Here is a 57,671-nt window from a genome sequence, read left to right as displayed (position 1 = left end):
AAAATATGCTCCTGTCAGCGCTACTTTTACAGCAACAACAGATACTGTAATGGCTTCCTATGATGAGTATGAAGGAAAACTGGTTGCTGCGGCAGATATTACCGCTGAGCAGTTTGTTGCATTTACCAAAACAGTTTCAAAAGTAAAAATTGGTGACCAAGAGTATGCTGCAAGCGGAAAAGGTGCTGTGAAGATTGTTCAGGAGGATGGAACTCTTGATTATTCTAAAACAGCTGTAAACGATGGAGATACAGTAGTTGTAAGTGCTGCCGGATACCCAGATGTAACATTTGTTTACAACGAAAACGTATATGTATACGCAGGTCTTACATGGGCTGAGTACTGGGCTTCCGAGGATGTATACAATGCAGACTCCACAGCTTCTTCTGAAGAAAAAGACAGAAGAGGTGAGTCAGACCTTGGAGCATTTGATGCTGTAACAAGAGCAACTGCAAACCATGGCCTTCACAGAGGAAGCTTCCAGGCAACCGCGGTTCTTAATGGGAAAACAGTTTCTCACTGGAGCGCAGACGGAAAAACAGTTTATTATGCCGATGGAACATCAGAAGTATTTAACCGGAACAATGTAACCGGATATACCGTAACTGGCCTGAAATATGTACCGGTTGAGATTAAGAGAGCTGACCTTGCTGCTTTTGCAGAAAGTCATGCAATTGTAAAAAATGGCGGACAGCTGATTGGCGGTTATGGCGAGAAAGAACTGAAATCCTATGAAGCCGTTGCAAATGTAACTGCAAATACAAATGGTTTGAAAAAAGTTACAAAAGCTGAAGCTGGTAGCTTTGTAATCGGAGCAAGACAGAACGGAACTGAGTCTGGTATCAAAGATGCAGAGCTGAAAGTGGCAGACGGAATTACAGCAACTGTAAAACCTGGAAATGGTTCTTATGGTGAGTTCCTGAGAGTTGACCTGACTGGAAACTATGGCGATCTTGGTGCACATATGCAGTCTGTTGAGTGGGCATATTATGGAAATGATTCCACTTATACAAACAGACTTGCAAACTATGGAACAAAATTTGCAGCTGATAACTGGATGCATAAAATGATGGGTATCCAGCTTGGCCTTACAGAATCAGGAAGATGCAAGCTTCCGGAAGGAACTGACGGAACTGGTTACTGGATCCTTACTGTTCATGCCCTTGGATACCAGGATTACGTTGTAAAATTCCAGGCAAAAGCTGAGAATATTGCAAAACCTGCAGGTGATGCAGATTCCACACCACTGGAAAACATTATCGCAGAAGCAAAAGCCCTGAATGAGGCTGATTATACTCCGGAGAGCTGGGCTGCTGCAAAAGACAGCATTGCAAATGAGCTTGAAGAGTGTGAGGAAATGCTTGCAAATATTAAGAATCAGACAACGTATGGCGTAGAAGAGCAGATCGGACATTTAAGAGAAGCTCTTAATATGCTTGTAAAAGCTCCGGCTCCAACTGCAACGCCGGCACAGCCAACTGCAACACCAGCCCCGGCACAGCCAACCGCAACACCGACCCCTGCACAGCCAACTGCAACACCGACCCCTACGCAGCCAACTGCAACTCCTTCACCGACTGCAGCACCGGCCAAAGGAATTACAGCAACTGCAAAAGCTTCCACAATTTATACCAAAGGAAAAACCTCTACAACCATTACGGTTGTAAAAAATGATGTAACTGGAAAAGTTAAATTTAAATCCAGCAACAAGAAAGTAGCTACTGTTTCTTCCAAAGGTGTTGTAAAAGCGAAAAAAGCGGGAAAGACAACCATTACTATAAAGGTTGGAAATTACACTAAGAAAGTAGTAATCCAGGTTAAGAACCCTTCTCTGAAGCTTGCAAAATCTTCTGCAACAATCAAGAAAGGCAAAACAGTAAAAATCAAAGCAATCGCAACACCATCCGGAAAAGTAACATATAAGTCCAGCAACAAGAAAGTAGCGACTGTTACTGCAAAAGGTGTTGTAAAAGGTAAGAAGAAAGGTACTGCAACCATCACTGTTACAAGTAATGGGGTATCTAAGAAATTCAAAGTAAAAGTAAAATAATTGGTAACCATTCAGAAGGTACTGAACAGTTACAATAATTGTTACAAAGTTTTTACTGGTAACAAATAAGACTTGTGTGAAACAAGGCAAAGGAACGGGGGCCGTTTTTAACAGCCCCTGCTTTTGCTTGTAAAGAGAAATTTAATTTGCTACATATTTTAACAGGAGACAGCATGAAAAAACGAGACAGTGATAAGAATCCTTTTGAAAAAAAGAATCTGGTGAAACTTGCTCCAGCAGCAGTGGTTATTGCGGCTGTGGCTGCAGCAGGTGCTCAGGCTGGCAGCAGTGGAAAAGAAGTGACTGCTGAAACCAGAGAGGTTGTAAAATCCCAGGATCTGGAATCGCTTCTGAAAACAGCCTATTCCTATGAGGCAGCAGATGACGAGGCAGAAGAGGAGAGTCTGCTGAAAGCAGGCAAGAACACATCATCAGCTTCTTCAAAGAAAAAAACCTCCAAAATTTCAAAGAAAAAAAGTGGTATAAAAAAAGGAAGCTCAAAGACCCTTCCAGTAAAAACGGCTGCATCTTCAGGGGTAGGTCAGGGCTCCACCACTACACCAACTACAGAAGTTCCGGAAGGCGGCTATAAAGATGGAACTTACCAGGGAAGCGGAACTGGCTTTGGAGGAACGATTACCGTACAGGTAACTGTATCAGGTGGGAAAATCACAGCTGTTGATATATTAAGTGCCTCTGGAGAAACAGGCTCTTATTTTGCCTCTGCACAGGGCGTTGTAAGTAAGGTTTTATCAAGCCAGTCCCCGAATGTGGATGCAGTCAGCGGTGCAACTTATTCCTCAAACGGGATTATCCAGGCAGTACAGAATGCCCTTTCACAGGCAGGAAACAGTGATTCTGCCACACCGGCTGCCACACCAACTCCAACGCCAAAACCTGCAAAGAAACCGAAGAAAGATACTTCTGTCAGCTATAAAGATGGCGTATATGAGGGACAGGCAGAAGGCTTTGATGGAATCGTAACGGTAAAGGTTACAATAAAAAATGGAAAAATCAAAAAAATAAGCAACACAAATACAGACACACCTGAATTTTTTAATAAAGCATGGAAAACAATCAAGTCCAATGTGATTTCCAGACAGAGTACTTCTGAAATTGATACTGTAAGTGGTGCAACATTTTCTTCCAATGGAATTCTCGGAGCTTTATCCCAGGCTCTTTCAAAGGCTGATCAATCAGGAACTACAGACTCAAAGGAAGAAGATATAACTCCAACTCCGACTACTGTACCTGATGAAACTGTAACACCAATTCCAACGGAGATTCCACATCCTACCAAGACTCCGGATAATCCGTCAGATGAACAGCCGGTTGTAAAGCTTTTGAAAGATGGTACCTATACAGGGTCTGCAATGGGATATTCTGGAAAGGTCAACATAACACTGACAATTAAAGACGGAAAAATTACGGAAGTAACCAATACAAACTCAGATACCAGAAGCTTTTTCAATAAGGCATGGAGATCCATACAGCCTAAAATACTGGAAAAGCAGAGTACAGAAGGAATTGACACTGTAAGTGGTGCAACATTTTCTTCTATGGGAATTCTGGATGCGTCCAAAATAGCATTGGAGCAGGCAAAAAATACAGAGGTACAGCCTTCAGTAACGCCAGAGCCCACTGAGGCGCCGGATTCCACCGAGAAGCCAGAACCCACAAATACGCCAAAGCCGACTTCTGTTCCGGAACCAACGACTGCACCGGAGCCTACAGCTGTACCAGAGCCTACTGAAACGCCAGCGCCAACTTCTGCACCGGAACCGACGGATACACCGGAGAATTCTGTGACGCCGGAACCGACAGCTACGCCAGAACCCACGCCTGTGCCTGCTGGTGCATATACAGATGGAACCTACACTGGCATTGGAGAAGGCAATGACGGACCAGACAGTGTACAGGTTACCGTAACAATATCCGGAGGACAGATTGTGGGAGCAACTTATTTTTCCTATGATGATGAAGAATATGCAGATACAGCCTGGGAGGGAATTCTTGGACAGGTTATGGGAAAGCAGTCCGCAGACAGTGTAGATACAGTATCTGGATGCACATATTCCTCCCAGGGATTTATTCAGGCATTTAGAAATGCATTAAATCAGGCAAAAGGAGCATAACCCATGAAATACCAGAGTTTTATTATGAGAGTTTTATGTCTGCTTCTGATCGTTGGTGTCGTTCTTTGCTACAACTCCATGCAGAAAAAAGACAGTGATACCGAAAAAGACCAGCAGATCGCCAGTCTGACAACCAGAGTGGAGGCCTTGGAAAAACAGCAGGATGAGATATTAAGTGCCCTTGAAGAGGCTGCAAAAGCGCAGGAAGAGGCGAAGAAAAAGGCAGAAGAGGAAGCGAAGAATCAGAAAGCCCAGACGGAAGAAGCGGCTTCCGGGGATGCTTCCGAGGACGCGAAAAAAGATGACAAGAATACAGATGAGACAGAGGCTGAGGACGCTTCTTCTGAGGAAGAAAGTGAAGATCTTGTCTACAAAAACGGAACCTACACAGGAGACGGCCAGGGCTTTGGCGGCAATATCCAGGTTCAGGTTACACTTGAAAATGACACGATTACAGACATTCAGGTGGTAAGTGCACCAGGCGAAGACTCTGCATACCTTTCCCAGGGACAAGGCGTGATCAGCACCATTCTGGCTTCCCAGAGTACAGACGTTGACACCATTTCCGGCGCAACCTTCAGTTCCACTGGAATTATCAACGCTGTAAATGATGCACTTGGAAAGGCGGAAAATCAATGAAAAAGAGACAGAGAAAAATCCGGCTGATCCGCGCCGGCATCCAGCTTCTGTTTTTCATTTTTGCTCCGGCACTTTTTTCCACGGCATTCGCAGGCGTGAAGTCCATTTTTCAGGCAATCGCAGCACATCAGACAATCAGCTGGAATTCCTTTTTGGATGTGACTGCCGTGCTGCTGGTGGTAACCTGCCTGTTCGGACGGCATTTCTGCGGATATGCCTGCGCATTTGGTTCCCTTGGGGATGCATTGTATGAGCTGACTGTGTTTATCCGCCAGAAGGTTTTTCATAAAAAAGGCCGTCACGGATATTCAGAAAAAGCCATCCGCATTTTGCAGAAGGTGAAATATATCTGGCTTCTGGTGCTTCTTGTATCTATCCTTACCGGCTGGTACAGCAAGCTTCAGGGCATGAGTCCCTGGGATGTGTTTTCCATGCTCACCGCGGGCAGACTTCCCGGTGCTGCCTACAAGGTGGGGATTGTGCTGCTGATTCTGCTCATGATCGGAATGTGCACTCAGGAAAGATTTTTCTGCCAGTTCCTCTGCCCAATGGGCGCAATTTTTGCTATAATGCCTATAGCGCCCTCTGCGCTGTTCAACCGTGACAAAGGCACCTGTCCGGCGAAATGCGGAGCCTGCAAAAAGCGCTGTCCTGCTCATCTGGACATTGACGGTGATACCCCTCTCTCAGGAGAATGTATCTGCTGCCACGCCTGCCAGGGAATCTGCCCGAAGAGGAACATCCGGATCGGGATTCCGAAGGCGAAAGATGAGAGCCTTTTTTAAACACGAGCTGGGAAAAGATGGGCGAACGCTATTGGAAAATAAGAGAAAATAAAATCAGAAAGAACAGGATATGAGTAAAAAAAGAAGTAAAGTAAGATTTCAGAATGAAGTCGATTTAATTAAGGTACATGATAAAAAGCAGTCCAGAGGTCAATCACTTACCTGCTTGGATATGTTTAATGGGAGAAGGAATTTGAGAAAGAGAAGTGCGGCAGGAATTCTCTGCAGCAGCCTGTTTCTCACTGTCATTTCTGCAACAGTACTGGGAAAAACCACTACAGTTGTTTATGCTGCTGACGTAGAAAAATACACCAACGCAGATTTCGCAATGGACACGGTAGTTTCCGAAACCCTTTACACCTCAGGCGCGGACATCAATACCCAGATTGGTGAAAAGCTCCGCGAAATGGAAACCACCCTCCTTTCCTGGACAGAGGAAAACTCCCAGATTTCCCAGCTGAACAATGCTGATGGCAAGACCATGGAAGTTTCTGATGATCTTGCCGCCGACCTTGAGAAAATCCGCCAGCTTTCCCAGGATTCCAACGGTGCTTTTGACCCCACCCTTGGAAAAATTATCCGCCTGTGGGACATTGCCGGCGAGAACCCTCATGTCCCAGATCAGTCCGAAATCGACACCCTTCTTCCCGAAGTGGGCTACGAGAAAATTCAGGTGGACGGAAACAATGTAACCCTTCTTGATGGCTGTACCCTGGATCTTGGTGCCGTTGGAAAAGGCATGGGCTGTGATTTGATCATGGATTACCTGCAAACCCAGCCAGATGTCTTCGGTATGATCCTGAACCTTGGCGGCAGCAGTGTCATGACCTACGGCGAAAAGCCCGACGGCTCCTCCTGGAAAGTAGCCCTCACCGATCCCCGTGACACGGAAGGCGGCTATCTTGGAGCCATCACCCTGGACGCCAACCAGTTCCTTTCCACCTCCGGCGACTACGAAAAATACTTCATAGAAGATGGAATCCGCTACCACCACATTCTGGATCCAAAGACCGGTTACCCTGTCTGGAATGGTCTCACCTCTGTTACCATCGTCTGCGATCAGGGTTATCTGGCCGACGGCCTTTCCACCGCCTGCTTCGTCCTGGGTATGGACGCGGCCAAACCTCTTTTAGAGAAATATGATGCAGAAGCCGTATTCGTAGATGAAGACAAAAATGTGTATGTGACAAGTGGATTGATGGATAAATTCGAATTAATGAAAGACGGATACACAGTAAACGAAGCGTAAGTTGTCCATGATAGATTCATAGAAAATGATAGCTTACGGAATAACGAAAAGAGCTCCAGAGGATAGTCAAAAACTATCGCCTGGAGCTCTTTTTCAATCAACAGCATTTGGGCTGGATATATTCCTAAGCGGGGCATTCAAGGCGCGCCCTTAATGGAGCGGAGATCCACTGCTTACGAAGACTTAACATCGAAGGCTCTCCTGAGATGTTTAGTCGCAGTTAGCAGTTAGCTCCGCGGAATGTTGTGCCTCCCCGCGTGGAATATATCCAGCCCAGATGCGTACGGTGGTAACATATTACGGAATCCTCTTAAGCACTTCCTTCGTCAGCACTCCAATCAGCAGTCCTGTAATCACTCCCGACACCATCAGCGCCGGAGCATAATAATACAACAGTCCCACCGTATGCGTTGCCGGAATCGCCACCAGCAGCTGACCGATGTTATGGGAAACGCCACCAGCCACACTTACACCCAGCTGCCCGAATCCAATCTTATTTTTCACAAAAACCATCACAATCAAACTAAGGGTCGCCCCCGCCAGACTATACATAATACTGGAGCCGCTTCCAAACATAAAACCGATAATAAAAATTCTCACAATGGAAACTAGCGCCGCTTCTTTCCACGTATACCTCTCCAGCACAAAAAGCACCGCCAGATTTGCAAGCCCTAGTTTCATTCCCGGAATTCCCGCAAAAAACGGAATCAACGATTCCACATACCCGAAAATAATGGCAATGGCTGCAAACAGCCCAAGATACGCTGTCTTTTTCTGATCCATCACTTACACCACTGCGTCAAATCCACTTTCGGAATCCTGTGAATCTGAATCGCCCTCTCCCTGAATGACTACTCTGTTTGGCAGGCACACAATATATCCGCCTGCACTGCCCACTGCCGGCTGCTTCATGCAAAGATGATCCGGGCAGTCCGCCTCTGTCATCTTTACCTCGCCGTCCTTAATTTCACACACATTGGTATCCCCAATCTGGATCACCTGATCCTCCGCCAGTGAATAAGTCCCATAAAGCTTCCCGTCCACCGTAATCTGGATCGACCCATGAGTTCCATGTGGAACCGCATAAACAAAAATACAAAGTGCCACTGAAATAACCAATAGTGCACCAATAAATACCGCTTCTTTTTTCTTCAAAAATGATACCTCTTCATTAATAGTTTTAACAAAAATCATTATATCATAGAAACATGTCCCACAAACGGATTATTAGTTTATGATATAAGAAATATAGAGATTTTTCAACCTATTCTAAAATCCATTTTTGAGAAAAAATCGCAACAGAGAGAATGCCTGTTATTCACAAAGAAAACGGTAACGGGTAGCTATTCCTTTCCACACCGCTTTTTATTGTAATTTCCCACGGAATATGCTATTGTATAGTTTGAAAGTCTGTGTGCCGTGCGGATCGCGGGAATGATTTTTCAAACACGTTCCAGGCCGGCGGCATTGTTGAAGAAATGTAACGATTCAGAAAACACTGGACAGTTACACAGAAATATTAGAAAGAAGGTGAAGCTATGGTTGAATTAGACCAGTTCAAGAGCATTCTTGCAACATACACAGAACCATTAGTGGAAGTGAGGGATTCACTTTGACCTGGCTAACAAAGAAAAGCGGGTTGAAGAATTAGAGCGCGAAATGGAAGCGCCTGATTTCTGGGACAATGCAGAAATATCCCAGAAGAAAATGAAAGAATTAAAGGGTATGAAGGACGACATGGAAACCTATCAGAATCTGGTAACCCAGAAAGAAGATATGGAGACCCTGATCGAGATGAGCTATGAGGAAAATGATCCGTCCATGATCGAAGAAATCCAGGAAATGCTGGATGAGTTCCAGGCACAGTTTGACAGTATCCGTGTGAAGACACTTCTTTCAGGAGAGTATGACGGCGAGAATGCCATTATAAAACTGAATGCAGGAGCTGGTGGAACAGAAGCCTGCGACTGGTGCAGTATGCTGTATCGTATGTATACACGCTGGGCTGAGCGCAAGGGCTTTTCAATTGAAGTTCTGGACTATCTGGACGGCGATGAAGCTGGTATCAAATCTGTTACCTTCCAGGTAAACGGAGAGAACGCATACGGACTTCTGAAGTCTGAGAAAGGTGTTCACCGTCTGGTACGTATTTCCCCGTTCAATGCGGCTGGAAAGCGCCAGACCTCTTTCGTATCCTGCGATGTAATGCCGGATATTGAGAAGGATCTGGACGTAGAAGTCAATGATGAGGACATCCGTATTGATACCTACCGAAGCAGTGGTGCCGGCGGACAGCATATCAACAAGACCTCATCCGCTATCCGTATCACTCATTTTCCAACAGGAATCGTGGTACAGTGTCAGAATGAGCGTTCCCAGCATATGAATAAAGATAAGGCTATGCAGATGCTGAAGGCGAAGTTATATCTTCTGAAACAGCAGGAGGCAGAAGCCAAGCTTTCCGGAATCCGAGGTGAAGTAACGGATATCGGCTGGGGCAACCAGATCCGTTCCTACGTTATGCAGCCATATACCATGGTCAAAGATCACCGTACCAATGAAGAAACCGGAAATGTAGATGCAGTTATGGATGGTGCCATTGATATCTTTATTAATGCATATTTGAAATGGATCGCACTTGCGAAGAGACCTGCAGAACAGCAATAAAAGCATGCTGCTGTTCACGAAGGGAACGGTACCAGCTTCCGGATTATGTCTGGATACAGCGGCTGTAATGGCAGAGATTTGCAGGGCGCAGTGAAAGTGGAAGGAAATGCAGGATGCCAAAGACAACAGATAAGAATAAATATTTTGTAGTAAAAGAGCGGGCTGTGCCAGAGGTGCTTCTGAATGTAGTTGCAGCGAAGAAGCTTCTGGAATCAAAGCGGGCAGCTACAGTGCAGGAAGCTGCAGACGCTGTGGGAATCAGCCGAAGCTCTTTCTATAAATATAAAGATGATATTTTTCCCTTCCACGAGGAAGCCAAGGGAAAGACCATCACATTTATTATACAGATGGATGATGAGCCGGGAATTTTATCCAATGTTCTTCGGGCTATTGCAGAAAACCATGGCAATATTCTGACCATACATCAGAGTATTCCCATCAGTGGTATTGCCACTCTTACCTTAAGTGTGCAGATCCTTCAGGGAGAAGGGGATGCTGAGGCAATGGTGGATGACATTGAACAGATGGAAGGAATCCATTATTTAAAAATTTTAGGCAGGGAGTAACGGACAGATGATAAATATTGCAGTGTTAGGATATGGCACAGTTGGAAGCGGTGTAGTAGAAGTCATCCGCACCAATCATGAATTGATTAACAAAAGAGCCGGGGAAGAGATTAAGATCAAATATGTACTGGATCTTCGTGAGTTCCCTGGAGATCCGGTAGAAGAGATTCTTGTTCATGACTTTGAGCAGATCGTAAACGATCCGGAAGTTAAAATTGTAGTAGAAGTAATGGGAGGAACCGGTGCTGCCTATACTTTTACAAAAAGAGCACTTGAAGCCGGCAAGAGTGTGTGTACCTCAAATAAAGCTCTGGTTGCCCAATACGGTCCTGAGCTTATGGAAATTGCAAAAGAGAAAAAGATCAACTTCCTTTTCGAGGCAAGCTGTGGCGGTGGAATCCCGATCATTCGTGCCATCAACGGTTCTCTTACCGCAGATGAGATCGATGAGGTCAGCGGAATTCTGAACGGAACTACTAACTATATGCTGGATAAGATGATCACAGAAGGCGCTGATTTCAATACTGTTCTGAAAGAGGCTCAGGAAAAAGGCTACGCAGAGGCTGATCCTACCGCTGACGTGGAAGGACAGGACGCATGCCGTAAGATTGCCATTCTTTCCTCTCTGGCATATGGAAAATTCCTGAATTTTGAAAATGTTTATACAGAAGGAATTACAAAGATCACACCAGAGGATATGGAATACGCAAGAGAAATGGGCAGAAGTATCAAGCTTCTTGGCACAAGCAAGAAATTGGGAGACGATTCCTTCTACGCACTTGTAGCACCTTTCCTTGTAGGACAGGAGAATCCTCTTTATGGCGTAAAGGGAGTGTTCAACAGTATTTTTGTACATGGAAACATGCTTGGCGATGCCATGTTCTATGGAAGCGGAGCCGGCAAGCTTCCTACTGCAAGTGCAGTTGTAGCAGACGTTGTGGAGGCTGCAAAGCATCTTCATGATACCATTCCAAATAACTGGAGCAATGAAGAGATGACCCTGATGGAGCCGGATTCTGTAGAAGGCCGTTTCTTTGTCCGTGTGAAGGATACTTCCCTGGATGAAGTGGATAAGGCTTTTGGTAAGGTTGAGGCTGTGATCGAGCCGGATTCCCTTCCGGAAGAATTTGGTTTTATTACCAGACTTATGACACAGGGCGAGTACAAAGAGCGTGTGAAAGCGCTTGGAGAGAATGTTCTGGGCATGATCCGCGTGAAAGACTGATAACATGAATCCGCAGTTATTCAGGTAATGGGCAGCTGCGCGAAACTGTCTGTATGCGCAGATAAAAATAAAACTGACAGCGTGAAAGGAAAAACTATGCTGATAGTTAAGAAATTCGGCGGTACTTCCGTTGGGGACAAACAGAGAATGTATAATGTTGCCAACCGTTGTATCGAAGAATATAAAAAAGGAAATGACGTGGTGGTGGTTTTGTCCGCCATGGGAAAATATACAGATGAGCTGATCCGTATGGCTCATGATATGGACGACAAGCCTCCGAAGCGTGAGATGGATATGCTCCTTACCATCGGTGAGCAGATGTCCGTATCCCTGATGGCAATGGTAATGCATAAGCTGGGCGTTCCGGCAATTTCTCTGAATGCTTTTCAGGTGACCATGCATACCACAAGCAGCCATCAGAATGCAAGATTAAAAAGAATTGACACAGAGCGTATCCGCCGTGAGCTGGATGCCCGCAGGATTGTGATCGTTACCGGATTCCAGGGAGTAGATAAGTATGATGACTACACCACCCTGGGACGAGGCGGTTCTGATACCACTGCCGTGGCACTGGCAGCAGCGCTTCATGCAGATGCCTGCGAGATTTATACAGATGTGGACGGCGTTTACACAGCCGATCCACGTAAGGTTCCAAATGCAAGAAAGCTGAAAGAAATCACATACGATGAGATGCTGGATCTGGCAACATCAGGAGCAGGTGTACTTCACAACCGTTCTGTGGAAATGGCGAAGAAATACGGAGTGCCCCTTGTGGTCCGCTCCAGCCTGAATAACAGTGAAGGAACGGTAGTTAAGGAGGTAGTTAGCGTGGAAAGAATGCTGATCAGCGGTGTTGCGCTGGATACAGACGCTGTGAGAATCGCAGTACTGGGGCTTCGCGATGTGCCTGGTGTTGCATTTAAGGTATTTGATACCCTTGCAAAGAAAAATATTAACGTAGATGTTATCCTGCAGTCTATCGGACGTGCAGGAACAAAGGACATTTCTTTTACAGTAAATAAGGATGATCTGGATGATGCAGTTGCCACTCTGGAGGAGAGCCAGGAGCGCCTTGGCTTCAAGGAGCTTCACTCTGAGCGCAATATCGCCAAGCTTTCCATTGTTGGCTCCGGTATGCTCAGCAATCCTGGCGTGGCTGCCAAGATGTTTGAGAGCCTTTACAATGAAGGGGTAAACATTAATATGATCTCCACATCTGAAATCCGTATTACCGTCCTCATCAATGAAAAAGACGGAATCCGGGCTATGAATGCAGTACACGATGCTTTCGGCCTTGCCGACTGATCGAATATACATTTTAAGGAGGAATTTCTGTATGAAAAGAAAAGTATTGGGAGTGCTTTTTACAGCAATGTGCCTGTGTGCGGTTCCGTCCGCGGCTTATGCAGAGGCACAGGAAGCCGAAACTACAGAGGCAGCAGGAGAGGCTGCTGATGAGCCTGAGGCTGGTGCAGAAACGGTTACAGAGCTGTCCGACAGCCTGTACGATTTTCAGGTGAAGATCGGGGATAAGGTTTACCAGTTCCCTATGTATTACCAGGATTTTGCAGCAGACTGGACACTTGGCAAGAACGAGGACCCGGAGATGGGCGTTGGAACCAATTCCTATGGTTCCATCAGTTTTTACAAAGGGGACGACCGCGTTTCCGTAGATGTGATCAATCTTGGAATCAACCAGTTGCCATTAAACCAGTGTCTGGTGGCGGGAATTGATATTGATGCAAGCTATGATTTTGATGTGGCGGCTACTCCTGTAGAACTGCCTGGCGGAATCGTAATGGGAAAATCCAATTTTGATGATATCAAAGCTGCTTATGGTGATCCAAGCGATACTTACGAGGGAGACCTGTATACCAAGTATTCCTACTCGAAAGATTATTACGAGGAAGTTCATTTCTATGTATATAAGGATGACAATACTCTGAAGCAGGTAGATATGCGTAACTTCGTAGAGCCAGAAGGATATGACAAGGGAAGTGTAAGCGAGGAAGTTCCGGAAATCGTATCTTCCTATACCGCTCCTACTGAGCTGGGAGATGATCTGCTGGCTCCACAGTTGGAATTCTGCGGAGATCTTTATTCCCTTCCGGCTCCGGTGTCTGCATTCCTTGAGAATGGCTGGGAGCTTCAGAATGTGGAAGATGGCGCTTATGTGGCTGGCCGGGATCTGGAATTTGTAGACATGATGAAGAATAACCAGAGTGTGCATTTCAGTGTTTACAATTTTACCCAGGATGCAACTGCCATCGAGAACTGTTTTGTACGGGAGCTTGAGGTAGGCAATTACGACAGTGATGCTCTTACCCTTACTCTTTCCGGTGGATTTACCCTGGGTGCGAAGAAGGCGGACCTGATCGCAGCTGCAGAGGAAAAAGGCTATTCGTGTGATGAGGACGGAGATTACCTGAATATTTATAAGACTGCAGATACCAAGATTGACAACCGGGCACAGTTCTGGTTTAACAAGGATGAGGATCCGGATACAGTGGCAAGTGTTGCGTACAGAAATGAAATTCTTCCAGAATAAGGGAGAACCCGATCTGGAGGTTTTACAAAATTAGTAACAGGAGGGAAATATGAGCAACTATGTGATCAGCTGTTGTTCCACAGCGGACCTTACGAAAGAACATTTTGAGAAAAGAAATATTTCCTATATCTGCTTTCATTATGAATTAAATGGAAAAGAATATGCAGATGATCTGGGACAGTCCATGCCTTTTGATGTGTTTTATAAAGCCATGCAGGATGGGGCATCTACCAAGACTTCCCAGGTAAACGCAGATGAGTTTGAAGAGTATTTTGAAGGATTTTTGAAACAGGGCAAGGATGTGCTTCACGTCTGCCTTTCTTCCGGGATTTCCGGTGTTATAAATTCAGCCAACGTTGCAAAAGCGGAGCTGGAGGAAAAATACCCGGATCGTAAGATTCTGGTTGTGGATTCTCTGGGCGCGTCTTCAGGATATGGTCTTTTTATGGATAAACTTGCTGACCTCCGGGATGAGGGTAAATCCATCGGGGAAGTTCATGCCTGGGCAGAAGAACACAAGCTGAACCTGCATCACTGGTTCTTTTCCACAGACCTTACGTTCTATATCAGAGGAGGCCGTATTTCCAAGGCCAGCGGCTTTTTCGGCACTATGCTGAATATTTGTCCGCTTCTGAATATGGATGATCAGGGAAAACTGATCCCAAGATTTAAGATCCGTACCAAGAAAAAGGTGATCCGGGCTATTGTAGACAAAATGGAAGAGTACGCCGAGGGCGGACTTGACTATAGTGGGAAATGTTATATTTCCCAGTCCGCATGTATAGAGGATGCCAGGGAAGTGGCAAGGCTGGTGGAAGAGCGTTTCCCGAAATTAAATGGGAAGGTTGAGATCAACAACATCGGAACCACCATCGGGAGTCATACAGGTCCTGGTACGGTAGCGGTGTTTTTCTGGGGAAGTAAGAGGACGGCGTAGTTATAAAAAAATTACAGATGTCAGATGGGAAAATGCTATATTAGGAACAGCTGGCATGGTTTAATGGAGCAAAAGTGAAAACAGCGAAATGGTGCTGCAATATATCTGGCCGGGATGTATCAGAATCCCGGCCTGCTGTTTCACTGCAAAGGAGAATGATGATTATGAAAAAAAGAAGTACGAAGGAAATCAAACTGCAGGCCAAAAAGTCATTGCAGGGACATGTTGGAACTGTGATCCTTGGGCTTCTGGCAGTGTATGGTCTGAATACCTTAGGAACAATCCTTTCTACCAATTTGTTTTCTGGCACATCCGCGCTGGATCTGGTTCTCAGCGAAATATTTATGCTGGTGGTGTCACTGATCGTGGGAATCATTTCTGCTGGTCTGGGGTATATGCTTTTGAATATTTCCCGGGGAAAGGAGTTTTCTCTGGGAGATCTTGGCTACTTTTTCAAAAACCAGCCAGACAGGGTGATCGTTGCAGGCTTTGTGCTGGCGATGATCCAGCTGATCACAGCGATCCCTTACTATTATGTGAGCTTTACCACAGATCCGGGACTGACTGTGGATTCCCAGATCCAGTGGCTTTCCATGACTCTGGGACTGCTGGCTGTAAGTACGCTTTTGAATTTTCTTATTTCCCTTCCATTTGCCATGACCTATTTTCTTATGGCGGATGACACAGAGCTTGGAGGAATCCAGGCACTGAAAGAGAGCGCAAGGCTGATGAAGGGAAATATCTGGAGATATGTGAAGCTGAATCTTAGCTTTATCCCGCTTTTGTTATTATCTGTGTTTACGTTCTATATTGCACTTTTCTGGATCATGCCTTATATGGAAATGTCCATGGTGGCATTTTACCGGGATCTGGATGGAGAACTGGACTACAGACTGCCGGAAGATAGGACTATTTAGAAATACAAGCAACAAGAGGAGATTGAAAAAATGGATATTTTACAGGCAATCACCCAGGAACTGGGGGTGCAGAAATGGCAGGTAGAAGCTGCTGTTAAATTGATTGACGAGGGAAACACTATCCCTTTTATTTCACGATATAGAAAAGAAGCTACCGGAACCTTAAATGACGAGCAGCTTCGTAACCTGAACGAGAGACTGACTTATCTCCGAAATCTGGAAGACAAGAAGAATCAGGTCCTTTCCAGCATTGAGGATCAGGGCAAGCTGACAGAAGAACTGAAGGCACAGATCCTGGCAGCACAGACGCTGGTAGTCGTAGAGGACCTTTACCGCCCGTACCGTCCGAAGAGACGTACCAGGGCAACCATTGCCAAGGAAAAAGGCCTGGAGCCGCTGGCAAATATCATTATGCTCCAGATGACAAACAAGTCTATTGAGGAAGAGGCAGAATCCTTTGTGTCAGAGGAAAAAGAGGTGGCTTCTGTGGCAGATGCCATCGCTGGTGCGAAGGATATTATTGCAGAGCATATTTCCGACGAGGCAGATTACCGAATCCACATCCGTGACCTTACTGCAAAGAAAGGAACCATCAGTTCTGTGGCAAAGGATCCGGAGACACAGTCTGTATATGAGATGTATTATGAGTTTGAGGAGCCGGTGAAGAAGCTGGCTGGACATCGTGTGTTGGCGCTGAACCGTGGTGAGAAAGAGAAATTCCTCACTATCAAGGTAGCTGCACCAGAAGAAGATATTCTTCGTTACCTTGAGAAGCAGGTGATCACCCGCGACAATCCATTTACTACACCGATTCTGAAAGAAGTGACAGAGGACAGTTACAAGCGTCTGATCGCTCCTGCAATCGAGCGCGAGATCAGAAGTGACCTGACTGAGAAGGCAGAGGACGGAGCTATCAAAGTATTTGGAAAAAATCTGGAGCAGCTTCTCATGCAGCCTCCAATCGCCGGACAGACTGTCCTTGGATGGGATCCGGCTTTCCGTACAGGCTGTAAGCTGGCTGTTGTAGATTCTACTGGAAAAGTTCTGGATACCACAGTTGTTTATCCAACTGCCCCTACTAACGAGAAGAAGATTCGCGCTGCGAAGGATACGGTAGAAGCTATGATCAAGAAGTATGGTATTTCCCTGATTTCTGTTGGAAATGGTACTGCTTCCAGAGAGTCTGAGCAGGTGATTGTTGATATGCTGAAGGAAATTCCGGAAGCGAAGGTTCAGTATGTAATTACAAATGAGGCGGGTGCTTCTGTTTACTCTGCAAGCAAGCTTGCTACAGATGAATTTCCCAATTTTGATGTAGGACAGAGAAGTGCCACATCCATTGCAAGACGTGTGCAGGATCCGTTGGCTGAGCTGGTTAAGATCGATCCGAAATCCATTGGTGTAGGGCAGTATCAGCATGATATGAACCAGAAGAAGCTTGGCGAGGCTCTGACAGGTGTGGTTGAGGATTCTGTAAATAAAGTAGGTGTGGATTTAAATACTGCTTCGGCTTCCCTTCTTGAGTATATTTCCGGTGTTTCCAAGGCTATTGCGAAGAACATTGTAGTTTACCGTGAGGAGAATGGCCGTTTCACAAGCCGAAAAGATCTTCTGAAGGTTGCGAAGCTTGGTCCGAAAGCATTCGAGCAATGTGCTGGTTTCATGCGTATTACAGGCGGCTCCAATCCTCTCGACGCGACAAGCGTTCACCCGGAGAGCTATGAGGCGGCTTCCAGGCTTCTTGAGAAACTGGGATATTCCGCTGAGGATATTGCAGGAGGCAAGCTTGCCGGACTTTCCAGACAGATCAGGGATTACAAGAAGACTGCAGATGAACTGGAAATTGGAGAGATTACTCTTCGGGATATTGTAAAAGAGCTGGAGAAACCGGCACGAGATCCGCGTGATGAGATGCCGAAGCCGATTCTCCGCACAGACGTACTGGATATTAAGGATCTGAAAGAGGGTATGATCCTGAAAGGAACTGTCCGCAACGTAATCGATTTCGGAGCTTTCGTTGATATCGGAGTTCATCAGGACGGACTTGTTCATATTTCCCAGATGAGTGAAAAATTTATCAAACATCCGTTGGAAGCTGTAAGCGTCGGAGATGTTGTGGAGGTTCGTGTTCTCGGTGTGGATGAGAAGAAGAACCGGATCAGCCTTTCTATGAAGGGATTAAATAAATAAAGAGAAGAGGGAAAACATTATTTCTCTTCTCTTGCCATTGCCTTGTAGAAAGCCTTTTTCAAACACGCTTTATAGCGTGTTTGGCAGGGAAATTAGAGAGTTGGATTAAAATGTTAGAAAATATGCTTGTTGTATATCTGGTTTTCGTTAATATTGCAGCATTCGGGATGTATGGCATCGATAAACAGAAAGCCATCCGGAAACAGTGGCGCATCCCGGAGGCTCAGCTTCTTGCGGTGGCTGCCATTGGCGGTTCCGCTGGGGCTCTTCTTGGAATGCAGTTTTTTCATCATAAAACCAGAAAGTGGAAATTTCGCCTGGGTGTGCCGTTAATTCTGGCAGCGCAGTTGATACTGTGGAGAGTTTTGCAGTAGGCGGTGGATAATTTGTTCCCAAAATGAATTTCCGGTGGAAAACAGGGCAGATTGCCCTGTTTTAAATGGGTATTAGTTCCTGCCGCTTTTGCGATTTTGAGCGGAGTGGACGAAATAGTTTTTGGATAATAAGGGACAGAGTTGTTTGTGGGAAAGGACTGAAAAAAAGGAGATGGGAATTTGGAAGGACAGGTTATAGAAAATGCAGTTCAGGAGACTGTCCAGGAAACAGTGGATAAAGTAAACTCCAACTGGGATCAGATCAAGGCTTACTTTAACGGTCATATTCCGGATTTGATCAGCTTCGGAATGAAAGTGGTTCTTTCTATTGTAGCGTTTTATGTGGGAACAAAGCTGATCAAGTGGCTGCTGAAGGTTGCGAAGCGTTCCATGGAAAAGGCCGGCATAGACATGGGGGTTGCCCAGTTCATCTGTTCTTTTGGAAAATTTTTGCTGTATCTGATTCTGATTTTTAATATAGCTACTAATTTCGGTGTGAAGGAATCTTCCGTAGCAGCTCTTCTGGGAACTGCCGGCGTTACCATTGGTCTTGCTTTGCAGGGCGGTCTGGAGAATCTGTCTGGCGGTGTTATGCTGCTTTTGTTTAAGCCCTTTCAGGTAGGAGATTATATTATACAGGATCAGGCTGGTGGAACGGAGGGAACCGTATATAAGGTTGAGATGTTCTATACGACCCTGATCACCATTGACAATAAGCACGTAATCATTCCAAATGGAAAATTATCCAACAGCACCATTATCAATGTAACTGCGCAGAATTTGCGTAACCTGGAAATCAAAGTGGAAATTTCCTATGATTCCGATATTAAGAAAGCAAAAAAGCTTTTGCAGCACATTTTACAGGAAGATCCCGGAACCAAATCGGACAAAGACATGCTGGTCTTTGTAGACGAACTTGCTGACAGTGCCGTAGTCATGGGCCTTCGCGTCTGGGTGCCTACCGATAAATACTGGAAGATCAAATGGCGCCTCAATGAGAAAATCAAAGAATCTTTTGATGCCAACGGAATTTCCATTCCGTATCCGCAGATGGATGTACATGTGGTGGAGACAAATAAAGACAAATGATAATAGATATATAATAGAAAATATGAAATAGATGTACAAATAGATTTCCTATTGAAATTATCTTATTTCTATTGTATAATCCACCATGAAAAGAAAATTTCTTCGGGGCAGGGTGATCGAAATCCTTGGAAATCGAAATTCCCTACCGGCGGTATAGTCCGCGACCCGCTTTGGCGGCTGATTTGGTGAAATTCCAAAACCGACAGTAAAGTCTGGATGAGAGAAGAACGCGCAGAATATTTAGATCGGTTGATTTTTTTGTACGTGCTCATTGCCCCGGAAGAGATTCCGGGGCTTTTTATGTGGTGATTTTAACGTTACTGGTTACTGTTCACTCCGTTCACAGTAACACGCTTCGCGATGCACAGAAATCATGCATTCGCATGATTTCGCGTGCCAATTCTCGGGTTTTCTGTGAACTTTGTTCACAAAAAACACCTCGCGGAACGTTACCAGTGAACAGTAACCGTTACTGTTTACTGGTAACATTTTAATCCCATACTTGCAGAAATTTTCTTTAAATATTATAATTTAAGGAGCAATGAGTATGAGCGAACAAGTAATCAAAAATGGAAACGTAATGGAGCGAAGCCGTACCAGAACCATTGCCCAGGTAGCGATGTTAGGTGCTGTGGCAGGTGTGTTGATGAATTTTGAGGTACCGCTGCCATTTCTGGCACCGTCCTTTTATCAGTTGGATTTCTCTGAGATTCCAGCACTGATCGGTTCTTTTGCAATGGGACCTGTAGCAGGTATACTGATTGAACTGGTGAAGATTCTGGTACATCTGGTAACCAAGGGAACTATGACAGCAGGCGTTGGTGATGTGGCAAACTTCCTCTTTGGCTGTTCTTATGTAGTTCCAGCCGGACTGATTTATCGTTATCAGCATAAGAAGACAAGAACACACGCAGTGGCAGGTATGGCAGCAGGTGTAATTCTTACCACAGTGCTTGCATGCTTTGTAAACGCATTTGTACTTCTTCCGGCATACGGAAAAGCATTTGGAATGCCGGTACAGGCATTTATTGAAATGGGTGCAGCAGTACACAGCGGTGTAACCAACCTTCTTACTTTTGCAATTATGATCCTTGTACCATTCAATTTATTCAAATACACATTAACCTCAGTGATCGTGTTCTTTATTTATAAAAGAATCCGTGTGATTCTTCGCGGTGACTGATTCTCTGTTCCTTGGTGAGATCTAGAGCCTGTTTGAAAAATCATTCCCGCAATCTGCACGCCCCACTTTGCGGTATATTTTGCCCGAATTCGGTTGCCGTAGCCGTTACGACGCCCTTATCCGGACAAAATCTCCCACAAATTGTGACGCATATCTTGCAGAAAGCCTTTTTCAAACACGCTCTAGCGAGACCTCTGACCAGAACAGCAAGAACTGACGAAAAGAGGTTCCTATGGGAAAAATCAACAGCATTACCAAACAGACAGATAATCGTTATGTAAACCTTTATAATGTAAAAGCCACCAGTGTGCACAATACCCCGGTAAACTATTTTGTGTCTTCCCGTGCAAAAGATGTAGACAGCCTGAAAATGGTAACACATAAGAACAATCCGGACGGTGTGATCATTTATAGCATTTATGGCGAAAAACATGACAAAGTGGTGTTGATTCGCCAATATCGTTATACATTAGGCGATTATATTTATGAATTTCCAGCTGGTCTGGTAGAGCCAGATGAGAATTACCATGAAGGCGCAATTCGTGAAATGTACGAGGAAACCGGACTGAAGCTTGATCCCATTCCGGTAGCAGAAGCTTACCAGAAGCCCTATTTCACTACTGTAGGAATGACAGACGAGTCTTGTGCGACTGTATATGGATATGCCAGCGGCGAAATCAGTTCCAAGGCACAGGAAGATACGGAAGAGATTGAAGTGATTCTGGCGGACCGCGAGGAAGTGAAGCGGATTCTGAAGGAAGAGAATGTAGCGATCATGACGGCATATATGCTGATGCATTTTCTGGAAGATAAGGAACCATTTGGATTTTTGAATAAGATCAGGTAAAACAAAATCCCCGAAATTTTCGGGGATTTTGTTATTCATAGTATTCAATATCCTGACCGGAAGTATCGGATGAGCTGTCTCTATTATCGGAACCGGTACCAGAGCCATCCTCTGTATAATCAAGGTCTCCGCTGTCTTCTGTTCCGTAGTCCTCTGAAGGATCCTCTGTATAATCAGGAATATCGGTATTATCGGTAGTGTCGCTTCCTGAACTGTCTTCGGAATCTTCTGTAGGATAAGTAATCTGACCACTGTCAGAGGAATCCGTATCTGAATTATCATAGCTGCCGTCTACCTGGCTGCTGTCATAAGAAGTATCGTTCTGGCTGCTATCGTAAGAACTGTCATAGTTGCTGTCCTGGCTGTAAATCGGAAATTCAGCCTGTTCAGCCTGTTCAGCTGCAGTTTCCGGTGCTTCTGTCAAAGTGGTCTTGGCTGTGGGAACACGGCTCTCCTTGGGAACCACTACGGAAATTCCAAACATAGCCATACTAAGCAGAACCGCTGTGGATGCGATATGGAATTCATCTTTGTATCTCATAAATATTACACCTCATAAGTATCTTTATTAACGGTTATTCAACAGATATCCCAATTATAACACATCCAGGAATGATTTTGTAAAAAATAAAAACAGTATGGTTAAGAATAGTTACAAAGTCTGGATAAAATAGTCAGTTTATGTTATATTATATAGGAAAAAAACAGTAACTTATTTATCTGCTTTTATAAGTTTTTTTGTGGAGGGAACGGATAAGAACAGATAGTATAAGAATATAATTTCTATTATAAGGAAGGTGAGCAATTGGAAAATTATACTAAGTACAAGCTGAAAAGCAGTGATGAGCTTGCATCAGTGCTGAACGGCAAGGACAACCTGTTTGTGATTGCCTGTAATAAGTGCTTTAAGGAATTTGAGACGGTTGAGGAACCGGATTGCGATGAATTCCTGAAGTTTGCAAAGGAGCAGGGAAAGACTGTCACAGGTAGTGCGAAAGTTGATTTCTTATGCAACAAAATGCATACAGAAAGAAAATTGCAGGATCTGCTTCCGGAAGGAACAGAGAATGTGGTAGTAATTTCCTGTGGTCTTGGTATTCAGACTGTTGCGGATCTGGCAGGTAAGCCGGTTGTTGCTGCAAGCAATACCCTTAACTACAGAGGTCATCATGGCATGGCACTTACCAAGAAGAGCTGTGATGCATGTGCACAGTGTTATCTGAATATTACCGGTGGTGTCTGTCCCATCGTTGACTGTTCCAAGAGTCTTGTGAATGGTCAGTGTGGAGGAGCAAAGAATGGAAAGTGCGAAGTAGATCCCAATAAGGACTGTGCATGGGAGAAAATTTACCAGAGACTGGCGAAACAGGGACGTCTGGAAGAATTCCTTAATCAGCCCGTACAGGTTCGTGATTTCTCCAAGGTTAATTTCAAGGTGATCAATGATTATGTGAAATCAATCAGAGAAAACAGACTGGATGGTTATTATGGTGGTGTTCATCCGTCAGAGCGCAAGGAATTCAGTGAGCACATTGCTCTTAAGAAGTTCCCGGATCCGAAGACGGTTGTAATTTCCATGTCTCAGCATCTGGGTGCTCCGGCGAATCCCATCGTTCAGGTTGGTGATACAGTAAAAGTCGGTCAGAAGATCGGCGAAGCTGCCGGATTCATCAGCGCTCCTGTACATTCCAGCGTAAGCGGAACAGTAGTTGCTGTTGAACCTCGTATGCACGGCACAAGAGGTAGTGAAGTGATGGCTGTTGTTATTGAATCGGATGGAAAAAATACTCTGCACGAATCCGTACAGCCACATGGAGACCTTGACAAGCTTACTCCGGATGAAATCATTGATATCATTCGTGAAGCAGGAATCGTTGGTATGGGTGGTGCAGGTTTCCCGACCTGTGTCAAGCTGAAACCGGCGAAACCAGTTGATACCATCCTTCTCAATGGATGCGAATGTGAACCGCTTTTGACAGCCGATCACAGAGTACTTCTTGAGTATGCAGATGATATTATTTTTGGTCTGCGAGCAGTTCTTAAGACAACCGGTGCCCAGAAGGGTATCATTGTTATTGAGGATAACAAGCAGGATGCCATTGAATTAATGCAGGAAAAAGTTGCCAATATCGGAGATATGGAAGTATTTGTTGCCAGAACCAAATACCCACAGGGCGCTGAGAAAACTCTGATCAAGCGTGTTATGGGCAGAATTGTTCCAAGCGGCGGTCTTCCGGCAGATGTTGGTGTTGTAGTAGATAATATCAGTACAGTAAAGGCAATTTCAGACGCAATCCAGACAGGAATGCCTCTGATTGAGCGTGTTGCCACTGTTACAGGCGAGAAGATCAAGAATCCTGGAAACTTTATCATCAAAATTGGTACAAGTGTAAGAGAGCTGATCGACTACTGCGGTGGATTTACAGATGAGGATGTTCTGGTTAAGATGGGTGGACCTATGATGGGATTCCCTCTGAATACACTGGATGTACCTATGATGAAAGGCTCCAACGGTATCATTGCAATTGATACAGATGAGACCAAAGAGCAGCCATGTATCAAATGCGGACGCTGTGTAGATGTCTGTCCGATGGAGCTGTCTCCGCTGTACTTTGTAAAATATGCCAAAGACGAGAACTGGCAGGGCATGAAGGACATGAATGTTATGGATTGTGTTGAGTGCAGATGCTGTCAGTATATCTGTTCTTCCAAGATTCCGATCATCGACAGTATTAAAGCCGGAAAAAATGCAGTAAGGGGGATGAAGTGATATGTTGATTACCCAGTTAAAAGCAAAAGAAGCAATCACATCACTGACAGCCGGAAAAAAAGTTTTCATTATTAACTGTCATGGATGTAAAGAGGTTCATTTTCCGGAAAAAGAAGCTGTTGAACTTCAGAAGGAGCTTTCCGCTGAAGGAAATGTGACAGGAATTATGACTACTGATTATATTTGTAATCCGGAGAACATGGAGCTGCGTATTCAGAAACATATGAGCAAAATTCAGGAAGCAGATCTGGTTCTTGTATTTTCCTGTGGTGTTGGCGTGCAGACAATTTCTGAATATCTGGAAGATAAGATGGTCTGTGCTGCCTGTGATACATATCCGGTACCTGGTTTCCAGGGAGTGACACCATTAGAATATAAATGCGATCAGTGCGGTGAGTGTTATCTGAATCTGACAGGTGGAATCTGCCCGATCACAGCATGTTCCAAGAGCCTTGTGAATGGTCAGTGCGGCGGTTCCAAGAATGGAAAATGCGAAGTGGACAGCGAAATGGAGTGTGGATGGGAGCGTATTTACAGACGCCTGAAAGAGATTGGACGCCTTGATGTGCTGAAATGCCCGACACAGATCCACAATTTTGCTACAGATGATGAAGTGAAATAAAAGGTTAATCCTAAATTTTTAATGATTGGAGCAAATATAATATGAAAATGAAAGAATTATTCGATCGTGGTGAATTTGCAGTTTCAGCAGAAGTAGGACCGCCGAAAGGAATCCATGTAGATGAGCTGGTAGAAGAAGCCAAAACATACCTTACAGGTGTTCATGCAGTTAACGTAACAGATAACCAGTCTTCTGTTATGCGTCTTGGATCTCTTGCAATGTGTAAGGTTCTCAAAGATGCAGGCATGAATCCGATCTTCCAGCTTGCATGCCGTGACAGAAACCGTATCGCTCTGGAGTCTGACCTTCTCAGCGCAGCTATGTTTGGTATTGACAATATTCTCTGTCTTACCGGTGATCATACTAAAATGGGCGATCATCCTCAGGCAAAACCGGTATTCGACCTTGATTCCGTATCTCTTCTTCACACAGTGAAGCTTCTGGAGTCTGGCGTAGATCTTGGTGGAAACCAGCTTGTTGGAGAGCCTCCGAAATTCTCCAAGGGTGCTGTTGTTTCTCCATGCAGTGATTCTGTCGATGCACAGCTTGCAAAGATGGAGAGAAAGGTTGCTGCTGGTGCTGATTATTTCCAGACACAGGCTGTATTTGAGCCGGAGAAATTTATCAAATTTATGGAAAAAGCAAAACAGTTCGGAAAACCTGTACAGGTTGGAATTATTATTCCGAAGTCCGCTGGAATGGCGAAATTCATGAATAACAATGTTGCCGGCATTCATGTTCCGGATGAGATGATTGAGGAACTGAAGGCTGACAAAGAAAAGACAAAAGCTGGAATTACCGGTGTTGAGATCGCTGCACGTATTATCAAAGAGTGCAAGCCATACTGCCAGGGTGTTCATATCATGGCACTTGGCTGGGAGTCCAAGATTCCGGATCTGCTGAAATTAGCTGAAATCTAAAAAGTCAAGCGGATATTCGCAACCCCAGCAGGGGACTTACTTTATTCGGTAAAATTACACGGGCCGTCCGAACCATGAATGCAGGAATCTGCGTTTGTGGAGGATGGCTCGTTTTTTTACTTGCTATGAAAGTCCTGGACGGCAACCAAGAATGAGCCATGCTTGCATCAGCGAATTCTTGGGTATCGGACGGGCTAGACCGTATGAGTAAGTAGGGCGATAGCCCGGATTACGAATGCGGTCGGCAGCTGTGGGAGTGCCATAGGCGCGGAACAGCTGACTTTCATATAAAAATAGTATTGTTTTAAACAGAAATGAACGATATAATTTTATTATTGGGAAGTGATGGGCAGGAGGAAAATTATATGGAAACAAACTATGCAAAAAGTGCATACAGAACCTTTTTATTCTGGGGAGTATGTTCTTCTCTTGGGGTTACCGTATCCACCCTTGTGGATGCTACTCTGGTAGGAAATTTTATAGGCAGTACCGGCCTGGCTGTGGCGAACATTGCAACACCGGTATTTCTGCTTTATCTACTTATGGGAATCACCTTAGGCGGCGGTGCAGGCGTCTTAATTGGGAAAAAACTTGGTGAAGCAGATCTGAAAGGTGCAAATCGGGTTTTCGGCTCCGTATTAAGTGCAGGACTGATAACAGGTGTGCTTTTTGCAGCAGCATCGCTCGTATTTCGCAGCGCATTATGCAGTCTGCTTGGTGCCACACCGGAGCTTTTGCCACAGGCACTGCAGTATCTGACTGTGGTATTTGCTTTTGCCCCGATTTATGTAGTGTATAATATTCTTTCCATAGCAGTGCGTACAGACGGAGCACCAAAGCTGGCTGCCATTTCTTCCGCTGGCGTTATTGTTACCAATTTAAGCCTGGATCTGCTGTTTATGAAAGTGCTGAACTGGGGACTTGTTGGGGCTTCGGCGTCTTTATGTATTGCGGAAACAGTAGGAACTCTGATTCTGCTTACTCATTTTTGGAACAAGCAGGCGCTTTTAAGCTTTCATTTTCACATTCCTACAGGAAATGAGATCAAAGAATATGTGGAAAATGGATTTGGCGTAGGCTCTGCATTTATTTTTCAGGCGGTGGTTATGCTGGTGTTTAATACTATGCTGTTAAAGGGAAACTCAGAAAATGGCACTTTTTCTGTGGCTGTATTTGGTGTTATTTATACCATGAGTACCATTCCGGGGGCTATGTTTGACGGTGCCGGAGCTGCTGCTTCTACGGTTATCTCCATTTTAGGCGGAGAGAAGGACTGGAAAGGAATGCTGGCGGTGTATCACGATGGACTGCGGATTGTTGCAGCAGCAGGAATGATTATGGCATTGTTTTTTGCAGCCGGGGCAAAAAATATACTGATATTCTTCGGTCTGAATGATGGTCCGGCACTGGAAACAGCAGCGACTGCATTTCGTATTTATGCATTAAGCGTGGCTCTGGCAGGAGTGAATGTGGTAACCACGTCCTTCTGGCAAACAATAGGAAAGACAAGATATGCTTCCGGGTTATCTGTTTTACGCAACTTTGTTCTCATGCTGGCGGCTGGATTTTTTCTGATCGATAAAAAGGGAATCGTAGGGCTTGCGCTTGTGTATGTAATAAGTGAGGGAGTTTGCCTGCTGCTGGTTTTTGCAATACAGATATTTGGAAAAATAAAAGATTACATAAAAGAAAAATACAGTTTTACCAACCGGGTTTTTGAGGAATATTATCCCATCGAGGAAGGCAGTATGGAAAAAATGTCCCAGAATCTGGAAGGGTTGTGCGATGAATGGGAACTTGATTTTAAACAGTCCTTCTTTATCCATCTGATCGTGGAGGAGCTGCTTCTGAATATTATGAAATTTGGTATCGGCGAAACAGATAAGAAATATTATGTATCCGTAAAAGTAATGGACAACAACGGTGAATGCATCCTGCGGATCCGGGATAATGTCAATTCCTACAATCCCTTCGACCTTCGCGGTGACGAGGTTGACCGTGCTGTAATGGAAATGATCAAGAAAAAGGCGAAGTATTATGAGTATCAGAGAAAGCTGGTGTTCAATTATCTTTATGTGACGATCTAACTTGTTTTACATATGGCAACATGCTAAACTGAGTTTAAATAAATTACCAGATGGAGGTGACCACTCATGAGCCAGACTGTGTCTCTGGGAGAATAAGGATTCTGTTACCTTGATCACACGTTCCCGGTATTTGGAAAGACATTTGTACTTGATAAAAAGGTAAAGAAAGTCCGCTTGTATGCAACCGCATATGGTGTTTATGAAGTGGCAGAGCTGCTTGGGGCTGCACCGCAGGCGAAACCGCTTTATGACGCTGTTGTGAATGCACTGAATGCGAAATGTAAAAATAACAAATAACAGCTATTTATCCCACTTTTCTTTCCGATATTCCCCAGGTGTCACCTGGTAGTGCTTTTTGAAAGTTCTGCAAAAATAATCTACATTGTGAAAACCGGTTTCGGCTGAAATGGTGCTGACTTTTTTCTCTGTATGGGAGAGCAGAAGGGCAGCCTGTTTCAGCCGATAGTTTATGAGATAATTGACCGGCGTGATGTAAAGATAGCGCCGAAAAAGGTTTAAGGCAGAGCTTTTGCTGATCATAGACTGTGCAGCAATCTCATCCAAGGAAAGATTTTTTCTGTAATTTTCGTGAATAAACTGCATCATCAGCTGGAGCCTTGCGCGGTTTACAGAGAACTGTCCAGTGATTTCCGGTGAAGTGGAAAGGTCTGTATGTTCGTATATTTCCAGCCAGAGCTGCTGCATAAGGGCAGAGGTCAGAAGATGGCAGGAAGAACCGGAAGTCTGCGCAGAAAAAATCTGCTTCATAAGATCGAGAACTCTGGCCTGCCAGGAAATCTCTCTGCAAAAAATCCAAAAAGGAATATTCGATGTAACGATAGGCTTTACATAGTTCTGGTAGATATAGCTGTCTGTAGCTGCAAGGAAAGAGGGCATGCAGAGAAAGTTTGGGATGACAGCATCCACAGGAGAGGAAAAACGGTGAAGTAATTTGGAATTAATAAAAATGCCGCTGTCAGCTGGCAGCTCCAGCTGTTTTTCCCCAATCCATGCAGTTACGGTTCCGGATTGAATATACACAAATTCCAGCTCCGTATGCCAGTGCCAGTCTATGCAGTTAAAATCAAATTGGGCTAAATGCTCATAATAGTAGCGAAAGGGATAGTCCTGGCTTCCATGGGGAATGGTCTCCATTAAATTTTCGTCGGTAATAATTTTGGTATATACGTTGGTTTCTTTCATATCTTGTTTATCCTCAAATCGAGACCTGGAGCCTGTTTGAAAATCATTCCCGCAATCTGCTCGTCCCACTTTGCGGTATATTTTGCAGAAAACCTTTTTCGAACCGCTCTGGGAAGTGCCCCGAAAAAATAGAAAATTAATGTTTTTACGATATTATACAATAAAAATCAGAAATAATCCAATGAAAAACACATTTAAATATAATATAATCCAATAAGACAAAAATCTTCTTTAAAGAAGAAAAAAAGGAGAACCAATCATGCCAAATTACCAGAAAACCAAACGAGCCTGTTATATGGGCTTTATCACCCAGGCTATAGCAGCAAATTTTGCACCTTTGCTGTTTCTGAAATTTCACACAGATTATCATATTTCCCTTGGAAATATTGCACTGATCTCCACCTGCTTTTTCTTTACCCAGCTGCTGGTTGACTTGTTTTGTGCCCGATTTGTGGACAAAATCGGATATCGCGTGTGCATTGTAACCTCTGAGATCAGTTCCGCTTTAGGACTGGTGGGGCTGGCATTTCTTCCGGAGCTTTTGCCAGATCCTTTTATGGGAATTATCATCAGTGTTATTGTTTATGCTGTTGGAAGCGGACTGATTGAAGTGCTGTGCAGTCCTATTATGGAAGCATGTCCTTTCAAAAATAAAGAAGCGACCATGAGTCTTCTTCATTCCTTCTACTGCTGGGGCTCTGTGGGAACCATTGCAGTTTCCACCCTGTTTTTCGCAGTTTTTGGAATGGACAGCTGGAAGTGGCTGGCAGTTTTGTGGGCAATCGTTCCGGCCGTTAATGTTTACAACTTTGCCACCTGTCCCATCGAACATCTGGTGGATGAAGGGGAAGGTATGAAAATCAGGGAACTGTTTCGTAAGCCTGTGTTCTGGATTGCCGTGTGTCTGATGGTGTGTTCAGGGGCATCAGAGCTGTCCATGTCCCAGTGGGCATCTGCCTATGCAGAGGCGGCACTTGGACTGTCAAAGACCATCGGAGACCTGGCCGGTCCCTGCATGTTTGCCATTACGATGGGAATCAGCCGTATGATCTTTGGAAAATACGGAGATAAAATGGACTTGATGAAATTTATGGCAGGCTCCGGAATTTTATGCGTATTCTGCTATCTTCTTGCATCTCTGTCCTCCAATCCGGCAGCAGGACTGATCGGCTGTATTGTCTGTGGATTTTCCGTTGGAATCATGTGGCCTGGTACCATCAGTATTTCCTCTAAGAAATTTCCAGCCGGCGGAACCGCCATGTTTGCCCTTCTTGCCATGGCAGGAGACCTTGGAGGCAGCATAGGCCCTGGAATCGTGGGCCGTGTCACACAGAATGCAGGAGATAATATCCGCGTGGGTATGGGCGTAGGACTGATTTTCCCAGTGGTGCTGCTGGTGATGATTTTTCTGCTGAAAAAGGTGAAAGTAGAGGAAAAATAACTGGTATTTGAAAATCTACAGAGGGTTTAGAACGTGTTTGAAAAAGGCTTTCTGCAAAAAAATTCCATAAAGCAGGGAGTACAGATGGTGGAAATGATTTTCAAACACGCTCTGAAATATAATAGGAAGGCTGAGGTATTATTTAAAACGGGTTGGCGTAAATTAAAGATAAGTATATTCTGAGTATGCATATGCTGCAAAATGGAGGAAATATGCCAGATCAGAAGCTGGATAATCTTTTGAACCTTGCGCTGGATGCCACAGAAGAGGAAAGAGAGAAATCCCGAAATCTGAATGTGGGGTATGAGAAGCAGACACGAAAGTGGGAAATTATTGTGAAGTATAGTGAAATGGGTGATTCTGTTGAGGCGTTGCTTGGTGGATCCGGAATTTCCGTGGTTCCTCTCCTTGGCGGGTATGCCATTGTGACGCTTCCTGAAAGTATGCTGGAAGAATATTCCCGACGTCCCCAGATAGAATTTATAGAAAAGCCCACCCGTCTGTATTTTGAAGATCTTTTTTCAAAAGAGGCAAGCTGTATTACCCAGGTACAGCGCGATGAACCGGGGAATCTGCAGCTGACAGGGCGCGGCGTGTTGATCGGAATTGTGGATTCCGGGGTGGATTACAGGCATCCTGCATTTCTTACAGCAGATGGAAAGTCCAGGATTCTGCGTTTGTGGGATCAGAGCATTCCCGGTAATCCCCCGGAGGGCTATGCAACAGGAACTGAATATACCAATGAGGAAATCAATGAGGCGTTGTCCCTCTCTGTGCAGGAGGGGCGGCGCCTTGTTCCGTCTGAAGATGTAAGCGGTCATGGAACCGCTGTGCTTGGAGTGGCAGCTGGCAGCGATTTTTCCCGTGGGGCAGTGAACCGGGGTGTGGCATATGAAAGTGACCTTCTGGTTGTAAAAATGGGAATTCCAAGACAGGATTCTTTTCCAAGAACTACAGAGCTGATGCAAGGCGTGGATTATCTGGTTCGGCAGGCCATACGGCTTGGAAGATCAATTGCGATCAATTTAAGCTTTGGAAATAATTATGGCTCACACAGAGGCGATTCTCTGCTGGAAACTTACCTGGACAATGTGTCCGGCATGGGGAAAAATGTGATCTGTGTAGGAATGGGCAACAATGGAAATGATGCTCTGCATACCGGAGGAAAGCTTTCGCCAGGTGAAATCCAGGAAATTGAACTTGGGGTTGGTGCCTTTGAGCCTACCTTAAATGTGCAGCTTTGGAAAAATTACGAAGATGAGATGGAAATCTATCTGGAAAATCCAGCCGGGGAGCGTGTTGGCCCCCTTTTTGAAACACTGGGCGCCCAGCGTTGGCAGGCGGGAAATACGGAACTTCTGATTTATTATGGAAAACCGGCACCATATCATGTGACGCAGGAGATTTATGTGGATTTTCTGGCGCGGGATAGGAAAAGACCCTATGTAGACAGCGGTGTGTGGAAAATAATCTTAGCAGCAAGAAATATAAAAAACGGGGAATATTTCCTGTGGCTTCCAGGTGGCAAAACGCTAAACCCAGGCACAGCCTTCTATCTTCCACGTCCTCAGGGAACCCTCACAATCCCTGCCACTGCCAGACGCGTGATCAGCGTCGGCGCCTACGACGCCCGTCAAAATACCTATGCTGATTTCTCTGGCCGCGGCTGTCGTGCCCTCCCCTATCCAAAACCCGACCTTGTCGCTCCCGGTGTTGATATCTATGCTCCCCGCTCTGGTGGAGGCTATGCATCCTTCACTGGCACTTCCTTTTCCACGCCTTTCGTTACCGGTGCAGCCGCCCTCCTTATGGAATGGGGAATCACCCGCCGAAAAGATCCCTACCTCTATGGCGAAAAACTAAAAGCCTATCTCCGTCGTGGTGCAAAAGCCTTGCAAGGATCGGAAAAGTTGCCAAATGACTTAATCGGGTGGGGACGGCTCTGTTTGGAAAGTAGCCTGCCAGAATAGGATAATTAATGTACAAGATGTAGCAATTTAAAGTGTCCCAATCTGAACATTTTAAAAAGCAGGTCGGATTATTGACTTTTACACCAAGTGTTTCCGAATGGATTAATAAAACGAATGCCATAAAAACTACCGTTTATGTAAAAAAAAGAACCGTTTATGTAAAAAAAGAACCGTTTATGTAAAATACAACAGAATCTGCTGAAATCTGATAGAATACTCCTGAAAATAACAAAGGGAGGAAATGATTATGACAGGATTTTTAGTAAACTTACTGAGCCCGGTTTTCAGCAGTCTCGGTGTAAGTCAGGCTGACCTTACATCCTATATTGAGAAGCTGATCGGCTATGTTATCGCAATCCTTGCTTTACTTGTTGTGATGATCGTAGTAATGGTTGTGGCTCATAAAGCCCAAAAGGGATTCCGTCATGTGATCCGCTGGCAGGCTGCCATTGCATTTATTGCAATTGTTGCAGTGCTTGTAAATGTAATCTGCTACGGACCGATGTACAACAACGTATCAAGTGTTTTAAACGCAAAGAAAGTAGTACTTGCACAAGAGACTACAGACCAGAGCCGTGCAACCATTCAGAAGGTTGCTGAAGAAGGAATGGTGTTACTGAAAAACGATGGTATCTTACCTCTTTCCTCAGATACAAAGAAACTGAATGTATTCGGCTGGGATTCTACAAACCCGCTGTTTGGCGGAACAGGATCAGGATCTTCTGATTCCTCCACAGCAATCGGTATCCTGCAGTCCTTAAAGGATGCCGGATATGAGACAAACGAGTCTCTTACCAAGATGTATACTGACTACAGAGCTGACCGTCCTACAATTGCCATGGCGCAGCAGGACTGGACACTGCCTGAGCCGACTAAGGAGTATTACACAGACAGCCTGATGGACGAAGCAAAAGAGTATTCTGACACAGCTGTAGTTGTAATTGGACGTTCCGGCGGAGAGGGTGCAGACCTTCCAACCGACATGAAATCTGTAATTGATGGAAGCTATGCAAAGAAAGCAGAAGAAGTATCTGTTTCCCCAGACAATTACGGATATGTAAAAGGAAGTTACACAAACAATGGAGACTATGATGACTTCGACGAGGGAGAAAGCTATCTTGAGCTTTCCAATACAGAGGAAGATATGCTGGATACAGTATGCTCCCAGTTTGACAATGTTATTGTAGTTGTAAACGCAAATAATGCAATGGAACTGGACTGGGTAGACAAATATGAGCAGATCGGTGCGGTTATCTTTGCTCCTGGAGCAGGTGCAACTGGCTTCGAAGCACTGGGCGAGATCATCAATGGTTCTGTAAACCCATCTGGAAAAACAGTAGATACCTTTGTAAAGGATCTGACAGAGACTCCATACTACAATAATATGGGCCTGAATGCTTATACAAACGTAGAAGATCTGAAAGAGCAGATCGCAGCAAATGATCCGGCTTACGAAGGAAGCATGGGATTTGTAAACTATGCAGAGGGAATCTATGTAGGATATAAATTCTATGAAACAGCAGCTGAAGAGGGTCTTATCAAGTATGAGGATATGGTACAGTATCCATTTGGATATGGACTCAGCTACACAACCTTTGACAAACAGATTGAGAATTTCAAGGATAACGGAGATACCGTCACCTTTGATGTAACGGTAGAGAACACAGGCTCTGTTGCTGGAAAAGATGTTGTGGAAATTTATTACACAGCACCTTACACAAACGGTGGAATCGAGAAAGCAGCAGCAAACTTGATCGCTTTCGAGAAAACAGATTCTATTGAGCCAGGAGAATCCCAGACAAAATCCTTTACCATCAACAAAGAAGATATGGCTTCCTATGATTCTGAAGGTATTAAGATCTCCGGAGGCGGTTATATCTTAGAGGCTGGCGAATACACAATTTCTCTTCGTTCAGACTCTCATACAGTTCTTAGTGAAGAGAAGTTCACCGTTGATGAAGATATTGATTACAGCAAAGATGGTCGTTCTTCCGACAAAACTGTTGCAACAAACCAGTTTGAGGATTATGCGAGAGGCGACTTTGAGCAGCTTTCCCGTGAGGACGGTTTTGCAAATTATGACAAAGCATGCGGTGTGCCGGAAGAGGATGCTTATGTAATGAGCGACGAGACAAGGGCAGCCGTAGAAGAGAATGTATTTGGCATTTACGATGGAACCAAATATAACAATGATTCTGATGAAATGCCGGCAATGGGAGCAGACAACGGACTTCAGCTTGCTGACCTTACCGGAAAAGATTATGACGATGCAGACTGGGATAAGCTGTTAGACCAGCTCAGCTTCGAAGATATGGCTACTCTGATCAATGTTGGTGGATGGCAGACCGCAGAAATCAAATCAGTAGGTAAAATTGCCACATCTGACTGTGACGGACCTGCCGGATTAAACAACTTCATCACAAAGGCATATGGAACTGCTTATCCATCTGAAGTTCTTATGGCTCAGACCTGGAACAAAGAACTTGCAAATGAAATCGGCGTTTCTATGGGACAGGAATATGTAGATGCTGATAACTACGGATGGTACGGCCCGGCTATGAACATCCACCGTACAGCATTTGCAGGACGTAACTTCGAATATTATTCAGAAGACAGTCTGTTGTCCGGATACATGGCAGCAAATGAAATGAATGGAGCAGCCACCAAGGGTGTTTATCCATACATGAAGCATTTTGCATTAAATGATCAGGAAACAAACAGATGCTCTTTCCTTCTCACATTTGCTTCCGAGCAGACAATCCGTGAAGGATATCTGAAAGCATTCGAGCTTGCAACAAAGGGCTTTGAAGGAAAAGCAATGGCAGTTATGTCCTCCTTCAACTGGATCGGTACAGTACCAAGCTGTGCAAACAACGAGCTTTTGAACAACGTGCTCCGTGGAGAATGGGGATTTGTTGGAATGGTAGAAACCGATTATGACGGTTCCTATGGTTACATGATCACCGATCATTGTATCAGAAACGGAAATGATCTGATGCTTGGATTTAACAGTGCAGAGTCCAACAAACTGACAGACGAGAGCGCAACAGCAGTTCTTGCAATGCGTCAGGCTTGCAAAAATATCCTTTATACAGTAGCAAACAGCGGATATTATGCAGATGGAAATCCGGCAACCGGAATGACCAATATGACAAAACTGTTTGTAATGATTGACGTGATTCTTGCAGTTGTTCTTATTGTAGTTGATACAATTGTAATTGTACGCTGGAGAAAAAAGAAAAAACAGGCTGTAAACGAATAATTAAACAGTAATCTGGAGACATAAGTCCCCCTTTTAAATCTGGAATAAGCAGAGCGAGGAATCTGTAAAATTTCCAGAGCAAAAAAGGGGGATTTTTTTATGCGATTTTTGTCTTGCAGAGTGAGGAAAAATTATTTATTATGAAAGGAGGCGTAATAACAGGAAAAAAGGAGGACTGGCATGATCAGCATTGCAATTGTGGAAGACGAAGAAATGTATGCAAAGCAGCTTCAGCAGTTTCTGCATCAATATGAAGAAGAGAACAAAGAGATGTTTGACATTACAGTCTATTCAGACGGCGATCAGATTGTAAATAAATATAAATCCCAGTACGATATTATTCTGATGGATGTGGAAATGAAATTCATGGACGGAATGTCTGCAGCTGAAGAAATCCGCAAAATTGACACAGAGGTTGTGATCATTTTCATTACCAATATGGCACAATATGCGATCAGAGGATATGCAGTGGATGCGCTGGATTATGTACTGAAGCCGGTGTCCTATTTCGCATTTTCCCAGCGGCTTAACCGTGCCATCAGCCGGATGAAAAAGCGGGAAACGAAGATCATCATGGTGAATATGAAAGGCGGCATGGTCAGGATTAATGTTGCAAATATTTATTATATTGAAAGTCAGGGACATACTCTGATACTCCATACCATACTGGGAAACTATGAAACAACAGGGAAAATGAAGGAGATGGAGGAAAAGCTTGCGGAGATGAATTTCTGCCGTGGAAATAAGGGATATCTGATCAACCTCCAGCATGTGGAACGGATCCAGGATGGATGTGCTTTGGTGAAGGGAGAAAATCTGACATTGAGCCGTGCACGAAGAAAGGTATTCATGGAAGCCCTGACCAGATATTGGGGAGAGGTGATAAAATGACAGAATATTATCTGCCCGATATTCCAAGACTTTATACGGCACTTGCAGAGTGGATGGCTTGTCTGATTTTTATTTTGCCTTTCAAAAAAAGATTTTCACCGGCTGTAACAGGCTGTCTTGTGGCAGGTGCATTTGGAATACAGAGCGTATTTCTGATTTCCACCGGTGGGGTAAGATTGATTTTCTGGATCCCCTGTATGATATTTGCGGTTTTTCTGATGGTTGCTTTTGTTTTTTGCTGCTGTGAGATAAGGCTGACTGATGCGGCATATTTTGGAATGATTGCTTTTGTAGCAGCTGAATTTATGGCTTCTGCCGGGTGGCAGATCCTGTGTTATACAGGGAAAGAAGCATGGATGTCCTGGTGGCAGCAGGGAATGGCAATTCTTCTGATCTATGGTGTGATTGCAGTGATATTGTACAAAATTCTTCATATTCATATGCCAAAGGATGGACAGATGGAAATCACCAGAAGGGAATATTTTTCCGGACTCCTGATCAGTATTGCCGTATTTGCTGTCAGCAATATGAGTTATGTGAATGTGAACACGCCATTTACAGGCAGATATTCTTTTGAAATAGGGAATATCCGTACTATAGTAGATGTTGCAGGAATTGCAATTCTATATGCACATTTGATACAGTGCTGTGAGCTTCGGGTGAGAAAAGAACTGGAGGCGGTACAGAATGTGCTTCAGAATCAGTATGCGCAATACAAGCAGTCAAAAGAAAGCATTGAGCTGATCAATTATAAGTATCATGATCTGAAGCATCAGATTGCTGTGTTAAGAAGTGAAGCTGATCCTGGAAAACGAGAAGAATTTCTGGATAAAATGGAAGCAGATATAAAGAAATATGAAAGTCAGAACAAAACAGGAAATAAAGTGCTGGATACTGTGCTGACTACCAAGAGTCTTTATTGCGCAAAGAATAACATAACCTTTACCTGCGTTGCAGATGGAGCCTTGCTGGATTTTATGGACGTTATGGATATCTGCAGTATTTTTGGAAATGCACTGGATAATGCCATTGAATGCGAATTGAAGATTCCGGATAAAGAAAAAAGGCTGATACACGTCAGTGTTTCAAAACAGAAAAACTTTCTGCTTCTCCGGTTTGAAAATTATTATGATACCGAACTGAAATACCAGGGCGGAGCGTTTATCACAACGAAGCGGGACAAAGAATTCCACGGTTATGGACTGAAAAGCATTCGCTATACGGTAAATAAATATGATGGCGCTGTTTCCATTGACACAAAGGAGAATTGGTTTGATCTGAAGATACTGATACCGGTCGGTGAAAATGCACAAAAACAGATTGACAAAATCGTATAATATATACAAAAAATGTATTGCAATTTTCTAAAAAAAGTAGTAAAACTTTAGTTAGATAAAGAGAAATGCATTGAACAGGACAAATTACAAAAGATAACCGGAACACAGAGAGCCGCAGACTGGTGAGAGGCGGCAGAAGGTATTTTGTGGTATCACCTGGGAGCATCCCGCTGAAAAAATAATAACTAATTTCAGTAAGCCGGGACGTAGTCTTCACGTTACAGAAGAAGCTGTTTATACAGACAGCAATGAGTGGTCGTATTTAGTAATAGATACGATAATACAAAGTGGTACCACGGAAATTCCGCCTTTGTTATCCATTGGATAGCAAGGGCGTTTTTTATATATTAACCACTTGACTACAAATGAAAGACGAGGAGAAAGATTATGAGTGGAATTATGATGATGGTAATCGCTATCGTAGTTCTGGGCGGCGCCTATCTTCTGTATGGCCGTTACCTCCAGAACAAATGGGGAATTGACCCGAAAGCAAAAACTCCGGCTTACGAAATGGAGGATGGAGTTGATTATGTACCGGCTGATACCAATGTAGTATTTGGACATCAGTTCGCATCCATTGCCGGTGCTGGCCCGATCAATGGACCAATCCAGGCTGCCATTTTTGGATGGCTTCCGGTACTTCTTTGGATCCTGATCGGTGGTGTGTTCTTTGGAGCAGTTCAGGACTTTGCATCTATGTATGCCTCTGTAAAGAACAAAGGACGTACAATCGGATACATTATTGAAGCGTACATTGGAAAACTTGGAAAAAAATTATTCCTTTTATTCTGCTGGCTGTTCTGTATTCTGGTTGTTGCGGCATTCGCAGATGTTGTAGCCGGAACCTTTAACGGATTTGCCACAAATGATGCAGGAGAAGTGACAAAGGTAGTGGCAAACGGAGCTGTTGCAACAACTTCCATGTTATTCATTTTTGAAGCAGTTGGACTTGGATTTTTCCTGAAGTACACAAAGTTCAATAAATGGGTAAATACTGCTTTTGCAATTGTGCTGTTGGTTGCAGCAATTGTGCTGGGACTGCAGTTCCCAATGTATGTAAGCCTTGGAACCTGGCACATTATTATCTTTGTATATATTCTGATCGCCAGTGTAGCTCCTGTATGGGCGCTGCTTCAGCCACGTGATTATCTGAACAGCTATCTGCTGATCTTCATGATCGTGGGCGCTGTTATCGGTGTATTTGCAGCGAACCCGGCATGTAATCTTCAGGCATTTACAAGCTTTAATGTAGATGGACAGTACATGTTCCCAATTTTATTTGTAACAATTGCCTGTGGTGCAGTTTCCGGCTTCCATTCCCTGGTATCTTCCGGTACTGCTTCCAAGCAGATCAAAAATGAAAAGAACATGCTGCCGGTTTCCTTTGGTGCAATGCTTATGGAAAGTATGCTTGCAATCATCGCATTGATCGCAGTTGCATCATTTGGAAAAGGAGAGGCTGCTGCACAGGGACTTACCACCCAGCCACAGATTTTCGCAGGTGCGATTGCAAACTTCCTTTCTGTGATCGGTTTGCCTCACTCCCTTGTGTTCACTCTGATCAACCTTGCAGTATCCGCATTTGCGCTTACATCTCTTGATTCTGTAGCCAGAGTAGGACGTCTGTCCTTCCAGGAATTTTTCCTTGATTCCGACACAGATGAGAAAAATATGAGTCCATTCCAGAAAGTGGTAACAAACAAATACTTTGCAACCATCATTACACTTGTACTTGCTTACCTGCTTACAAAGGTTGGATATGCAGAAATCTGGCCACTGTTTGGTTCTGCAAACCAGCTGTTATCCGTACTGGCACTGGTAGCCTGTGCCGTATTTTTAAAGAAAACCAAGCGTCAGGGCTGGATGCTCTGGGTACCAATGGTATTTATGATGGCAGTTACCTTTACCGCACTTGGAATGACAATTGTAAAGCTTTCCAAAGCATTTGTAACAACAGGTCTGGATCTTGGAAATTCTTTACAGCTGATATTTGCAGTATTACTGTTAATACTTGGCGTGCTGGTTGCAATCCAGGGTATTAAGAAGCTTTTGGAAAAACCAGAAACTGAAAAAAAAGCAGAACGGGCGTAATAAGAATAACTCCGCCACAAAACAAGTCCCCTACGCAGTACATTTTACAGACTGCGCAGGGGACTGTTTTTTTACTTATTGCCTGTTATTGATTTTTTTGTTGAAGTACAGAAAGAAAATTACATTAAGCAAAATGCCTACCAGTGTGGAGGCAGGTGCTGCCAGACCGATTTTTGTCAGGCTGGCAGCAGGCTGAATGCTCATATAATATGACATTGGAAGACGCACCAGAAGTGTCTGGAACAATCCCTGAAACATAACCCATAAGGTCTGGTTATTTCCGTTAAAATAACCAACCATACTAAACATAATTGCTGTTAAAATTGTTTCAGACGCGAAGCCCTTCAGATACTCAAAGCCTTTCTGGATAACTGCTGCATCAGTTGAGAACAGGCTGGCAAGTACATCACCCTTCAATAGAATCAGAACAAAAACCAAACATCCGAATAGCAGTCCGACTCCGATTCCGGTGAACATGGACTGCTTTGCACGCTTCGGCTTTCCCGCTCCTACATTCTGGGAAACGAAGGATGCCATGGACTGCATCAGTGCGCTTGGAATCAGCATGGCAAAGTTTACAATTTTGCAGGCAACCCCATATCCGGAGGAGGCTTCCAGTCCCAATCTGTTTACAAATGCACAAAGTGCCAGGAAGGACAGCTGGGTAAGAAATTCCTGGAGAGCAAGAGGCAGCCCGATTCCCAGAAATCGTTTACATTGGGAATTAAAACGGAAGTTGGATTTTTGGATGGAAAAGGGCAGCTTCTTTTTCAGTAGGATGACGATCGCACATACTACACTGACCGCCTGTGCGAAAACGGTTGCGAGAGCTGCGCCGGCGGCATCCAGATGAAGTCCTGCAACCAGAAATAAATCTCCGAAAATATTTACAATACAGGCTACCAGAACGAATAAAAGCGGCGATTTACTGTCACCAAGCCCGCGGAAAATAGCAGCAAGCAGGTTGTAGGCAACAATGAAGAAAATACCGCTCCCACAGATTCTTACATAGCTTGTGGTAAGTGAAACAGCCTCCGCAGGAGCCTGCATAAGCACGGAAATAGGGTGGGCGAAAGCAATCATTACAATAAAAAGTATGGCAGAAATGACAGCAAAAACAACTGCAGCACCGCCAATAACAGAGCCAATCCGTTCCGGCTTTTTTTCGCCAAGATAGCGGGCTATGAGGACTGTGATTCCCATAGCAAACTGTGTCACCACAAAGGTAACAAGGTTCAGTACCTGGCTTCCGGTAGAAACGGCAGATAATCCGGAGGTGGAGCCGAAGCGTCCAACTACCAGAAGGTCTACGGCACCATATGCTGCCTGCAGTACAAGGGCACCAAGAATCGGCAGCATAAAAAGGGCAAGCTTTTTCAGAATACTGCCCTGGGTGAAATCATTCTTTTCATTTGTCAAGGTCAATTCTCCTTTCACACATAATTTTATAAAATTTCTTCATGGTCCGGATGGTACACAGAATGTCCTCATCTGGAATACTGTCTACATAACCGGACAGGATAGTAAAGTACTGCTTATTGTACTTTTCGGAAAGGGCTTTTCCGGCTTCTGTGACAGTAAGATAAGTAACCCGGCCGTCCTCTGCAGATGCAAACTTTTTCACATAGCCTTTGGCTTCCATGTCCTTCACTGTACGAGTTACACCGGGACGTGGGAGGGAAAGAGCATCACTTACATCTGATACCTTCACTTGGATTCCCTGCTTTTCCAGCTTTTCAATGATATCCAGATATTGAATATAAGAAGATGCAACTCCATCTGGCAGAGGCGGCAGCATATCTCGGATTCGCTTGCCCTGATAACAGGCATCCATCATACGTTTGATAAGTTCAATGTCCATAGTTATTTCTCCTTACAAAAAAATAATTACCACTGTTAATTAACAACGGTAATTATAATAAGAGCGAAAACTTTTGTCAAGAAAAATGTGTAATTACATATTTTGCATTGATTTTTTAGGTTACTGTTTATTGGTAACATTCTGCGAGGTGTTTTTTGTAAGCAAAGCTCACAGAAAAAACGAGAACCTCGGCGCGAAATCATGCGAATGCATGATTTCTGTGCATCCCGAAGCGTGTTGCTGGTCACAGAGTGAACAGTAGCTTTTTTAGTGTCAAACTGACTGGATAAATTCCTTCACATAAAAAAGTGCAGCCCCGATCGCAGGTGTATACTGCCCATGTGTGCCCACGAGAATCTGTTCTTCTTTCAGCTCAAATGGAGTCATGGAATTGATCTGCCGCAGCAGATAATCCGTGTCATCTTCCGTAAAATAAGGTGCCAGATATCCACTGATAATGATGGGTGCATCAATAACCAGATTCAGGTTTTTCATTGCAAAAGCCAGATGTTTCAGATAATCCTCCCAGATTTGTATAAGCTGGGGGGATTTTTTTTCTCTTAAAAGAGGAAAAAATTCCTTTATAGTCATGCCGCTGGCCTGTTCCAAGGAGTTGGCAGAGCAATAGGTTTCCAGACAGCCCCGGTTTCCGCAGTAGCAAAGCGGTCCGTCAGGGTTGACGCATATATGCTCGATTGTTCCGCTGTGCATAGAACATCCCTGGTGAATCTGGTGATTGGTGATAATGGCACCGCCAAGATTTCGATTCAATAAAAAAACAACAGCACTGTCAAGCTCCGGATGATTCCATAATTCCAGAAAAGCAGCTGATTTGGAGTCATGCTCCAGATGGCAGGGATAGGGCAGATGCCTGGAAAAATCCTTCAGACGCATACCGGTGTTGTTCATAATGTTTCCGTAAATAACAGTGGTATTGTCCGGGGAGGTGATTCCCTGGGTAGCAATGGAAACACCAAGAATTTTGTCTTCCGGATACTGGTTTTTTTCAATAAAGTCCTTGACTTTGTCAGTGATCTGCTGGTAATACGCAGCTGTGTTTGAGTAGGTAAGCGGAATTGTATCCGTATAGACCGTGTTTCCGTACAGATCAATGGCGGTGATATAAAACATATTTTTTAATATTCCAACACCAATGGAAATTCTGAAATCCGAAACAATCTGAATGGCATTGGCCTTTCGTCCTCCGGTGGAATCAAAGTAACCATTTTTCTCAATCAGCCCTTCATTTTCCAGAAGATTTAAATTCTGGCTGACAGTAGACAGACCCATCTGCAGATCCTGAACGATCTGTAGCTTTGAGGTCAGTTTGCTCCGGTAAATGTATTGGTAAATTTTGGAACGGTTTATTTTCTTTAAAGCAATGGTGGTTAATCCTTTTTCACTCATGATGGTCTCCTGGTTATGTCTTTAGTACAACATAAGGTTAGTGACTGCTAATAAATATTCAAATAGGTAATGTTACTGTCCATTGGTAACAAAGCTTGTATTGCAGACTATGAAGTGAACAGTAATCATGTAATCTTTACTTTATTAGATAATGTTAAGTCTTACTTGCATTTTAGTATAGAACAGTTAAAAAAGCAATAAGCAGAAAATTACTGGTAAAACCATACAAAAATTAGAAACAAAAATTAGAATTTCTGTCAATGGATTTTTGAAAAGAAAAGATATATACTCGACTTACAATTAAGACATACACATAAGTTAAAACAAAAAGAAACATAAAGAACAACAAAACAGATTGGGATTGAGAATCAGATCTGTACAATAAGAAAATTAGGGAGGAACAGAACATGAAATTAACATTAAACGGAATCAAAGAGCATGAAGCATGGGAAAATGCAGGAATTCAGCTTCCAGGTTATGATGTGGAGAAAATATCTGCCAAAGCGAAAGAAGCTCCAGTATGGGTACATTTTGGAATCGGCAATATTTTCCGTGTATTTATCGGTGGTATTGCAGACGGACTTCTGGAAGACGAAATTCTGGACAGAGGAATTACCTGTGTGGAGACCTTTGACTATGATGTAGTGGATAAGATTTATGAACCATATGACAATCTTGGATTAAATGTAATCCTTCATGGAGACGGAACCCGTGAATATAAGGTTTTGGGCGCTCTGGCAGAAGCTGTAAAGGCTCAGTCTTCAGAACTGGCTCAGTGGAACCGTCTGAAAGAAATTTTTACCAGTAAATCCCTTCAGATGGTATCCTTTACCATCACGGAAAAAGGATATGCATTACATAAAGCTGACGGAACCTGGTTCCCATTTGTACAGGCTGATATCCAGAATGGTCCGAATAAGGCCACAGGTGCCATGGCAGTTCTGGTGGCAATGCTCTACGAGAGATATAAAGCAGGCGAATATCCGATCGCTCTTGTATCCATGGACAATTGCTCCCAGAATGGTGCGAAGCTTCGTGAGTCTGTGCTGACTATGACAGAAGAATGGAAGAAAGCCGGATTTGTAGATGATGGATTTATAAGCTATGTAAGTGATGAGAAAGTGGTTGCTTTCCCATGGACCATGATCGATAAGATCACACCTCGTCCCAGTGAGCAGATTGCAGCTGACCTTGAGAAGCTTGGCGTAGAAAGCATGCAGCCTGTTATCACAAGCAAGAAAACATATATTGCACCATTTGTAAATGCTGAGAAACCACAGTATCTTGTAATCGAGGACAGCTTCCCCAATGGACGTCCTGCTCTGGAAAAAGGCTTCGGCGTATACATGGCAGACAGAAATACAGTAAATCTTTCTGAGAGAATGAAAGTAACGGTATGTCTGAATCCGGTTCATTCTGCAACTGGTCCTCTTGGCGTGGTTCTTGGATATGACCTTTTTGCCCATATGCTGAATACAAATGAAGACATGATGAAAATGGCACGTATGGTAGCCTATAGTGAGGGACTTCCGGTAGCTGCTGATCCTGGAATCCTTTCCCCACAGGCATTTGTGGATGAGCTTTTTAACGATCGTTTCCCAAATGAATACCTTGGCGATACCAACCTTCGTCTTGCTGTGGATGTATCCCAGATGGTTGGAATCCGTTTTGGAGAGACTGTAAAGGCATATGTGAAGAGATTCGGGAATGCATCTAAGCTCACAGCAATTCCTCTTGGAATCGCTGGCTGGTTAAGATATATGCTGGCAGTGGATGATGCAGGGAATAAATATGAACTGGCACCAGATCCGATGAATGAGGAACTCCAGGAACAGTTAAAGGATATTGTTATTGGAAAGCCTGAGACTTTTAAGAATCAGCTGAAACCGATCCTTTCTAACGAGCGCCTGTTTTTCATAGATCTTTACAAAGCTGGTGTGGGAGAGAAGATTGAGAACATGTTCAGGGAAATGATCGCAGGGCCGGGAGCTGTGAGAGCTACAATTCATAAATATGTTACAGCGTAATAAATTTATCTGGGATGCACTATGCTGATAAGTCCCGAATATAGGATAGCAAAAATGCGGGTGTTGTTATCTGTTTAATTGTAGACTATTGAATGAGAAATTTGGGGAGGAAATACAAAATGACAGAACCGGTATTTGTGGCAGAGTCAGCCAGACTGCTGATCGCGGCAGGGACAGGAATTATATTGCTTCTGCTTCTTATCATTAAATTTAAGATTCATCCGATTTTATCACTGCTGATTTCAGCATTGGTTATTGGGCTTGGAGCCGGAATGCCGGTTCCAACCCTGGTAAGTACAGTGGAAAAAGGTGCGGGGGATACCTTGCAGGGAATTATCCTATTAATTGGACTTGGCTCTTTGTTTGGAGGAATCCTGGAAGTATCAGGAGGTGCACAATGTGTTGCCCAGACTTTGATCAATAAATTCGGTGAGAAAAAATCTGGAATTGCATTGGGAATCACAGGGCTGGTAGTTGGTACAACCGTATTCTTTGAGGCTGGCGTGGTGATTCTCATTCCACTGGCATTCGGACTTGCAAAAAAGACAAAGAAATCTACTTTATATTATGTGATCCCTCTTCTGGCTGGACTTGCCACAGGCTTTGCATTTATTCCGCCATCAGCAGGCTCTGTCCTGGTGGCAAATATGCTGAACGTGGATCTTGGCATTATGATCGCAGTAGGTGTGCCTGTTGGAATTTTGTCACTGATTTTTGCAGGTATTTTATGGTCAAAATTTATCGGAAGTAAAATTGATGCAGGACTTCCTTCAAATATTCAGGAAGTTTGGGAAGCCGAAGAAGGAAATCTTCCGAAGTTTTCTACAGTGTTATGTATTATCCTTGTACCATTGGTACTGATTTTGTGTAACACACTTTCAACTTATATTCCTGGTATTGCTCCGGCGAGACCAGTGCTGGAATTTCTGGGAACTCCATTTGTAGCGCTGATCATTGCTGTGTTGTGTGCCATGTACTTCCTTGGAAAAAAACAGGGATATGATGGAGAGCAGTTAAAGAAAATTCTGGACCGTTCCCTGCGCCCTACAGGACAAATCCTACTGGTAATTACTGGCGGCGGAATTGTCCGCTGGGTGCTTCAGGACTGCGGAATGGGAAATATTATTGGACCAGCCCTTGAAAAAAGCGGACTTCCGTTAGTATTGATTGCTTTTCTCATTGCAGCACTGATCCGCTCGTCTGTTGGAGCTGCTGTGGTAGCCATGACAATGGCAGCTGGAATCATGGCCGCTATGCCTGGAATAGCAGGACTGTCACCACTTTATCTGGCTGCCATGGTCTGTGCCATCAACGGAGGAGCAACTGCTTTCAGTCATGTAAATGATTCAGGCTTCTGGCTGGTCAGTTCCCTTCTTGAGATTGATGAGAAAACGACTTTGAAATCCTGGACCATGATGGAAACCATTATTGGAATTACAGGTCTGGTCTGTGCTATTGTGATTAGTCTGTTTGCGTAGGAGCGTGAAAGCGATGAAAATAAAAGTAACATTGGGAACTATGCAGAATGCAAGTAAATTGGTCAGTATTGCAGAATCAATTTCCTGCGATGTGGATCTTTGTTATGGACGCTATATTGTGGACGCGAAATCCATGCTTGGAGTCTTAAGCCTGCCGGATTTTGCATATGGAGAATTGCAGTTTCCAGTTGAGACGGAAGAGGAAAAGAGGTGGATTTTAGAAAAACTGGCTGAAGCCGGGCTGTTATATGAGAAAAAAAGGAGGAGAAATAATGTTAAGGAAGCAGTTAAATGGAATTCAGCATGTGGGAATTCCTACAAATGATATAGAAACAACCGTTGAATTTTATAGAAGGCTTGGATTTGAGGTCGCTTTGCAAACTGTTAACGAGGAAGCAAATGAGAAAGTTGCATTCCTCAAGCTGAATAATCTGGTAATTGAGACATATGAGAATAAAGCTGCTAAAATGGAATCAGGCGCTATAGATCACGTTGCAATTGATGTAAAAGACATCGAAAAAGTATATGAACTGATCAACCATGCTGGTTTAAATACCACCAGGGATACGATCCATTTTTTATCATTCTGGGAAAACGGAGTCAGATTTTTCACAATTAAGGGACCGAATAAGGAAAAGATAAAGTTTAGCCAGTATCTGTGATACCCCGGCGGGAACATTCAATTACCCATCCGTAAATCAAGTAGGAAAATACAGAAAGAAGGCATATGCCATCACACTTGGAGTAGTCGGTGTGATGGCATTTTGATTTACGAGGGAGTCTTATATTCAAATTGTCCAAATGGGTACAACATAATTTTCCCTGTCGATTACGCCTACGCTAGAGCCTGTTTGAAAAATAAAAGTTGCACAAAACATATATTCTAATACCCATTTTCATGTTAGAATAAAGAAAAAGGGGTGTTAATTATGTTGAGACGATACGAATTAACCGATGAAGAAAGGAACCGTATAGCTCCATTACTGCCGCCTGAAAATTCCGGAAAACAGGGACGCCCCCAAAAGTGCAGCCGGACAATTCTGAAAGGAATTGTTTGGATTGCTCGTAGCGGAGCTCCATGGCGAGACCTTCCAGAACGTTATGGTTCCTGGCAAACTGTTTATTCCCATTTCCGTAAATGGATTGAAGACGGCACCCTTGATAATATTTTTCGTGTTTTGAGCTTAGAAGCCGAATTAACAGAACTGTCAATTGACGCTTCTATTGTCAAAGCTCATCAGCATAGTGCTGGAGCAAAAAAAGTGGGCCACCAAACGAAATACTACATGGCAAAATAGAAATGAATAAAAGTAGGTGACAAAAGTTATGATTGACGATCCCTTTTCAGATTTACTGAAAACAAACAAGCGCAAAGAAAATATCTCCAAATTAAACGATGATCTTGCCTATGAGATTCTTTCCGTGGTGGAGGAAATTCCGGCGGGGAGAGTGGCAACCTATGGACAGATCGCGAAGCTGATCGGGCGGGAGAAGAATTCCAGATTGGTGGCGGGAGTGTTGTCACATGCAGAGAACTATGGGAAGTTTCCCTGCCATCGGGTGGTGAACCATATGGGGAGGCTGGCACCGGGGTGGACAGAGCAGGAGTGGCTGCTGAAAGAGGAAGGAGTTACTCTGAAAGAAAATGGTTGTGTAGATTTAAAAAAATATTTGTGGGAATGTTGATTTTAGAAAGGGTGTATAACGATAAAGAAAAATCTAAAACGAATACGGAATATATTTTTATGGTTTTTACTTATTGTAGTACTGGTAAATGTTTTTGCACCGCTGTATTGCAGGAAGCCAGATGAAAAATTTACGGAAACGCTGAAACAGACAGAATTTACTTCCGATACGTCAGGGGGCGAACGGATCCGCTGTATTGATGACAATGAAGAGGCACTTTTGTGGCGTCTGCGGATGATTGGAGCGGCGAAGAAGAGTATTGTACTGGCAACCTTTGATCTGCGGGCAGATGAAAGCGGAACAGATCTTCTTGCAGCATTGGATCAAGCTGCCAAAAGAGGTGTGGAAATCAAACTGTTGATTGATGGTATTTACCAGCAGCTTTTCTTGAATGGAAGTAAAGACTTTCAGGCGTTGGCAGCGAGGGAGAATGTAGTTGTTGGTGTTTACAATCCGGTGACTCCAGCAGGCTTATTTAAGCTGAATTACCGTATGCACGATAAATATGTGATCGTGGATGACGAAATGTATCTACTGGGTGGACGCAACAGCAATGATATTTTCCTTGGAGATTATACCACGGATATCAATGTGGACAGGGATATTCTGGTGTGGGATATCACAAAGGGCGAGGGAGAATCTTTGCAGGAACTGGAAGCGTATTTCTGGCAGATATGGAATGAGGACTGCGTGCAAATAAAGGGTGGAAGAAAAAAGAATAGTTCAGATATTTCTGTGTCAGAAGAAGCAGATGACAGTGAGGGTGCAGAAAGTAATTCGAAAAACTCAAATATTGTGAATGGAATACCGAATGTTGAAAATGAAATAACAGACGAGACACAGGAAAAACTTTCAAAGTACGAAAAACAATACCAGTCTTTAGAAATGCGTTACGCTTCCCTAAAAGAAAAATATACCGATATTGAAGATTACAGCTCCTGGCAGGAGGATACCATTCCGGCGAATAAAATTACGCTTGTCAACAACGGAACCCATGCAGGTCCAAAAACGCCCCTGGTACTTCAGACAATCCGCTATCTGGCGCAGAACGCAGAAAATGTAACGATCCAGACCCCATATGTGATCTGCAACGGATACATGTACGACACTTTAAATGAGATCGCGTCCCATGCCCAGTTAAAGATCATTCTTAACGCAGTAGAGAAAGGCTCCAACCCCTGGGGCTGCACCGACTACCTGAATCAGAAAAAGAAAATTCTGAATACCGGTGCCGATGTCTATGAGCTGATGAACGAGGTTCCAGTTCACACCAAAGCAGTCCTGCTTGATGACCGACTCTCTATCGTTGGATCCTATAACCTGGACATGAGAAGTACTTATCTGGATACGGAATTAATGCTTGTTATCGACAGCAAAGAACTGAATCAGCAGATTCAGTTCACGGAAGGTACTTACATAGAAAAAAGTAAAGAAGTTCTGTCAAACGGACAGGAGACCGAAGGAGCACAGTACGAAACGAAAGAGCTGAACTGGCAGAAGAAGCTGTTCTATGGAGTATTAAGAATTATAATAAGACCATTGCGCCAGTTACTGTAATTTATAGCGTGTTGATTCTTTTGAGACGGCTTTTGCCGTCTCTCTTTTTCTATTTGCCCACAGAAAAATGACAGCTATATAAAGAAATAGAAGGAAACTTGAAAAATCAGGTGAAAAATCAGGTAAATAGCAAAATAGGAATTGATTTTTTGTATAAAAGCAGTTAGAATGACCTGTGGGAATAAAATATATTCCCACAAAATCTAAGAACAAAGGCAGGTGAACAGAATGGATAGTTGCGATTCTCATGGGCGAAGTAGTTGCATAGGATGGAAAAACGAAATGACAGATGAGCATCGCGCACATTCTGTTCTTCTTTTCATGTAAAAGGCGCATTGCGCTTAAGAACACTGTTTCATTTCTTTTTTCTATCCTATGAGTTCTTCAGAAGAATCCAATATTCCCTAGAACCTGTTTGAAAAAGCATTTCCGCAATCTGCGCTCCATTTTGCAGTATATTTTACCCGAATTCGGTTGCCGTAGCCCACTATGGTGCCCTCATTCTGGTAAAATCTCCCACAAATTGTGACGTACATCTTGCAGAAAACCTTTTTCAAACACGCTCAAAGAACAGAAAAGCTATACGCTTATATTCTGTTTAAATACGGATTTTACTGTCCGTAAAAATGGACTTTGTATAAGTCTGTCAAAAATACATAAGATAAACACCTGGAAATGGTGAACTGTCTTATTGTCAGATTGGAGAAAGTAGGATGGAGAAAAGAGTGCAGGACTACACCCAGGATATTCTGGCTGTAGTAAGAAGTAATACCTCTCCGGCAGCTATGAGCGATAAGCTGGGAGATTTTCATGCCAATGACATTGCAGATGCAATGCCGAGGCTGACTGTTCAGGAACGCTGCAAACTGTACCGTATTCTGGACCTGAATATGCTGTCCGATGTTTTTGAGTATACGGACTCAGATAATGCAGCAGAATATGTGAAAGAGATGGATGTGAAAAAAGGTGCAGCCATTCTTTCACGTATGGAGACCGATGCCCTTGTGGAAGTTCTTCATAAGATTGATAAAGCCAAAAAGAAATTGCTGTTCGAATTAATGGACGATGATGTCCGCCACGATATTGAGATGATTGCTTCCTTTGATGAGGATGAAATCGGCAGCCGCATGACGACCAATTGCATTATCATTCGTGAGAACCTGACTGTGAAGCAGGCTATGAACAGCCTTGTAGAACAGGCTGCTAAGAACGATAATATTTCCACAATCTTTGTGGTAACCGAGTCACAGAAATTTTACGGAGCCATTGATCTGAAAGACCTGATCATTGCAAGACAGGATAAATCCCTGGAAGATCTGGTGGCAACCTCTTACCCATATGTATATGCTGAAGAGGATATTGACGACTGTATCGAAGAACTGAAAGCGTATTCCGAGGATTCCATCCCCGTGCTGGATAATGACAACCGCCTTTTAGGTGTTATCACATCTTCCAATATCATCGACCTGGTTGATGATGAAATGGGAGAGGATTACGCCATGCTGGCAGGTCTTACCGCAGAGGAAGATCTGAAGGAACCGCTGAAAGAGAGTATGAAGAAACGTATGCCATGGCTGATCGTTCTTCTTGGTCTTGGAATGGTTGTATCCTCTGTAGTTGGTGTCTTTGAGAACGTAGTTACCCAGCTTCCCATCATCATGGCCTTCCAGTCCCTTATATTGGATATGGCCGGAAACGTCGGTACGCAGTCCCTGGCTGTAACCATCCGTGTCCTGATGGATGAGTCCCTCACCGGCAAGCAGAAGCTGGAACTTGTATTTAAAGAAATGCGGATTGGTCTTTGCAATGGTGCGTTGCTTGGTATATTGTCCTTTGTACTCATTGGACTTTACATTTACTTATTTAAAGGAAAGACTTTGGTATTTGCATACGCCGTATCCGGCTGCATCGGAGTCGCCCTGCTCCTTGCAATGCTGATCTCCAGTGCCGTAGGTACCTGTATTCCTCTGTTTTTCAAAAAAGTAGGCGTAGACCCCGCCGTAGCCTCTGGCCCATTGATCACCACCGTCAACGACCTTGTTGCTGTTGTGACATATTATGGACTTGGCTGGGTATTCCTCATTGGAATCCTTCACCTGGCAGGTTAATAAGATTGTATATTGAAAGCTCTTTAGGAAGTCAATAAAAATTCCTAAGGGGCTTTTTTATGGTTAAAAAGTTCTTCAGGAGGGACGCATTTGAACAATGTGTATTATGTCACCCTACCCCACAACGAAATTTGACAAACTCCAAGGAAAAAAGTAAAATACTAATAACTATGCAGAAACATGCATACTACAGATTTTTCAAAAGGAAATTATAATAAAAATACGAAGAAGCGAGGATGGACCGAAATGAATACATGGGAAGCAAACATTCGTAAAGTAGTACCTTATACACCCGGCGAGCAGCCCAACCAGCCGGACATGATCAAGCTGAACACAAACGAGAACCCATATCCCCCTGCACCAGGTGTGGAGAAAGCATTACATGAGATTCAGCCAGATACCCTCCGCCTTTACCCGGACCCTACAGCCAGTGATCTGGTACACGCAATTGCCCGGAATTATGGACTGAAAGATGAGCAGGTTTTTGTAGGTGTTGGCTCAGATGATGTACTTGCCATGAGCTTCCTCACCTTCTTTAACTCAGATAAACCGATCCTTTTTCCAGATATCACCTATTCTTTCTATGACGTATGGGCGGATCTTTTCAGAATCCCATATGAATGTAAAGCTCTCGATGAGAACTTCTGTATCCGCAAAGAAGATTACTTCGGAGAAAACGGTGGAATTATTTTTCCGAACCCCAATGCACCTACAGGAGTGGAGCTGCCCCTCGGTGACATCGAGGAGATTCTCTTACACAACCGGGACGTCATTGTGATCGTAGATGAAGCATATGTAGATTTCGGAGCGAAATCAGCACTGGAGCTTATAGAGAAATATGACAATCTCCTGGTAGTTCAGACCTTCTCCAAATCCCGTTCCATGGCTGGAATGCGTATCGGCTTTGCGTGCGGCAATCCACAGCTGATCAGTTTTCTGAACGATGTAAAATATTCCTTCAATTCCTACACTATGGATCGTACCACTCTTGCAACCGGTGTGGCAGCTATCCAGGATAAGGCATATTTTACAGAAACATGTGAGAAGATTATTGCTACCAGAGAATGGGCGAAGAAAGAACTGGCTGCCCTTGGTTTCACATTCCCGGATTCTAAGACCAACTTTATCTTTGCTTCTCACAAAAGCTGTCCGGCCAAAGAAATTTTTAAGGCCCTTCGTCAGGAGCATATTTATGTAAGATACTTCCCGAAGCCGAGGATTGACAATCATTTGCGGATCACGGTAGGGACTCAGGAAGAAATGGAGAAATTAATACATTTTCTGGAAAAATATCTAAAAAATCATAAATAAGTGAAAAATATCTGTTTGAACGAAAATTCTGTTCTGGTGATTTTTTAATACGCTCTGGAGCCTGTGTGAAAAATACTCCGGAACAGGAAGCTCAGAACGACAGGAGTAAATATGAAATATAAGAAATTATTGAAAAAAGCAGCTGTAAGTCTGTTACTTGCCCAGTCCCTGATTTTTACAGGCTTGCCTATTCAGGCAGCAGATATTGCCGGGCAGAGTATGGTCTGGACGGAAAGTGTGGAAATGGAAAGCGCAGGAGACGCTGCATCAGCTGTGTCGTCGGATGCGATGACTGCGGAAGAGTTTTATGTGCAGGATGATTTTTCAGCAGGTGATGATCAGTCAGGGAGCGGAAGCACTTTAGCTGATGACAGCCAGGCTAGCAATGGAAGTGTAGAAGACGGTGACAGTCAGGCTGGCAATGGAAGTGCAGAAGGCGATGACAGCCAGGCTGGCAATGGAAGTACGGAAGACGATGCCGGTCAGTCAGGCAATGCCAGCTTCACAGGCATGACAGATGGAAATCCCTCCCAATCGGAAGACCTGTCAGACGGTTTCTCAGATGGTGGTACTGATGAACTTCAGGAACAAGATTTTGGCTTTGGCAGCATGGATCCGGATTCTGCCGAAGAAGAGAAAAATGAAGACGATCTGACCGATGCGGAGATTGAGGCTCAGCTGGAGCCGATCCGTGAGCTGCAGCCCTTAAGCTATATAGACCCGCCAGCTGGCAATGGAAACGGTGATACAGGAAGCGTAGGTGCTGCCAGAGCTGCGTCTTATCCTGCGAAATACGATCCCCGAAGCAGTCTTTCCATCCCGGTGAGAAATCAAAAGCCTTCCAATATGTGCTGGGCATACACATTGGCTGCCAACCTGGAAATCTCATTTTTTCAGGCGGGAGCTGGGCTGTTTGATCTGTCAGAAGAACATCTGGCATATTTCTTTGCCCACCGAATGAACGATTCCCTTGGAAATACAGCTAATGACAAAAACGAGGTCCTTCATTCCTACAGAGATGGAGGAAATCAGACCCTGGCTGCCATTTTTCTGAGTACGTGGAGCGGTATGGCTTTGGAATCCCAGGTTCCTTATGAGACAAATGCAGATCATACTCTGGACTCTGACAAGGTGCCGTCCTCCCAAATGGCATACCAGACCACAGCCTATCTGGAAAATGCGGCGTTTTCTTCTTATTCTGTAAATAATATTAAAAGCCTGATATCAGAATATGGATCTGTTTCCATGTCCTTTGGAATGTATGATACCTATTATAATCCGTATACGTATGCATACAGCTACCCGGGAAGTGCAGGCGTGAATCATGCAATAACCCTGATTGGATGGGATGACAATTATTCCAGGGAAAATTTCAATTCTGCCAGCAATGTTACTTCAAACGGGGCATGGATCGCCAGAAACAGCTGGGGAGATGACTGGGGAGAAGCCGGTTATTTTTATATTTCCTATGAGAATAAATGCAATTATAATATTGTAGCAGCAGAAGCCACCACCAGTCCGAAGTACCGGAACAACTATTTCTATGATGGTTCCAGTGCACTGAGCAAGCTGAAGCTGTATCCTTCCGGCAGCAGTGGGATTTCCTCCATTGCCAATGTTTTTCAGGCAAAAGCCGGAAATGGGAACGGAGAAGCCCTTGGAGAAGTAGTTCTGGCTACTTACTCTGACGGAGGAAGCTACAGCATTCAGATTTATACAAATCTGAAGGATAAGAGCAATCCGGTAAGCGGAACTCCGGCCTATGCCAATCCGGTAACTTTTTATCAGGAACATGCCGGTATTTCCACAGTGGAAGTGCCAGAGGTAAATCTGATGAATGGAACCCTTTATTCGGTAGTGATCACCAATATCGGTTCCGATACAGTGGAATATCTGTGCGAGACCAATAGTGCTTATGACTGGGTGGAGTTTCAGGCTGGCCTGGAGGCGGATCAGAGCTTCTGTTATCATGAAAAAAATGGATGGAGTGATTTTTCCAAAACAAGTCCAAGTGCCTGTGCAAGAATTAAAGCTCATACAAGAACCTTGAGCAGTGCAGTGAATGTAACCAGACCTGCTTACTTTCAGGCTGCGGCCCGCACCTATAACCAGATCAGTCTGACCTGGAGTAAAGCAGCCGGAGTTTCCGGATATCAGATCTATAGAAAAATCTCCGGCGGAGAGTATCAGAAGGTAGAGACCGCCTCCTGGTCGGATACTTCCTGGACAGATACGAAAGTTCAGCCGGGAATTACATATACATACAAGATCCGTGCGTACAGTATGGTGAACGGTACTGCGAAATATTCCGATTATACCGCGGAAGCTGCGGCTAAGACAATGCTTGCCACTCCGTCTGTGTCGGTGAAGGTTTCTTCTGGACTTTACAATACAGTAAACTGGAATAAGATTTCCGGTGCAGCAGGCTATGTGGTTTACAGAAAAACGGCTTCAGGAAAATGGACGAAACTTGCAAACATAAAGAAAGCAGCCACTATATCCTACAAAGATACAAAGATAAAATCAGCTACTGTTTACGAGTATACAGTAAGGGCGTATTGTACTGTGAACAAGAAAACAGTGGCAAGCAGTTACAAGTCCAGTGGAAAGTATAAATCAGCACCCTCCAGGCAGACGGTCTCGTCGGTTTCCAATACGAAGAAAGGTCTGAAATTAAAGTGGAAGGCACAGAAGAAATGTGATGGCTATTACATTTACAAAAAAACCGGAAGCGGAAAATATAAGCTGGCAGCTACTATTAAGAAGGGGAAAACTTCTACCTGGACAGACACGAAGGTAAAAAAAGGAAAGAAGTACCGTTATTATGTGCGTGCTTATGTAAAAGAGCCCAATGGTGTTGTAAAGGGAAAGTATAAAGCATCGGCGGCAGTTACAAGAAAGTAGGAAATCAATTGCAGAAAAGAAATAGAATTTACAGTAAAGCATTGTGGAATAGAAGATAGTCTGCACATAGTAAAAACTATAAGGTTTTTTGCAGCAGGACAACCTTCGGATATTAAAAAAACGGAAGCCCATTACATGAGCTTCCGTTTTAACATTTCTGGATTAGATGAATATTTAAGTGCAGTTTCTTTTGTGATCTGGCGGTTTCGATAAAGCTCCAGCAGGCTGTTATCCATGGATTTCATGTCTGCCTGGGAGGAAGAGGCGATCACACCGTCAATCTGATAAATTTTGTTGTCGCGGATCATATTTCGAATGGCAGGGGTAAGCCTCATGATCTCAAAAACCGGAATATTGTGCCCATTCACATCCGGCACCAGCTGTTGGGAAATAACAGTCTGCAGAACCATGGAAAGCTGAATGGCAATCTGATGCTGCTGGCTGGGCTCGAAAACATCCATAATACGGCTGATGGTATTGGCGGCTCCGGTAGTATGAAGGCTGGAAAGAATCAGATGTCCGGTTTCAGCAGCAGTCATGGCAGTCTGGATAGTCTCGTGGTCACGCATTTCTCCAAGAAGAATCACATCGGGGCTCTGACGCAGGGTGGCACGCAGGGAAACCAGATAATTGGCAGTATCTGTGCAGATCTCGCGCTGGCTGACAATGCATTTGTCATGTCTGTGCAGGTATTCCAAAGGGTCTTCCAGCGTGATGATATGTCCTTCACGGCTGTGATTGATCTTGTCGATGATACAAGCCATGGTGGTGGATTTTCCGCTTCCGGCGGGACCTGTGATCAGAACCATTCCCTTGGTAAGGTCAGCTGCTTCCATAACAGCTGGAGGAATGTGCAGATCCTGCGGATCCGGCAGATTAAATGCAATAATACGGATGACAGCGGCAAGAGAACCACGCTGCCGGTATGTATTTACACGAAATCTTGAGAGACCAGGGATAGCCATGGAAAAGTCATCGTCACCGGTTTCCAGCATAGGTTCTATATTCCGGTCGTGAGCAAGCTTGTAAATGATCCGGATAAATTCATCTGTCTCCGGAGGCATGAGCCGTTCTTCAAAACCATCCAGTGTACAGAGCTTTCCGTCAATTTTTACAGAAAGGGGACGACCGGCAATAATAAATATATCAGAGGCTTTTTTCTGAGTGGCAAGCTCCAGAAAAGCCTTTACTTTTTCTTCCATAAAATTATTCTCCTTTGTAGACAGACTGGCTGTTGTCCGGATTCCAGTCTGCAGTTACAACCGTATTCCAGGAGAGGATCCCGGCGATATTGCTGCTGGTCATGTCCAATCCTGCATTAATGGTATCAGAGGCAG

General features: G+C 44.0%; 47 protein-coding genes, 3 pseudogenes, 1 riboswitch and 1 other annotated feature (1 of these 52 running past the window's edge). Of the genes and pseudogenes, 39 read left to right on the top strand and 11 right to left on the bottom strand.

Annotation, left to right across the window (positions count from 1 at the left end; all coding sequences use genetic code 11):
• The 5 genes from PGQ38_RS05665 to PGQ38_RS05645 all read left to right on the top strand — a co-directional run.
• Positions 1-2,050: the 3' portion of a penicillin-binding Tp47 domain C-containing protein gene (locus PGQ38_RS05665; protein WP_270431009.1), read on the top strand. The gene continues 1,346 nt to the left of window position 1, outside the view; the window shows 2,050 of its 3,396 coding nt (coding positions 1,347-3,396); its start codon lies beyond the left edge, outside the window; its stop codon occupies positions 2,048-2,050.
• 173 nt (positions 2,051-2,223) lie between these two features.
• The gene (locus PGQ38_RS05660) at positions 2,224-4,185 is read left to right on the top strand and encodes an FMN-binding protein (RefSeq protein ID WP_270431007.1); all 1,962 of its coding nucleotides are present in this window, start codon (positions 2,224-2,226) and stop codon (positions 4,183-4,185) included.
• Between the two features lie 3 nt (positions 4,186-4,188).
• Positions 4,189-4,824 carry an FMN-binding protein gene (locus PGQ38_RS05655; RefSeq protein WP_270431006.1) on the top strand — a complete coding sequence of 212 codons (636 nt, stop codon included), beginning with the start codon at positions 4,189-4,191 and terminating at the stop codon, positions 4,822-4,824.
• On the top strand, positions 4,821-5,609 hold the full coding sequence (locus tag PGQ38_RS05650) for a 4Fe-4S binding protein (protein WP_270431004.1): 789 nt from the start codon (positions 4,821-4,823) through the stop codon (positions 5,607-5,609). Before PGQ38_RS05655 ends, PGQ38_RS05650 begins: the two co-directional genes overlap by 4 nt.
• A 193-nt stretch (positions 5,610-5,802) precedes the next feature.
• Positions 5,803-6,858: an FAD:protein FMN transferase gene (locus PGQ38_RS05645; protein ID WP_270431002.1), complete on the top strand. Its 1,056-nt coding sequence runs from the start codon at positions 5,803-5,805 to the stop codon at positions 6,856-6,858.
• Positions 6,859-7,155: 297 nt separating this feature from the next.
• Here PGQ38_RS05645 and PGQ38_RS05640 read toward each other — a convergent pair whose 3' ends face one another.
• Together PGQ38_RS05640 and PGQ38_RS05635 are read right to left on the bottom strand one after the other, a co-directional pair.
• Positions 7,156-7,641 carry a Gx transporter family protein gene (locus PGQ38_RS05640; RefSeq protein ID WP_118580355.1) on the bottom strand — a complete coding sequence of 162 codons (486 nt, stop codon included), beginning with the start codon at positions 7,639-7,641 and terminating at the stop codon, positions 7,156-7,158.
• Positions 7,642-7,644: 3 nt separating this feature from the next.
• Positions 7,645-8,013, bottom strand: a complete 369-nt coding sequence (locus PGQ38_RS05635; protein WP_226854382.1) for a NusG domain II-containing protein — start codon at positions 8,011-8,013, stop codon at positions 7,645-7,647.
• 383 nt (positions 8,014-8,396) lie between these two features.
• Between PGQ38_RS05635 and prfB the strand changes: the two genes are divergently transcribed.
• The 11 genes from prfB (at position 8,397) to PGQ38_RS05580 (ending at position 20,554) form a co-directional block, all read left to right on the top strand.
• Positions 8,397-9,525 (top strand): peptide chain release factor 2 gene (gene prfB / locus PGQ38_RS05630; RefSeq protein ID WP_118580361.1). Its coding sequence is split into 2 segments (ribosomal slippage): positions 8,397-8,471 and positions 8,473-9,525, totalling 1,128 coding nucleotides; the frame shifts between segments, so codons are not numbered across the junction.
• 113 nt (positions 9,526-9,638) lie between these two features.
• Positions 9,639-10,091 carry an ACT domain-containing protein gene (locus tag PGQ38_RS05625; RefSeq protein ID WP_118580364.1) on the top strand — a complete coding sequence of 151 codons (453 nt, stop codon included), beginning with the start codon at positions 9,639-9,641 and terminating at the stop codon, positions 10,089-10,091.
• 7 nt (positions 10,092-10,098) lie between these two features.
• Positions 10,099-11,316 carry a homoserine dehydrogenase gene (locus PGQ38_RS05620; protein WP_195391869.1) on the top strand — a complete coding sequence of 406 codons (1,218 nt, stop codon included), beginning with the start codon at positions 10,099-10,101 and terminating at the stop codon, positions 11,314-11,316.
• A 96-nt stretch (positions 11,317-11,412) separates the two neighbouring features.
• Positions 11,413-12,621 carry an aspartate kinase gene (locus tag PGQ38_RS05615; protein WP_270431000.1) on the top strand — a complete coding sequence of 403 codons (1,209 nt, stop codon included), beginning with the start codon at positions 11,413-11,415 and terminating at the stop codon, positions 12,619-12,621.
• A 31-nt stretch (positions 12,622-12,652) separates the two neighbouring features.
• Positions 12,653-13,864 (top strand): hypothetical protein, encoded by a 1,212-nt coding sequence (locus PGQ38_RS05610; protein ID WP_118580370.1) that lies wholly within the window; start codon positions 12,653-12,655, stop codon positions 13,862-13,864.
• A 49-nt stretch (positions 13,865-13,913) separates the two neighbouring features.
• A complete protein-coding gene (locus PGQ38_RS05605) occupies positions 13,914-14,801 on the top strand; it encodes a DegV family protein (RefSeq protein ID WP_118580373.1) in 888 nt (295 codons plus the stop codon).
• A 164-nt stretch (positions 14,802-14,965) separates the two neighbouring features.
• Positions 14,966-15,718 carry a DUF975 family protein gene (locus tag PGQ38_RS05600; RefSeq protein ID WP_270430999.1) on the top strand — a complete coding sequence of 251 codons (753 nt, stop codon included), beginning with the start codon at positions 14,966-14,968 and terminating at the stop codon, positions 15,716-15,718.
• Positions 15,719-15,748: 30 nt separating this feature from the next.
• Positions 15,749-17,908 (top strand): Tex family protein, encoded by a 2,160-nt coding sequence (locus PGQ38_RS05595; protein WP_270430998.1) that lies wholly within the window; start codon positions 15,749-15,751, stop codon positions 17,906-17,908.
• 110 nt (positions 17,909-18,018) lie between these two features.
• A complete protein-coding gene (locus PGQ38_RS05590; protein WP_270430997.1) occupies positions 18,019-18,282 on the top strand; it encodes a DUF1294 domain-containing protein in 264 nt (87 codons plus the stop codon).
• A gap of 180 nt (positions 18,283-18,462) precedes the next feature.
• Entirely contained in the window at positions 18,463-19,371 is a 909-nt protein-coding gene (locus tag PGQ38_RS05585) for a mechanosensitive ion channel family protein (protein ID WP_226815076.1), read from the top strand.
• Between the two features lie 94 nt (positions 19,372-19,465).
• Positions 19,466-19,603: riboswitch (FMN riboswitch) on the top strand.
• A 315-nt stretch (positions 19,604-19,918) separates the two neighbouring features.
• Positions 19,919-20,554: an ECF transporter S component gene (locus tag PGQ38_RS05580; protein WP_118580386.1), complete on the top strand. Its 636-nt coding sequence runs from the start codon at positions 19,919-19,921 to the stop codon at positions 20,552-20,554.
• Here PGQ38_RS05580 and PGQ38_RS19755 read toward each other — a convergent pair.
• Positions 20,518-20,867 (bottom strand): annotated as a pseudogene (locus PGQ38_RS19755) (DUF6783 domain-containing protein). The gene PGQ38_RS05580 and the pseudogene PGQ38_RS19755 overlap by 37 nt on opposite strands.
• Between PGQ38_RS19755 and PGQ38_RS05575 the strand changes: the two are divergent.
• Positions 20,787-21,401, top strand: coding sequence for an NUDIX hydrolase (locus PGQ38_RS05575; RefSeq protein ID WP_118580392.1), 615 nt, complete (start codon positions 20,787-20,789; stop codon positions 21,399-21,401). The pseudogene PGQ38_RS19755 and the gene PGQ38_RS05575 sit on opposite strands and share 81 nt — an antisense overlap.
• Before the next feature lie 31 nt (positions 21,402-21,432).
• Here PGQ38_RS05575 and PGQ38_RS05570 read toward each other — a convergent pair whose 3' ends face one another.
• Positions 21,433-21,942, bottom strand: a complete 510-nt coding sequence (locus PGQ38_RS05570; RefSeq protein WP_148461039.1) for a hypothetical protein — start codon at positions 21,940-21,942, stop codon at positions 21,433-21,435.
• A 264-nt stretch (positions 21,943-22,206) separates the two neighbouring features.
• On the opposite strand from PGQ38_RS05570, the gene rsxC reads away from it, so the two are divergent.
• From rsxC to PGQ38_RS05545, 5 genes are all read left to right on the top strand, one after another.
• Positions 22,207-24,171 (top strand): electron transport complex subunit RsxC, encoded by a 1,965-nt coding sequence (gene rsxC / locus PGQ38_RS05565; protein WP_195992719.1) that lies wholly within the window; start codon positions 22,207-22,209, stop codon positions 24,169-24,171.
• 1 nt (position 24,172) lies between these two features.
• Positions 24,173-24,793 carry a methylenetetrahydrofolate reductase C-terminal domain-containing protein gene (locus PGQ38_RS05560; protein ID WP_173716540.1) on the top strand — a complete coding sequence of 207 codons (621 nt, stop codon included), beginning with the start codon at positions 24,173-24,175 and terminating at the stop codon, positions 24,791-24,793.
• 41 nt (positions 24,794-24,834) lie between these two features.
• Positions 24,835-25,713, top strand: coding sequence for a methylenetetrahydrofolate reductase (locus PGQ38_RS05555; RefSeq protein WP_118071790.1), 879 nt, complete (start codon positions 24,835-24,837; stop codon positions 25,711-25,713).
• A gap of 365 nt (positions 25,714-26,078) precedes the next feature.
• Positions 26,079-27,800 carry an MATE family efflux transporter gene (locus tag PGQ38_RS05550; protein WP_173735261.1) on the top strand — a complete coding sequence of 574 codons (1,722 nt, stop codon included), beginning with the start codon at positions 26,079-26,081 and terminating at the stop codon, positions 27,798-27,800.
• A 174-nt stretch (positions 27,801-27,974) separates the two neighbouring features.
• A complete protein-coding gene (locus PGQ38_RS05545; protein WP_270430996.1) occupies positions 27,975-28,097 on the top strand; it encodes a hypothetical protein in 123 nt (40 codons plus the stop codon).
• 3 nt (positions 28,098-28,100) lie between these two features.
• On the opposite strand, the gene PGQ38_RS05540 is transcribed toward PGQ38_RS05545, so the two are convergent.
• Both PGQ38_RS05540 and PGQ38_RS20460 read right to left on the bottom strand, forming a co-directional pair.
• The gene (locus PGQ38_RS05540) at positions 28,101-29,003 is read right to left on the bottom strand and encodes an AraC family transcriptional regulator (protein ID WP_270430995.1); all 903 of its coding nucleotides are present in this window, start codon (positions 29,001-29,003) and stop codon (positions 28,101-28,103) included.
• Positions 29,000-29,164: a DUF6783 domain-containing protein gene (locus PGQ38_RS20460; protein WP_368072602.1), complete on the bottom strand. Its 165-nt coding sequence runs from the start codon at positions 29,162-29,164 to the stop codon at positions 29,000-29,002. The genes PGQ38_RS05540 and PGQ38_RS20460 overlap by 4 nt, the downstream gene beginning before the upstream one ends.
• Before the next feature lie 98 nt (positions 29,165-29,262).
• Between PGQ38_RS20460 and PGQ38_RS05535 the strand changes: the two genes are divergently transcribed.
• The 6 genes from PGQ38_RS05535 (at position 29,263) to PGQ38_RS05510 (ending at position 39,995) form a co-directional block, all read left to right on the top strand.
• Entirely contained in the window at positions 29,263-30,444 is a 1,182-nt protein-coding gene (locus PGQ38_RS05535) for an MFS transporter (protein WP_118580427.1), read from the top strand.
• Positions 30,445-30,656: 212 nt separating this feature from the next.
• Positions 30,657-32,414, top strand: coding sequence for a S8 family peptidase (locus PGQ38_RS05530; protein WP_270430994.1), 1,758 nt, complete (start codon positions 30,657-30,659; stop codon positions 32,412-32,414).
• Positions 32,415-32,661: 247 nt separating this feature from the next.
• Positions 32,662-35,676: a glycoside hydrolase family 3 C-terminal domain-containing protein gene (locus PGQ38_RS05525; protein ID WP_270430992.1), complete on the top strand. Its 3,015-nt coding sequence runs from the start codon at positions 32,662-32,664 to the stop codon at positions 35,674-35,676.
• A gap of 180 nt (positions 35,677-35,856) precedes the next feature.
• On the top strand, positions 35,857-36,567 hold the full coding sequence (locus tag PGQ38_RS05520) for a LytR/AlgR family response regulator transcription factor (protein WP_148461047.1): 711 nt from the start codon (positions 35,857-35,859) through the stop codon (positions 36,565-36,567).
• A complete protein-coding gene (locus PGQ38_RS05515) occupies positions 36,564-37,904 on the top strand; it encodes an ATP-binding protein (RefSeq protein ID WP_270430990.1) in 1,341 nt (446 codons plus the stop codon). Before PGQ38_RS05520 ends, PGQ38_RS05515 begins: the two co-directional genes overlap by 4 nt.
• Positions 37,905-37,965: 61 nt before the next feature.
• Positions 37,966-38,219 (top strand) — a binding site (T-box leader).
• 72 nt (positions 38,220-38,291) lie between these two features.
• Positions 38,292-39,995 (top strand): carbon starvation CstA family protein, encoded by a 1,704-nt coding sequence (locus PGQ38_RS05510; RefSeq protein ID WP_118580448.1) that lies wholly within the window; start codon positions 38,292-38,294, stop codon positions 39,993-39,995.
• A 75-nt stretch (positions 39,996-40,070) separates the two neighbouring features.
• On the opposite strand, the gene PGQ38_RS05505 is transcribed toward PGQ38_RS05510, so the two are convergent.
• From PGQ38_RS05505 to PGQ38_RS05495, 3 genes are all read right to left on the bottom strand, one after another.
• The gene (locus PGQ38_RS05505; protein ID WP_270430989.1) at positions 40,071-41,414 is read right to left on the bottom strand and encodes an MATE family efflux transporter; all 1,344 of its coding nucleotides are present in this window, start codon (positions 41,412-41,414) and stop codon (positions 40,071-40,073) included.
• Positions 41,404-41,856, bottom strand: a complete 453-nt coding sequence (locus PGQ38_RS05500) for a MarR family winged helix-turn-helix transcriptional regulator (RefSeq protein WP_187565110.1) — start codon at positions 41,854-41,856, stop codon at positions 41,404-41,406. The genes PGQ38_RS05505 and PGQ38_RS05500 overlap by 11 nt, the downstream gene beginning before the upstream one ends.
• 273 nt (positions 41,857-42,129) lie before the next feature.
• Positions 42,130-43,263: an ROK family transcriptional regulator gene (locus tag PGQ38_RS05495; RefSeq protein WP_270430987.1), complete on the bottom strand. Its 1,134-nt coding sequence runs from the start codon at positions 43,261-43,263 to the stop codon at positions 42,130-42,132.
• A 407-nt stretch (positions 43,264-43,670) separates the two neighbouring features.
• Here PGQ38_RS05495 and PGQ38_RS05490 point away from each other — a divergent pair, with 407 nt between their 5' ends.
• The 7 genes from PGQ38_RS05490 to PGQ38_RS05460 all read left to right on the top strand — a co-directional run bounded on the left by PGQ38_RS05490 (position 43,671) and on the right by PGQ38_RS05460 (position 50,011).
• Positions 43,671-45,290: a mannitol dehydrogenase family protein gene (locus tag PGQ38_RS05490; RefSeq protein WP_270430986.1), complete on the top strand. Its 1,620-nt coding sequence runs from the start codon at positions 43,671-43,673 to the stop codon at positions 45,288-45,290.
• Positions 45,291-45,409: 119 nt separating this feature from the next.
• The gene (locus tag PGQ38_RS05485) at positions 45,410-46,768 is read left to right on the top strand and encodes a GntP family permease (RefSeq protein WP_270430985.1); all 1,359 of its coding nucleotides are present in this window, start codon (positions 45,410-45,412) and stop codon (positions 46,766-46,768) included.
• A gap of 13 nt (positions 46,769-46,781) precedes the next feature.
• Positions 46,782-47,093, top strand: coding sequence for an HPr family phosphocarrier protein (locus tag PGQ38_RS05480; RefSeq protein WP_227198895.1), 312 nt, complete (start codon positions 46,782-46,784; stop codon positions 47,091-47,093).
• Positions 47,041-47,430: a VOC family protein gene (locus PGQ38_RS05475; protein WP_270430984.1), complete on the top strand. Its 390-nt coding sequence runs from the start codon at positions 47,041-47,043 to the stop codon at positions 47,428-47,430. The genes PGQ38_RS05480 and PGQ38_RS05475 overlap by 53 nt, the downstream gene beginning before the upstream one ends.
• A gap of 267 nt (positions 47,431-47,697) precedes the next feature.
• A complete protein-coding gene (locus PGQ38_RS05470) occupies positions 47,698-48,066 on the top strand; it encodes an IS5 family transposase (RefSeq protein WP_270430983.1) in 369 nt (122 codons plus the stop codon).
• 28 nt (positions 48,067-48,094) lie between these two features.
• The gene (locus tag PGQ38_RS05465; protein ID WP_207739503.1) at positions 48,095-48,454 is read left to right on the top strand and encodes an MGMT family protein; all 360 of its coding nucleotides are present in this window, start codon (positions 48,095-48,097) and stop codon (positions 48,452-48,454) included.
• A 219-nt stretch (positions 48,455-48,673) separates the two neighbouring features.
• Positions 48,674-50,011 carry a phospholipase D-like domain-containing protein gene (locus PGQ38_RS05460; RefSeq protein ID WP_270430982.1) on the top strand — a complete coding sequence of 446 codons (1,338 nt, stop codon included), beginning with the start codon at positions 48,674-48,676 and terminating at the stop codon, positions 50,009-50,011.
• A gap of 373 nt (positions 50,012-50,384) precedes the next feature.
• Here the strand turns inward: PGQ38_RS05460 and PGQ38_RS20970 are convergent.
• A pseudogene (locus tag PGQ38_RS20970) lies at positions 50,385-50,556 on the bottom strand (DUF6783 domain-containing protein); the annotation flags it as partial.
• Here PGQ38_RS20970 and PGQ38_RS20965 point away from each other — a divergent pair.
• From PGQ38_RS20965 to PGQ38_RS05445, 4 genes and pseudogenes are all read left to right on the top strand, one after another.
• Positions 50,506-50,613: pseudogene (locus PGQ38_RS20965) on the top strand (DUF6783 domain-containing protein); the annotation flags it as partial. The pseudogenes PGQ38_RS20970 and PGQ38_RS20965 sit on opposite strands and share 51 nt — an antisense overlap.
• A 111-nt stretch (positions 50,614-50,724) precedes the next feature.
• Positions 50,725-52,119, top strand: a complete 1,395-nt coding sequence (gene mgtE / locus PGQ38_RS05455; protein ID WP_118580463.1) for a magnesium transporter — start codon at positions 50,725-50,727, stop codon at positions 52,117-52,119.
• A gap of 246 nt (positions 52,120-52,365) precedes the next feature.
• Entirely contained in the window at positions 52,366-53,430 is a 1,065-nt protein-coding gene (hisC, locus tag PGQ38_RS05450; RefSeq protein WP_270430981.1) for a histidinol-phosphate transaminase, read from the top strand.
• Positions 53,431-53,541: 111 nt separating this feature from the next.
• Positions 53,542-56,334: a C1 family peptidase gene (locus PGQ38_RS05445; RefSeq protein ID WP_270430980.1), complete on the top strand. Its 2,793-nt coding sequence runs from the start codon at positions 53,542-53,544 to the stop codon at positions 56,332-56,334.
• A 131-nt stretch (positions 56,335-56,465) separates the two neighbouring features.
• Here the strand turns inward: PGQ38_RS05445 and PGQ38_RS05440 are convergent, their stop codons facing one another.
• Positions 56,466-57,536: a type IV pilus twitching motility protein PilT gene (locus PGQ38_RS05440; protein ID WP_173717895.1), complete on the bottom strand. Its 1,071-nt coding sequence runs from the start codon at positions 57,534-57,536 to the stop codon at positions 56,466-56,468.
• Between the last annotated feature and the right edge of the window lie 135 nt (positions 57,537-57,671).

This window comes from Blautia faecis, assembly GCF_027662325.1.
Lineage (GTDB): Bacteria > Bacillota > Clostridia > Lachnospirales > Lachnospiraceae > Blautia_A > Blautia_A faecis.
Note: the sequence above shows the minus strand (reverse complement) of the source record. Positions and strands in the feature narration are given on the sequence as shown.

What these genes read in the sequence shown, in the direction of transcription:
- PGQ38_RS05660 (WP_270431007.1), top strand. Translation starts at nt 2,224, where the DNA reads ATGAAAAAACGAGACAGTGATAAGAATCCTTTTGAAAAAAAGAATCTG.
- PGQ38_RS05655 (WP_270431006.1), top strand. Translation starts at nt 4,189, where the DNA reads ATGAAATACCAGAGTTTTATTATGAGAGTTTTATGTCTGCTTCTGATC.
- PGQ38_RS05650 (WP_270431004.1), top strand. Translation starts at nt 4,821, where the DNA reads ATGAAAAAGAGACAGAGAAAAATCCGGCTGATCCGCGCCGGCATCCAG.
- PGQ38_RS05640 (WP_118580355.1), bottom strand. Translation starts at nt 7,641, where the DNA reads ATGGATCAGAAAAAGACAGCGTATCTTGGGCTGTTTGCAGCCATTGCC.
- PGQ38_RS05625 (WP_118580364.1), top strand. Translation starts at nt 9,639, where the DNA reads ATGCCAAAGACAACAGATAAGAATAAATATTTTGTAGTAAAAGAGCGG.
- PGQ38_RS05620 (WP_195391869.1), top strand. Translation starts at nt 10,099, where the DNA reads ATGATAAATATTGCAGTGTTAGGATATGGCACAGTTGGAAGCGGTGTA.
- PGQ38_RS05615 (WP_270431000.1), top strand. Translation starts at nt 11,413, where the DNA reads ATGCTGATAGTTAAGAAATTCGGCGGTACTTCCGTTGGGGACAAACAG.
- PGQ38_RS05610 (WP_118580370.1), top strand. Translation starts at nt 12,653, where the DNA reads ATGAAAAGAAAAGTATTGGGAGTGCTTTTTACAGCAATGTGCCTGTGT.
- PGQ38_RS05605 (WP_118580373.1), top strand. Translation starts at nt 13,914, where the DNA reads ATGAGCAACTATGTGATCAGCTGTTGTTCCACAGCGGACCTTACGAAA.
- PGQ38_RS05600 (WP_270430999.1), top strand. Translation starts at nt 14,966, where the DNA reads ATGAAAAAAAGAAGTACGAAGGAAATCAAACTGCAGGCCAAAAAGTCA.
- PGQ38_RS05595 (WP_270430998.1), top strand. Translation starts at nt 15,749, where the DNA reads ATGGATATTTTACAGGCAATCACCCAGGAACTGGGGGTGCAGAAATGG.
- PGQ38_RS05590 (WP_270430997.1), top strand. Translation starts at nt 18,019, where the DNA reads ATGTTAGAAAATATGCTTGTTGTATATCTGGTTTTCGTTAATATTGCA.
- PGQ38_RS05580 (WP_118580386.1), top strand. Translation starts at nt 19,919, where the DNA reads ATGAGCGAACAAGTAATCAAAAATGGAAACGTAATGGAGCGAAGCCGT.
- PGQ38_RS05575 (WP_118580392.1), top strand. Translation starts at nt 20,787, where the DNA reads ATGGGAAAAATCAACAGCATTACCAAACAGACAGATAATCGTTATGTA.
- PGQ38_RS05570 (WP_148461039.1), bottom strand. Translation starts at nt 21,942, where the DNA reads ATGAGATACAAAGATGAATTCCATATCGCATCCACAGCGGTTCTGCTT.
- PGQ38_RS05560 (WP_173716540.1), top strand. Translation starts at nt 24,173, where the DNA reads ATGTTGATTACCCAGTTAAAAGCAAAAGAAGCAATCACATCACTGACA.
- PGQ38_RS05555 (WP_118071790.1), top strand. Translation starts at nt 24,835, where the DNA reads ATGAAAATGAAAGAATTATTCGATCGTGGTGAATTTGCAGTTTCAGCA.
- PGQ38_RS05550 (WP_173735261.1), top strand. Translation starts at nt 26,079, where the DNA reads ATGGAAACAAACTATGCAAAAAGTGCATACAGAACCTTTTTATTCTGG.
- PGQ38_RS05540 (WP_270430995.1), bottom strand. Translation starts at nt 29,003, where the DNA reads ATGAAAGAAACCAACGTATATACCAAAATTATTACCGACGAAAATTTA.
- PGQ38_RS05535 (WP_118580427.1), top strand. Translation starts at nt 29,263, where the DNA reads ATGCCAAATTACCAGAAAACCAAACGAGCCTGTTATATGGGCTTTATC.
- PGQ38_RS05530 (WP_270430994.1), top strand. Translation starts at nt 30,657, where the DNA reads ATGCCAGATCAGAAGCTGGATAATCTTTTGAACCTTGCGCTGGATGCC.
- PGQ38_RS05525 (WP_270430992.1), top strand. Translation starts at nt 32,662, where the DNA reads ATGACAGGATTTTTAGTAAACTTACTGAGCCCGGTTTTCAGCAGTCTC.
- PGQ38_RS05520 (WP_148461047.1), top strand. Translation starts at nt 35,857, where the DNA reads ATGATCAGCATTGCAATTGTGGAAGACGAAGAAATGTATGCAAAGCAG.
- PGQ38_RS05515 (WP_270430990.1), top strand. Translation starts at nt 36,564, where the DNA reads ATGACAGAATATTATCTGCCCGATATTCCAAGACTTTATACGGCACTT.
- PGQ38_RS05510 (WP_118580448.1), top strand. Translation starts at nt 38,292, where the DNA reads ATGAGTGGAATTATGATGATGGTAATCGCTATCGTAGTTCTGGGCGGC.
- PGQ38_RS05500 (WP_187565110.1), bottom strand. Translation starts at nt 41,856, where the DNA reads ATGGACATTGAACTTATCAAACGTATGATGGATGCCTGTTATCAGGGC.
- PGQ38_RS05495 (WP_270430987.1), bottom strand. Translation starts at nt 43,263, where the DNA reads ATGAGTGAAAAAGGATTAACCACCATTGCTTTAAAGAAAATAAACCGT.
- PGQ38_RS05490 (WP_270430986.1), top strand. Translation starts at nt 43,671, where the DNA reads ATGAAATTAACATTAAACGGAATCAAAGAGCATGAAGCATGGGAAAAT.
- PGQ38_RS05485 (WP_270430985.1), top strand. Translation starts at nt 45,410, where the DNA reads ATGACAGAACCGGTATTTGTGGCAGAGTCAGCCAGACTGCTGATCGCG.
- PGQ38_RS05480 (WP_227198895.1), top strand. Translation starts at nt 46,782, where the DNA reads ATGAAAATAAAAGTAACATTGGGAACTATGCAGAATGCAAGTAAATTG.
- PGQ38_RS05475 (WP_270430984.1), top strand. Translation starts at nt 47,041, where the DNA reads ATGTTAAGGAAGCAGTTAAATGGAATTCAGCATGTGGGAATTCCTACA.
- PGQ38_RS05470 (WP_270430983.1), top strand. Translation starts at nt 47,698, where the DNA reads ATGTTGAGACGATACGAATTAACCGATGAAGAAAGGAACCGTATAGCT.
- PGQ38_RS05465 (WP_207739503.1), top strand. Translation starts at nt 48,095, where the DNA reads ATGATTGACGATCCCTTTTCAGATTTACTGAAAACAAACAAGCGCAAA.
- mgtE (WP_118580463.1), top strand. Translation starts at nt 50,725, where the DNA reads ATGGAGAAAAGAGTGCAGGACTACACCCAGGATATTCTGGCTGTAGTA.
- hisC (WP_270430981.1), top strand. Translation starts at nt 52,366, where the DNA reads ATGAATACATGGGAAGCAAACATTCGTAAAGTAGTACCTTATACACCC.
- PGQ38_RS05445 (WP_270430980.1), top strand. Translation starts at nt 53,542, where the DNA reads ATGAAATATAAGAAATTATTGAAAAAAGCAGCTGTAAGTCTGTTACTT.
- PGQ38_RS05440 (WP_173717895.1), bottom strand. Translation starts at nt 57,536, where the DNA reads ATGGAAGAAAAAGTAAAGGCTTTTCTGGAGCTTGCCACTCAGAAAAAA.